Genomic DNA, 56,788 nt, shown 5'->3' with positions numbered 1-56,788 from the left:
TGTCTTCGAAGCGGCTATCGAGTTGATCTTGTATGGCGTCCAAGGTATAGCCGGAACTAAAGGTTTTGGTTCCAGTGCCCGTAATGACTACCAGGCGAACACCCGGATCAGCGGCGATCTGCGACAACTGTTTGCTGATGACCGTGCAGTCGTCGGGCGCGATCCGGTTATGCTGCCTGGGCCGCCGCAGCGTAATCGTCGCCACACTTTGATGAATGCTTAATCCGGGTGCCTGATCTTCCATGGTATCTCTGTATTCTGTAGAGGGTGAGTGATAAAACCTGGAACTACGTACTCACACCCATTAACGTATCGGGCAGCCAGGTGGCAATGCCGGGAAACGCGGCCAGCAGCACGATAAACAATAACAGTATCGCGACAAACGGCAGCGCTCCCAGCATGATGTCGCGCAGCGATACGCTAGGAGCGACGCCGCGAATAACGAACAGGTTCAAGCCCAAGGGAGGATGAATCAGCCCGACCTCCAGGTTGATGGTCAGCACGACGGCGAACCAGATCAAATCTATCTGGCTATGTGCCAGAACGGGCAGAATGACCGGCATGCTCATCAGAATGACCGAAACGGCAGGCAGGAAAAACCCGGCAACCAGCAGGAAAATATTCAGGATCAGAATCAATTCCCAATTGCTCAGGTTCCAGCTGAACATCCATTCGGCCAGGCTTTGTGTAATGTACAAATACGACATCATGTATGCGTACACAGCCGCGGCGGCGACAATCATCAGAATCATGCATGATTCGCGTACCGCATCGCGCATGATCAGCCACACATCATTGATGCGGTATGTCTTGTAGACGATGGCCACCATGGCCAGCGCGAGAAACGCGGCAATCGCCGCCACCTCGGACGGCGTGGCAAAGCCACCGTACATGAATACGGTGACGGCAATAATAATGGCCAGGAAAGGAGAAATGCGGACTATTCCGCTTATTTTTTCATTAAACGTGAAGTGCTCGGTGATATGCACGGATGAGGCATTTTTAATAGTCCGCATACTGCTTATCCAGGCATACACGGCAAACAACACAACCAGCATCACGCCGGGAATGACACCCGCCAGGAACAGGCGGGCAATGGAGGTATGCGTGACTATCCCATAGACGATAAACGTCAAGGAAGGCGGAATCAGGATACCCAAGGTACCGCCCGCGGCAATTGACCCGGTGGCCAGGCGCGGCGATACATTCCTTTTAATCATTTCCGGAATCCCTACTTTACCGATCGCGGCAGCGGTAGCCGGACTGGAGCCGCACATGGCGGCGAAAAGCCCGCAGCCGATGATATTGGCGATAACCAGGCCGCCGGGTATCTTGAAGAGCCAGCGATGCAGGGAATCGTACAAATCCTTGCCGGCCCTGGATGCGCCAATCGCGCAACCCAACAGCACAAACAGCGGAATGGTCAGCAGCGCAAAATTGGAAAGCTCACCCACGAAAGTGTTGGGGATCGATGCCAGCGCATGGCCATCGCCAAACGCATACAGGAAGCCAATTGACACCAGCACCAATCCGAACGAGATAGGAATCCCTGAAAATAAAACGACAAAGGTGGCGATCAGCAATAATCCGCCTATTTGCAGCTCGGTCATGCCTCACTCCTTTGATTGTTTTTGTCCGCATTGACTGCATGATCTTTTCTGATTTCAACCAGATATTGCAAGGCAGTCAGAAACATTCCGACAGGGATGGTGGCATATTTCGGCCATACCAGGGCCCGCCATACGCCCAGCGTGCGTTCTCCGGTGGCAAACGCGTGCACGGCCATGCCCAGACCCTCCCAACCGAGATAAACACAAATGGCGCAGCCAGCCAGCTTGGCAAGCAGCGACAGCTTGCGTTGTATTCGACCCGGCACGATGGACTCAAGCAAATCCATTTTTACGTGCCCTCCCGTGGCCAGCGTATACGGAGAACCCAGGAAAATTGCCGCGATCATCAGCTCGATAGCGGTTTCCAGTTCCCAGGAGTTCTGCAGGCCGATGCTGCGCTTGAACACCATCCAGGTAATGATGACCGTGGCGGACAATAATAAAACGGCGGACAAGGCGGCCAGGAACACACCTGCCCTGCCAACCCATCGGTCAAGATAATGCATCGTCCATGCCTCCAAGGTCCGTTGCCAAAAAGGAGATGATAGAAATTATTGGCTCAGCTTTTCTACCGTATCGAGCAATTTCTTGGCTTCCGGGCTGGTGCGGGCATACTCGGGCCAGGCGGTCTTCTTCGCCAGTGTTACCCAGCTTTTGTTTTCGGCTTCGGTCATGGCCTGTACTTTTACGTGGGCCGCTTCGAATTTCTTCACAACTTCCGCCTTGATTTTTTCCTGGTCGGCATTAAAGCTGGCCTGCGTTGCATCGGCGGCATCGTTAAATATCTTTTTTTGTGCCGGCGTGAGCTTGTTCCAGGCTTTGGTCGATATCACCAAAGGCTCGAACACGACAAACATGGTGTATTTCCCGCCTAACGTGGCGTACTTGGTCTGCTCATAAAGACGCATGCTTATAAAAGTATCGTAGGATGTCATCAAACCGTCGAGAACCCCGGTTTGCAGGGCGTTATACAGCTCGGTGGATGGCATGGAGAATACCGAGGCTCCAGCATTTTTCAGCATGGCATCAATAGTTCTGTCGGCTCCCCTGAACTTGAGTCCCTTGACCGAGTCAGGCGTGGTAATAGGCCGCACACGATTGGCGATGCCGCCCTCCATCCACCACCAGGTCAATATGTGAAACCCCTGCTTTTCGGCAACAGCCTGCAAAAGCTTTTCGTAATCGGTGTTCTTGAAACGCATTGCATCGGCTACGCTGCTCATGACTCCCGGTAAAATCGTGATGGAAAACTCAGGCGCCTTGCCAACCCCATAGACCAAGGGAAAAACAGACAGGTCAATGGAACCGTCGGCCAGCGCGTCTATTTGCTTGATCGGGTTGCTGATCAGCGAAGCTCCGGGATAAATCCGGATTTTGAACGAAGGATCGTGCTTGGCGACTTCCTGCGCGAATAACCGCGCTCCGCTGTCGCGGCTGTCGCCTTGCGGCCATTGATGCGTGAGCTTCAAGGTTTCAGCATGCAAGGTGGGAACGCTCAGCACCATGGCAGCCAATAGTAATAATTTATTCAGTTTCATCGTTGTCTCCTGCTGTGATTAAAGGGTTTTAATAAATCATTGTTCTACCCTGCCGCCTGATTTTTTCCGCGCATACCCGATTTAGCCGCTTAGTTGTGTTGATACACCACTTTTCTTGCCAGCAATCCATCGATCTCGCTTTGGGCAACACCGTAATCAGTCAGCACTTGCACCGTGTGCTGCCCAAGCAGGGGTGGAGCGGATCGCACCGATCCATTGGGCATGCTGGTCATGGAAATGGGCAAGCCCACTTGTTTGAGCGTGCCCAGCACGGGATGGTCGACCGTCTCGACCAGACGATTGGCCTTTAGCTGCGCATCGTTGAAAATATCTTCGAGTGTATTGATGGGGCCGGCGGGAATGCCCGCTTCGATCATGATGGACGTCCACTGCATGCGTGATTTCTTGCCCAGGCTGGCTTCCAGCAATTCCTTGAGCTTCATCCGGTTTTGCATGCGATCGGCATTTGTCTTGAACCGGGGATCCGCGGTCAATTCAGGTGTTTCCAGTATTTCACACAGGCGAACCCACATATCCTGCGTAGCGGGGGCCAAATTCAGGGGGCCATCGGCGGTATCGAATGTGCCGTAGGGCGCAATGACCGGATGTACATTGCCGCAAGGCTGGGGAACCTCGCCCAGGCTTAGATACCGCTGCCCTTGAACGCTTAACAAGCCAACCAGGCCGGCCAGCAATGACGTTTCCACATGCTGCCCCAGGCCACTTCGTTGACGTTCGACACAGGCCGCGAGCACACCCATGGCCACCCACATCCCCGCGGTCAGATCGCCAATGGCCGTACCGACACGCGTGGGGCCCGATTCCGGCGTGCCGGTCAGGCTCATGAAACCGGAATATCCTTGCGCGATCTGATCGAAACCCGCCCAGTCTTTGGCCGGACCCTGGCTGCCGAAACCCGAAATGGAGGCGTATATCAGATCTGGACGCCGGGCGGCCAGTTGTTCGTAGCCCAAGCCCATTTTGCCGGTCGTACCGACCTTGAAGTTTTCAACCACGATGTCGGACTTGACGGCCAGCTCCTGGATCAGGGCCAGGCCTTCGGCATGGCGGAAGTCGACCCCCATGCCTTTCTTGTTGCGATTCGCACTAAGATAATAAACACTTATATCGCCATCGAAAGGCCCCCACTGGCGAATCATATCGCCGTTCGGCACAGGCTCCACCTTGATGACCTCGGCACCCAGATCAGCCAGTATCATTGTGCAGAACGGACCTGACAAAGCACGCGTCAGATCCAGTACTTTCATACCCGCTAGCGGCAAATTCACCGGCCAGTCTCCTTTTCTTTGAATGATTTGGATTCTAGGCAATAGGTTCGGAAGAATGAAATAGTATTTAATGACCTTTCAATAAGAAAATCTTATGATAAGGTTGGATAACAGCAATAGTGGAACGGTATGCATGGATCTCGAAGGATTGACAGCAAGACGATGCTCCGCGGCGGGCGGCATCAAGCTGGCCAGAAAAGCGAACCATGTCGTTTTTTCCGGCGAACGATTTTTGAATGCGATGAGATATGAATCTGCGGCAATTAAAATATTTCGTAAAGATCGTTGAAGCGCAAAACATGACACGGGCTGCGGAATCGCTGCACATAGCGCAACCTGCGTTAAGCCAGCAAGTAACCCTGCTGGAACAAGAGCTCGGTATAAAGCTCCTGAACCGTAGTCCGCGAGGCATATTCTCCACCAGTGAAGGCGAACTGCTGTACCGGCATGCCAAAACCATACTGCGCCAAGTCGACAACACACGCACGCTTCTATCGAAGAAGGAAGGTGCGATAACGGGTAATGTATCGGTCGGCATGCCATCGAGCACAGCCAGAATATTGGCGCTGAGGCTGATGAAAATGGTCAGGGAACGGTATCCCTCGATTGTGCTGGAAATTGTCGATGTGCCCAGTGCAGACCTCACATCCCTGGTCACTCATGGGCGGGTGGATTTTTCCTTGGTGCCCGATCCGCAAAAATCAAAAGACATGGCATTCATCCCAGTTTTGCGGGAAGAGCTTTACCTGATGACGCATCCTGGCGTTCAATTGCCCCGGGGCGAGGTTCCGCTGGAAAAAATCGTTTCCCTTCCTCTTATTATGCCCAGTCTGCCCAACACGGTGCGCTCAAAAGTCGAGAATGCATTTCTACAGGCCCATCTCACCTATAACCTATATGGCGAGGCGAGCACTTCGGCCATCCTGATCCCTGCCGTGAAGGCGGGCCTGGCGGCCACGGTTCTAACCTATGCGGCGGGGCATGAAGAAATACAACGCAAGGAAGTGGCCATGCATAGAATCGGAATTGGCTTAAGTAGGGAAATGTGCCTGTGCACCAGCGATACCCTGCCCGTTTCGCCGGCGACGACAACCGTGATAGAGCTGTGCCGCAAGCTGCTAAAGGAACTGGTGGATACGAAAATATGGAAAGGCATTCAGTTGCTTTTTTGATAGAAACACGCAGGCTGCGGCGCACCAGTGTACGGGTATATCATATGAACATGCCGTGCCTCCCTGAGAGGAGGCTGACGCACTCATATATTGCCACGGCCCGGAGGCCGCTTCTTGCCTCGCCCGAACAGGAGTACCGACCATGACTACAACGACCGAACGCGCCATTCTTGCCGGCGGCTGCTTCTGGGGCATGCAGGATCTGCTGCGCCGCTATCCGGGGGTAATTTCCACACAGGTGGGCTATACAGGCGGTGACGTCGCCAACGCGACCTACCGCAACCACGGAACTCACGCCGAAGCGATCGAAATAATCTTTGATCCCAAGACGATCAGCTATCGCCGCCTTCTGGAGTTTTTCTTCCAGATTCATGATCCAAGCACACGCAACCGCCAGGGCAACGACACCGGAACCAGTTATCGCTCGGCCATTTTCTACTCCAGCGACGAGCAGAAGCATGTTGCAGAAGATACGATTGCCGATGTCGATGCCTCGGGGCTTTGGCCTGGCAAGGTGGTGACCGAAGTAGTGCCGGCCGGCGCCTTCTGGACAGCCGAACCAGAGCACCAGGATTACCTGGAGCGCTATCCGAACGGCTACACCTGCCATTTCGTCCGGCCTGACTGGAAACTTCCGAGGCGGGAAAAAGCCGCCTGAAGGTTCTGTTTCCCAACCCCCACCACCGAACAGAGGAGGGCCCCATGACCCGTACCATCGCTGAAAAACGCGCCGCCTTTCGCTCCCTTCATGAACGAGGCTGCTTTGTGCTGCCCAATCCCTGGGATGCCGGCAGCGCACGCTACCTGCAGGGGCTGGGCTTCAAGGCACTGGCCACGACAAGCTCGGGCTTTGCCTGGTCGCAGGGCCATTCCGATGGCGCACTCTCGCGCGAGATCGTTCTTTCCCATTTGCGGGACATGGTTGCGGCAACCGATCTGCCGGTGAATGCGGACTTTGAAAGCGGCTTCGCCTCCGATGCGCAAGGTGTGGCGCAAAGCGTGCGGCTGGCAATCGAGACCGGTGTGGCGGGGCTATCGATCGAAGACTCGACAGGCGACCCGGCCAAGCCGCTTTATGACATCGACGTCGCGGTCGCCAGGATCAAGGCGGCGCGCAGCGCCATCGACGAGGCGGGCGGGGATACCCTGTTGGTGGGGCGGGCCGAGAACTTCTTCGCGGGACGGCCGGACCTCGACGACACAATCGCCAGGCTCCAGGCCTATGCGGAGGCCGGCGCGGACTGCCTTTATGCGCCAGGCATACGCACGCGAGAGCAGATCGCCGCCCTGGTCGCCGCCGTTGCGCCCAAGCCGTTCAATCTGCTCGTCGGATCGGCCAGTGAACTCACCCTGAAGGACATTGCCGAACTCGGTGTGCGGCGCGTCAGCGTTGGCGGCGCGCTTGCGCGGTCGGCCTGGGGCGGGTTTACACGCGCCGCCCGCGCCATAGCGGAACAAGGCCGCTTCGACGGATTTGCCGACGCCGCGCCGGGCGCGGAACTCAATTCATTATTTCGCTAGCCCAGGCAGTAATGGATCGGGCACATTTTTCAGAACAGGTTTAGCTGGGCCTTGCGTTCGGGCGGCCGACGAAAGAACTCGGTGCTCAAGCGCTTTCGGCCCTGGTTCAGCCCCGCTTTCGCACACGCTTTTTGAAAACGCTGTTCGAGCAGATCGGCAAAGACCCCTGTGCCCCTCATTCGGGTTTTAAAATCCGAGTCGTACGCCTTGCCGCCCCGCATCTGCCTGATCAGATTCATGACATGCTTTTCCTTCAAGGGCTGATGCGCGGCCAGCCATTCACGAAACAGTTCGGAGATTTCCAGCGGCAGCCGCAGGAGCACATACCAGGCGTCTGTGGCGCCGGCCTCTTTAGCGCTGAACAAGATCTTTTCCATGTCGCAGTCGTTCAGCGCAGGGATGACAGGGGCGACGATCACCCCCGTAGGGATCCCCGCCTGGTCAAGCGCCCGGATGGCGTCCATGCGGGCCCCAGGAGTGCTGGCGCGCGGCTCCAGTGTTCTGGCCAGGTTCCGGTCGAGCGAGCTCACCGAGATGCAGACTTGAACCAGGTTCTTGCCGGCCATGCGCGCAAGCAGCTCGATGTCTTGCGTCACGGACGCCGATTTCGTCGTAATGGCAACGGGATGGCTGAATTCTTCGAGAACCGCCAGGATCGAAGCCGTTATGCGCAGCCGCCGTTCGATCGGCTGGTACGGATCGGTATTGGCCCCCAGCGCGATAAGCCTGGGTACGTAAGATGGATGCGACAACTCCTTGCGCAGCACGCTGGCCGCGTTGTCCTTGGCATACAGCTTCGTTTCAAAATCCAGGCCGGGAGAATGATTCAGGTAAGCATGCGTGGGCCGCGCATAGCAGTACACGCAACCATGCTCACAGCCTCGGTACGGGTTGATGGACTGCTCGAAATACAGGTCTGGTGACTGGTTGCGGGAAATAACCGACCTGGCCTCTTCGAAAAAAACCGTCGTGGCCGGCTTTGGCGCGGCGTCTTGATCATCCGGCGCCCACTCGTCGTCGAATGGCTCCCGTTCAAGCGCCTCGAAACGCGAAACCTTGTTCGAAACGCTGCCTCTTCCCTTGATTGGCGTTGTTTGCATAGGAAAGCCCCAATATATACTGTATATTTACACAGTATATATCGATCGCCTTGCCCATGCACTTCCCGTTCAGGGCGCAAACTGGAACCGTTCAAACTCGTGGAGTTTTTCCTCGATCCGCTTTTTATGCCGGGATGCCTTGCCTTGGCCTACCCAGCTCCATTGCTGCAGCAGCAGCTTGCGGCGCTCGCGGTCGGCCTTCAGATCAACCACCGCAACGATTTCTCCGTCGACCAGCACAGGCAGGCCCATATACCCGTAGATGCGTTTTTCCTTGGGCACATAGGCCTCGAACACATGCTTGTAGCCGAAGAACAAATCCAGCCTCTTGCGCTGGATTACCAGCGGATCGAACGGCGAAAGCACATGTATGCCTTCGACCGCCTCTGGGATGTCGGCCAGCATTTCCGGGCAAGCCCAATGCTCCAGCCTGCCCGCGCCCTCGACGGCCACAGGAACCAGAAGCCCGCGGCGCAGGCGGGTTTCAATGGCACGTCGGACAAGAGGCTTGCGTTTCGCATTCAAGTGGCAGATTGAGTCCAGGCTTGCGATCCCTTGCGATCTAAGCGCCCTGTCGAGCAAGTATTCAATGGTTTGGCTCTCCGAAGCGCTTTTGGGCGGGCTGTCCCACTGGAAGTGCCGGTCCATGAGCTCGTACGTTTTCAACATGCCGACGCGCTCGCTGACAGCCAGCTTGCCCGCGTAGAAAGCGAACTGCAGAGCCCGCTTCGAAGGCTTGCGGCTTGCCCACGCGTGGTCTTTCTCAACCAGCGTATCGTCGCTGATATCGCGTATCGACAATGCGCCCTCACTCCGAATACGAGTAAGAACCTTGCGAAGATCACCTTGAGTCACAGAGCTGTACCAGCTTTTCGGCGACTTTTGATGGAGCTTCATATCGGCCACGAAAAACTTCAGATCGCGGGTTGGGACATAAGACAGGGCATGCGTCCAGTACTCGAAAATGGTCTTGTCGACAGTCTGCGCCTGGTGCAAGTGGCGGCGCTGATAGGACGGAATTCGCGTCCACAGAATATGGTGATGGCTGCGTTCGATCACATTGATGGTGTCGATCTGCACATAACCCAAATGCTCAATCGCCGCCAGAGTGGCTTTCGCACCGTTGCCGAACGGCGCTACAGTGTCGAGCCTTTGAGCGCGCAACCAGAGATGGCGCGCCTGCAGTTGAGTAAGAAAAGCGGGAGTGGTGGATTGCTGCGGCATACGAACCTGGCGCTACCAAATTTGTTTAGAGGAAAATTATACGGTCAAGCCGGATTTGCCTATCATTCGACCACAATGGTCTAAAATCAGGCCAGAAGTACACCGAGGTCGACATTGCTTTGGGAGAGCGAAATGCTCCTGGTCTTTCACCTTGAATTGACCGTGCCGATCCCATTCTTTCCTCCAGGAGAAGAAACTTGCCTAGCCTACTGCCCAATATCGATCCCGACGGACTTCTGGAATATTCCGTGGTCTACACCGACCGTGCAATAAATCATATGTCGCATGTTTTTCAAGACGTAATGAAAGACATCTCCAAAACATTGAAACGCGTCTACAACGCGCAGTCGGCCATTGTGGTGCCCGGCAGCGGCACCTTCGGCATGGAAGCGGTGGCGCGGCAATTTGCCACAAACAAGCGATGCCTTGTTATCCGCACCGGATGGTTCAGTTTCCGCTGGAGCCAGATTTTCGACATGGGCGGCATACCTTCGGCCACCACTGTGCTCAAAGCACGCCCGGCCGAAAACGGCAGGCAAGCGGCGTTCGCGCCCCCTCCTATCGAAGAGGTGCTCGCCGCGATCAAGGCAAACAAACCCGATGTCGTGTTCGCCCCTCATGTCGAAACCGCCTCCGGAATATTGCTGCCCGACGCCTATATGCGAAAAGTCGCCGACGCCGTGCATGCCGAAGGGGGGCTCTTTGTGCTGGACTGCATCGCGTCCGGAGCCCTCTGGGTCGACATGCAGGCGATTGGGGTGGATGTGCTGATCAGCGCGCCGCAAAAAGGCTGGAGCGCCTCGGCGTGTTGCGCGCTGGTAATGCTAAGCGCCCTGGCGCGGGAAAGAATCGACTCGACCGTCAGCACCAGCTTTGCCTGCGATTTGCGCAAATGGATGCAGATCATGGAAGCCTACGAGCAAGGCGGCTTTGCCTACCACGCCACCATGCCCACCGATGCCCTCACCGTCCTGCGCAACGTCATGGCCGAGACGCAAGCGTATGGCTTCGACAAGGTTCGCGCGGAACAGCAGCAGCTCGGCGACAAAGTACGCGCGCTGCTGGCCGGGAAAGGCTTCAAGAGCGTCGCGGCAAAGGGCTTTGAAGCGCCCGGCGTCGTCGTCAGCTATACCGACGACGAAGGCATACACTCCGCCAAAAAATTCACACAGGCGGGTTTGCAGGCCGCCGCGGGCGTACCGCTGCAATGCGACGAACCCGCCGATTTCAAGACATTTCGTATCGGGCTGTTCGGCCTGGACAAGCTGCACAACATCGAGCGCACAACGGCACGCCTGGCAAAGGCCCTGGACGAGATCGTCTAGGCGGCTATTTTTCTCTAACCAGGGTGGTCGAGAATTTATAACGTCCCGCCGGGTAGAAGGACGTAGACACCTCGAGCAGTGTGCCACCCTGGTCGCGATACTGTCGCAAAATCGACAAGCCCGGCGAACCGGTCTCCGCGCGCAGCATCCTGGCCACAGGCGAAGGCAAACGGCAGGCTGTTATGCCTTGCTCAACCGTGACTATTCGTCGCCCGTAATGAGCTTCTATCAGCTCGGAAATCAGGCGATCCGGATTTGCCTTCACAAATTTCCTGATCTCGCCATAGCGAGCATCAACATACACATCTGTCCAGACTATCGGCATATCATCGGCGCCCGCACGCACTGAGGTGAACTTGAGCCACCGCGTGCCGGGGCCGACGCCCAACTCGCTGGCCAGTTCGATATCCGCCACGATTTCCTGAACCTTCTGCAACTGGCGCGGGGTACTTGCCGCCAGTTGGATCAAATCGTCAAGAGAGGACAAGGACTGGCTAAAACCGGTACTGGGCGACATGGACTCGACAATCGTTCCACTGCCACGCCGACGAGAAATCAAACGCAAATCCTGCAGCTGGCGCAATGCCGCGCGCACTGTGTGGCGGCTTGCATCAAACTCTTCAACCAGTTCTTTTTCCGTGGGCATCACAGACCCAACGGGATACCGCTGCTCGGCGATGCGGCGCGCCAGAATTTCGGAGATTTTTGTGTAGCGGATGGCTGTCATGTCATAAGGCTGAAGGAAGTTGCGTCAATTCTAACGTCTCCGCCCGCCCAATCCAGCGGCGAACGGAAATCTCATGAAGACGGCAACGGACAATCACACCGAAATAATTGATTGACAGATTATTTCGACGGCCATAATATGTTCGTACAACTTTATTTGAGCGTACATTAATAATGCCTGTTTCCGTTCTCGACTCCGCCATTTTCAAAGATATGTTCGGCACCCCGGCCATGCGTTCCGTATTCGACGACCATGCCACCATACAACGATACATCGAGACTGAAGTCGCTCTCGCCACCGTACAAGGACGGCTGGGCGTAATACCCCAGGCCGCGGCCACGGCAATCGCATCGCGCGCCGACGCCGCGAAGATCGACATGAAATTGCTCAAGGAAGAAACCGAAATCGTCGGCTACCCCATCCTGCCGCTGGTACACCAGCTCTCGAAAATTTGCGGCTCCGAAGGCGAATATCTGCATTGGGGCGCAACAACGCAAGACATCATGGATACCGCCACCGTGCTGCAAATCCGCGACGCACTTGCCCTGATCGACGCCGATTTGGCCGAGCTCGATGACTTGCTCGACGGCTTGGCCGGGCATTACCGCGACACGCCGATGGCCGGCCGCACACATCTGCAACATGCCTTGCCCATTACTTTTGGCTACAAAGCCGCCGTGTGGCTGTTGATGATTCGCCGCCATCGCGAACGACTGGCCCAGCTCAGGCCGCGCGTACTGGTCGGCCAATTCGGCGGTGCCGCAGGCACGCTGGCCTCTTTGGGAAATCAGGGGTTAGCTGTGCACGCGGCCCTTATGGCCGAACTCAAACTGGGTGCGACCCCCGTCACCTGGCATGTCGCACGCGACGGCCTGGCCGAAGCAGTGCAATTCCTTGGCCTGATAACCGCGACACTGGGAAAAATCGCATTGGACGTGATGCTGATGATGACCAACGAGCTTGGCGAAGCATTCGAGCCGTTTGTAAAAGGCCGTGGAGCATCCAGCACCATGCCGCAGAAACGCAATCCGATTTCATGCGAACTTATGTGGAGTGCATCCAGAACCGTGCGCCAGCATGCCGGACTGGCTCTGGATGCCATGTTGCACGACTTTGAGCGTGCGACGGGGCCCTGGCACATTGAATGGTCGACGATTCCCGAAGCCTTCGTACTCACAGCCGGTTCATTGCATCAAGCGAAATTCATGCTGGGCGGCCTGGAGGTTGATGCCGCGCGCATGCGCAGCAACCTGGATCTGTCTGGCGGCCTGATTGTCGCCGAAGCGGTAATGATGGGCCTGGCACCGCACATCGGCCGCCAGACGGCGCACGATGTGGTGTACGACGCCTGCCGCAAGGCCGCCAAGACAGGCCTTCAGCTATCCGACGTCCTCTGCGACGAACCGGCCATTTCCTCGCGGATGGACAAAAAAAGTATCGAGGATTTGTGCAACCCATTGAATTACCTGGGTTGCGCACCACAAATGGTCGACAGAATGCGCAACTTCGACCGCCCCTGAGCATTGCATTCATACACCTGCCAAAAGACGAGGAAGACAACCATGAAAAAACGAATTGCGGCTGTAGCCGCCACGATATTGCTTAATCCGATTTTTGCCGTCCACGCGGCGGAAAACTATCCAAACCACGCCATTACATGGATTGTTCCATTTTCCGCTGGAGGCCCTACCGACGCCATGGCGCGTAATATCGCCAACAAGGTATCGCAGGAACTCAAGGAAACCATATTGGTGGAGAATGTGCCTGGCGCCGGAGGCACCATAGGCGCCGCCAAAGCATCGCGGGCGGAGCCCGACGGCTATACCTTTCTGGTGGGCCACATCGGTTACATGGCTGCCGCACCGTCCCTGTACCCCAAACTGCCCTACAGCCCCACCAAAGACTTCGAAGCAGTCTTTCGCTTTCCGGATACGCCTTTAGTCTTGCTCGTCGGCGAAAAATCGCCCTATAAAACCGTCGACGGGCTGATTGCCTTCGGCAAGAAAAACCCTGAGCGGCTCAATTTCGGCAACGCCGGTGTGGGCTCCACCTCGCATCTGGTAGCCGCCATGTTCGCCAGCAAAGCCGGGATACAGATTCAACCCATTGCGTATAAGGGAGCGGGGCCGGCGCTCAATGACCTTATCGGCGGCCAGGTGGATGCCATGTTCGACCAGACAAACACGGCACTGCCCCAGACCCAAGGGAAGAAGGTACGCGCTCTGGCCTTGACGGCTGCCAATCGCATGGAGCAGTTCCCCAACGTCCCCACACTAAAGGAAAGTGCCATCCCTGGCTTCCAGGTATCCACATGGTATGGCTTGTATGCACCCAAAGGCACTCCCGACAAGGTAATACAAACGCTATACCAAGCCTATGGACGTGCGATGCAAGACAAGAGCTTTACTCAGAAGATGGCCGACCAGGGCATACTCCTGCTCCCGGACGCCGACTATGCACCCAAGGCTTTCCAGCAATTCACTATTGACGAAGGCGCGCGCTGGGCGGAAGTCATCAAGAAAGCCGGCATCAGCCTTAAATAGAAATGCCTCACCCTGACGGCCTCATATAACATGGCTACACAAAGCATAAAAGCCGACGATGTGATCAAAAGCATTGCTGACGCACTGCAGTACGTCAGCTACTATCACCCCACCGATTTCCTCCTTGCCATTAAACAGGCATATAAATCGGAAACGCACGCGCCGGCCCGAAACGCTCTGCTCCAATTGCTCATCAACAGCAAACTCTGCGCCCACGCCCATCGTCCGATCTGCCAAGATACAGGCGTGACTCATGTATTCTTCCGGATGGGCATGGACGCGCGCATTCAAGACACCGGCCACACCGGCGGCACACGCAGCCTGCAGGCACTGGCCAATCAGGCGGTGGCCGAAGCCTATACCTGCGCGGCCAATCCCTTGCGGGCGTCCATGATCCATGGGCCATTGGGTAGCCGGATCAACACCGGCAACAATACACCGGCCATCGTTCACACAGAGCTGGTGGAAGGCAATACGCTGGAAGTGCTTGTAGCCGCCAAAGGCGGCGGCGGCGATGTCAAGGCGCGTTACGCCATGCTCAATCCCAGCGATTCGATTTCCGACTGGATAGTCAATCAATTGCCTGGAATGGGAGCCGGGTGGTGCCCGCCGGGAGTTCTTGGCGTTGGCATAGGCGGCAGTCCGGAACAGGCCATGTTCATGGCCAAACGGTCTTTATTCGCCCCGATAAATATGCACGAACTGCGGCAACACGAACCTAAAAACAATGTGGATTCGCTGCGGCTCGAACTCTTCGAACGCATCAATGCCCTGGGTATTGGAGCCCAGGGACTGGGGGGGCTGACAACGGTACTTGATATAAAAATAGAGCAAGCGCCCTCTCATGCGGCGCTGCTTCCGGTGGCGATTGTGCCCAACTGCGCAGCCACCCGCTTCACCTCCTTTTTATTGACCGGATCGGGGCCCGCCACCTTCACTCCCCCCGACCCGGCGCTCTGGGATGACGTGCCCGATGCGCTGCCAATGCAGAACGGCAAGTCTGTGAACCTGAATACATTGACTCAGGCACAAGTAGCAAGCTGGCGCGCCGGTGATGCGCTGATGCTTTCAGGTACATTGCTGACCGCGCGCGATGCCGCGCACAAACGTCTTGCCGATCTGCTTGAGAAAAACCTTCCTCTGCCTGTCGATCTGCGCAATCGGGCCATCTACTACACAGGCCCTGTCGATCCGGTTGGCAACGAAGCGGTTGGCCCGGCCGGCCCCACCACCGCCACCCGCATGGATAAATTCATGCCCGCGCTGCTCGAGAAAACCGGGCTGCTGGCGACCATAGGAAAAGCCGAGCGCGGCGCAACAGCTATTGCGGCCATAAAGCACGCCAAATCAGCCTACTTAACGGCGGTGGGTGGTGCCGCGTATCTAATTTCAAAGGCTGTGCGTTCCGCCCGCGTCGTTGCATTCGATGACCTGGGCATGGAAGCCATCTACGAATTCGAAGTTCACAACATGCCCGTGATCGTGGCGGTCGACGCACTAGGCGGCACCGTGCATCGTACCTTGCCCATAATTCCAGAAAACTAGTCTGGAGCAACGGGCAAGCCTTGTCTCGCGCAGCTATTGCGCATATCGCCCGCGTATCTGCCGCGTGTTATTGACGCCATTGCCTTGGCCATTCTGTTCAAGTCAAACCTAATTGGCAATCGCCGCTTGGCCTTTCGATTTGCTCAACATTGTCCAGATTCGGTCCATGGCTTCGGGATAGCTGGAATGGGGGCCGCGATACAGGCCCAACTGCAATGTGACGGGTTTGAATACACCGCCCAAGGCGGTCAAGGTGACCAGAGCCCCGGATTTCAGCTCGCGTTCGACAAGGCTTTCGGGCAGCCAGGCCATGCCCAGGCCGGCCAGCAACATTTCCTTTACCCCGGCCAGAAAAACCGATTCGTGGACGATTTCAACATTGTGGTGATGCAATAATGTGTTGAAAATCCGCTCATGCATAACTCGGCCCAGGAAACTGTCCGGAGGGAACGCCAATAGATTAAGCGGCTTTCCGGCTCGCGGCGCATGTAATGCCCTTCCCTTCTTTCCGGGCACGCTCAGCGGCACCAATTTTTCTTGCCCGAATGGCAAGCGCAAAGACTCGGGTACCAGCTTGTACAGGGAATCGTCTTTTTCTTCCATGCACAACAACAGGTCGGCTTCGCCACGCATGAAAAGCGCCACGCATTCGTCGCGGTTTTCCGAACGCACATTGAAATCGATCCTTGGGCCGTGGTTCTGGATCAGCAATTCCAGCAAAGCGGGCAGCCGCGTCATGGTCAGGGAGTGCTGCGTGGCAAGTACGATCCGTGCCGAACCGTTATGCTCGGATTGCATGCGGCTGCGCAACTGGCCGAGGTCGCGCAATAGTGCGCGAAATGCCGGAACATGCCGTTCGGCTACAGCGGTCAGGCGCATGGGTTGAATGCTGCGATCGACCAGTTCCACACCCAGCCATGCTTCAAGCAGCTGTATACGACGGGAAAATGCCGGCTGGGTCACATGGCGCAGCTTCGCGGCACGGGAAAAAGTGCCTGCCTCGACCAGTGTCAGGAAATCTTCGATCCAGAGTTGTTTCATCGGCCTGCCCTGCCTATGCAAAAAAGACATAATGCTCTAAAAACATAGCATTGGGCAACGTCATTATCTCCATATATGATAAGGGCCACTTTCTATCCAGGAGTTCACAATGTTGCAGCTTGCCGCCTATCCCCGCGTACGTTTGGGACACTTCCCCACACCGCTTGAATTCATGCCGAACCTGACCCGGCATCTCGATGGGCCGAATATATATATCAAGCGCGATGATTGCACGGGTCTAGCGACGGGTGGGAACAAGACGCGCAAACTCGAATTTCTGGTGGCGCAGGCGATTGCAGAGGGTGCGGACACCCTGATTACGCAAGGCGCGGTGCAGTCCAACCATGCACGTCAAACCATTGCTGCCGCGGCCCGCGTGGGCATGAAGTGCAAGATTCTGCTCGAACAGCGAGTAAGCGACGCCACCGACGATTACGAGCATTCGGGCAATGTCATGCTCGATGGCTTGATGGGCGGTGAGATCGTCGCGCGCCTGCCCTCGGGCACCGACATGCAACAGGCCATGGAGTCGCTGGCCACGGAATTGCGCAGCGCCGGCGGCAAGCCCTACGTCATTCCCGGCGGCGGATCCACGCCTGTTGGCGCACTCGGTTACGTGGCTTGCGCCCAAGAACTGCTGAATCAGTCTTTTGAAACCGGTATGCGTATTGATCATGTGGTTCACGCAACCGGAAGCACCGGCACTCAGGCCGGCCTGGTCGTTGGCCTGCGCGCAAGCAATAGCGGGATTCCCGTCTATGGCGTCAGCGTACGCGCACCCAAGCAGAAGCAGGAAGAAAACGTATGGAAACTGGTGCAGTCCACCCTCGATTACATGAGGCTGCCCGCATCGTCGGTGGAGCGCGCCGACATCGTCGCCAATTCGGACTTCGTAGGCGAGGGTTACGGCATTCCAACCGACTCGATGATCGAGGCAGTGCGCCTGACCGCTGAACTCGAAGCCATATTGCTCGACCCGGTTTATTCGGGCAAAGGCATGGCTGGACTGATCGGCCTGATCCGTTCCGGCCATTTCAAGAAGGGCGAAAACGTGGTGTTCATCCACACCGGAGGTTCCGCAGGCCTGTTCGGCTATCGGGCCGTTTTTGACAAAACACCCAGGGCTTGACCGGCCGGGCCGCCAAATAATAAGGCCGGACTTCAAGCACCTGATATAGCTGATGCCGATGTGAAAACCACGGCTTTCCCTTTCAAGTCGTCCGAGCCACCGGCATGCGACAATTTCTTGTCCGCGAAGCGGGTCGCCCTGACGATGGTGATCGGGGCGCTACTGAAGCTATACCATGACCAATAATCAATTCGAAGGCCATTTCCTGGGCGTGCTGGGCGGTATGGGGCCTCTGGCAGGGGCCACGTTCATGGAGCGTCTGATTGCCCTGACCGAAAGCCAATGCGACCAGCAGCATATTCCCGCGATCTTATGGAATGATCCCCGCGTGCCGGATCGCCCCGCCGGGCACGCGGGACATGGCGAGGACCCGCTGCCATGGATGGAAAATGGCGTAAAACGGTTGGTGGAAGCGGGTGCCCGCGCGCTGGTGATTCCCTGCAACACAGCGCATCTATGGTACGAACAGCTTGCCGCATCGACCCATGTGCCGGTACTGCACATTGTGCAGGCGGTGATCGACGATTTGCGCCGCCAGGGTATCGCCAAAGGCCGCATCGGGGTATTGGGCACCGCCACTACGTTAAGGCTGGGGCTGTATCAACACGAACTGCGGGCACAAGGCTATGAGCCGGTAATACCCCCTGCCGCGCTGATAGAGGGTGGCTGCGCCGATTCGATACGCCTGGTCAAAAACAATCGTTTGGCCGAAGCGCTCCACCCCGCCCTTGCGTGCGTCGCGTATTTGCGCGAGCAGGGCGTGGACGCGGTCGTGCTGGGCTGCACGGAACTGCCTCTGGCGCTGCCGCATCCGTTGCGCGTCGGGCTGGGCGTGGCAATTACCGACTCCATCGATGCGCTGGCCCTGGCCGGCCTGGCTTGGTACCGTTCGCAGCCTTAGTGTTGTCGATGGGCCACGAAATGAGGTTCAATAGCGTCTAACAAGCGTTGGCTGGATCACCTCATTATAATTTCCCCATGGAAACGAACATCTACACGCCGCTGGCCAGCTTCATCGACCTCCTGATGGATGCCGTCTTTGGGGTCGATGTCGATGCCCGTGTCGTTTTCGCCAGCGCCGCGTGCGAGCGTATTTTTGGGTATACGCCGCAAGAAATGATCGGCAAAAACATGTTCGACATGATGCTGCCGGAAGATCGCGAGATGACCAGGAACTCGGTGAACGACGTCATGTCGGGCCGCCCTCAACTGCATTTTGAGAACCGTTACATTCGCAAAGATGGGCAAGTCGTCCACATCATGTGGTCGGCGCGCTGGTCGGCGGCCGACCAATTGCGGATCGGGGTTGCGCGTGACATCACCGAACGCAAACGAGCCGAGTCCATGCAGGCGGCGCTCTATTCCATTTCCGAAGCCGCGTACGCCGCCGAGGATCTGCCCACACTGTTTAAACGCATTCACCAGATCGTCGGCGCGCTGCTGCATGCGGATAATTTTTCCGTTACGCTGTACGACAAAGAAACAGGCCAACTGAGTTTTCCATATTACGTGGATGAGCGCGAGCAAACACCCAAGCCGTCCGAACCCGCCGCGGGAACGCTCTGCGCAGAGATTATCCGTACCGGACAACCGCTTCTGCTGACTCCAGAGACAATGACCACTCGCCTGGAGGAGCTGCAAGTCTCCGTCGGCACGAACCCGCTCTGCTGGCTGGGTGTCCCGCTCAAATCGCACAAGGGCACAATCGGAGTGCTGGTGGTCAAAAGCTATCCAGGCGGCGTATGCTACAGCGAAAAAGATCAGGAGCTGCTGCAGTTCGTCTCGACTCAGATTGCCACCGTCATCGAGCGTCAACAAATGCAGGTTCGACTGCGGCACATGGCGCAGTACGATCAACTGACCGTTCTCCCCAACCGCGGGCTTCTGTACGATCGTCTGAAAGTCGCGCTGGCAACGGCGCGACGCGAGCAAGGGCGATTTTCCCTGCTTTACATTGATCTGGACAAATTCAAGCAAGTCAACGATACCCTGGGCCATGCCGTCGGAGACTTATTGCTGCAAAAGGTTGCCGAGCGCCTGAAGCACTGCGTGCGCGAATCGGATACAGTCGCCCGTGTCGGCGGCGACGAGTTTGTGGTGCTGCTCCAACATACCTCATTACCTGAGCAGGCGGCGCTGGTGGCGGAAAAAATCCGCAGCGAGCTAAGCCACCCCATCAGCATAGATGGCCACGACCTGAACATCGTGCCGAGCATCGGGATCGCGCTCTATCCAGATCATGGGGACGGCGAGCAACAACTCCTCAAACACGCCGACAAGGCCATGTATTCCGCAAAAAATGGCACCTACCACGACGGATTTCAGAGTTATCACAACAGATAATCCTGGATGGCGGTGCGCAAGGCATTGATCAGGAACGCCACGGCAGCCTCGTGATCAGGGCGGGCGGCGATCATGGTCAGTTCGACTTTGGGTAGACGCGGCAGGCGACTCATTGACGGACTAAGGCCCCTAACCTGCGGCGGCAGCCCAATGGAAGTGCGGATGGTAATACCCAGTCCAGCGGCGACTGCGGCCAGCAGGCCATTCAGGCTGGAGCTTGTAAACGACACACCCCAGTCTATTCCGGTCTTGCTCAGTGCTTCCATCGCGGCCGTCTTGAACAGGCATTGGTTTTCGAACGCGACTAGTTGCAAGGGCTCGGCCGCGCTGCCCGGATCGGGCGCCGGACTATTGACGCCGCCTATCCAGATCATAGGCAATTCGGCCAGCTTTTCGCGATAGGGCGCGGCCCCGCCATCGCCCCACACAACGGCCAAATCCAGTTCGCCGCGATTTACACGCTCCATCAGTTCGGCGTTGCGGCATACGCGGGTTTCGATACGCATGCCGCGGTGGGCTCGGGCGAACCGCCCCAGCACATCGGTCAATACTCGTTCCCCCAGGTCTTCCTGCAGCCCCAGGCGGACTTTGCCTCGAGCTTGCGTGCTGTGTATGGCGGTTAGCGCCGCATCGTTGGCCGCCAAAATTTGGCGTGCGTAGCTAAGCAGGGTTTCGCCTGCTTCGGTCAGTGCCAGTCTGCGGCCGACTTTCTGGAAAAGTGCGACGCCGGTCTGCTGCTCGAGCTTTTTCAACTGGGCACTGACGGCGGCCGGCGAACGCCCGATGCGATCGGATGCTTTGGCGAAGGTGCCCAGCGCCATGCCGGTTTCGAACGTGCGCAGCGCGTTGATATCCAGGTTATGTAAGGCCATATCAATTCCAAAATACTGAACTATCAATGAATAATAATTTGATTTATTAAAACAATATAGCGCTATAAGATTCCTGCATCAACACTTTTCACGGAGAAATTATCATGCCTTTTGCACGAATTTCACTGGCGCGGGGCAAATCGCGCGATTACCTGCGGGCCCTAAGCGATCAGTTGCATGCCGCGCTGGTCGAGTCGTTCGACGTGCCGCCCAACGACAGATTCCAGGTGATCCACCAGCACGACCAGGACGACATTATTTTCGATCCGCACTACATGGATATGGATCGGAGTGCGGATCTTGTCTATATCGCCCTGACAACCGGCAAGCCGCGTTCCACGGAAACGAAAAAACGCTTTTTCCAAACGCTGGCCCGCCGCCTGGAGGCAAATCCTGGCATCCGTCCCGACGACATCATGGTCATTATTTCGACCTCGCGGCGCGATGAGTGGTCATTTGGAAAAGGCCTGGCGCAAATGCTCGAAGGTGCGACAGAGGAGGACATATCATGACTGGCCTGAAATTGCCTGCATTGCTGACAGTCGTATACGATTGGGACGTACGCGCCATACCGGCCGACGCGGGTATCGCCACCGGTAAGCTTGCTACGCAAATGTTTTTGTCATCGCAGGCCGATCACGAAAATACCGTGATGAAAGCCCATTACGCAGCCGGGACGTGGACCCACTGGCATAGCCATCCCCTGGGGCAGACCTTGTATATTCTTTCGGGGGTTTGCCTGGTTCAGCGCGAAGGCGGAGGCATCTTCCGCGCCAATGCCGGCGACGTGGTATGGCTGGCGCCGGACGAGGCGCATCGCCATGGCGCGACGGACGAAGAACCCATGTCGTATCTGAGCATTCAGGGCGTAAAACATGGCACATATTCCCAGTGGCATGAACCTTCCCAGGCGCTCGGAAACGAGGCTGGCTCAGCTTGATATCACGGCTCTTCCACAGTGGCGAGGATTGCGCGCGCCCGATCTATGATCGGCCGATCGATAAGCTTGCCATCGAGACGAACCGCGCTATTGGCAGCGGCGTCTGCCACTTCGAGAACGCGACGGGCCCATGCAAGGTCCGCATCGGAGGCCCGAAAGCCCTCGTTCACGCCTGCCACCTGCTTCGGGTGAATGCAGAGCTTGCCCCCAAAACCGAGGGACCGCGCGCGCTTCACGTCTTCGCGCAGCACGGCATCGTCGTCCAGGGCGACCGTCACGCCATCCACCGGCGCAAGGCGGCCCGCCACCCGCGAGACAAGCACGAGTTGCGAACGCGCGAAGAGAAGCTCCTCGCCCTCGCCGGTAATTCCGGTGTCCAGCTGGAAATCGACGGACCCGAAAGCGAGGCGCTCGACGCCTTCCGCGCAAGCGATAGCCTCGGCTCGCCACAGGCCCAAAGCCGACTCGATGAGCGGGATGATGCGCGCGCCCGCACGCATCCGGCCACGGATTTCGGCGATGGCTGCGGCGTCCTCGGCCTTTGGAAGCATCACGCCCTTCACTCCGACAAGCGCCACCATGTCGAGATCGCTGGCAAACCACTCGCTTTCAGGGCCGTTGATGCGCAGCCATACGGGTTTCTCTGCTGTGAGCCAGGCACGCGCCGCCGCTCTTGCGGCCGCCTTGTCGGCCGGACCCACCGCGTCTTCCAGGTCCACGACCACCGCGTGCGCTCCCGCGCCATATGCCTTGTCGAATCGCTCCGGCCGATTGCCCGGCACAAACAAGTAAGACCGATCCATCATCCGTTCTCCGGTTTGCCGGGCGCGCCGCGCCCGGACTCCTTTCGATGCCCATCCCGCCAAAACAGCCATAACCCGCAGGCAACCGCCGGCATGGCGAGCACCACGAACGCCGACGCATAGCTCACGCCTCCTTCAATGAGAAACGTGAACGCCGGCGGACCAAAGAGAACGCCGGCGTAGGTGAATACCAGGGCTCCGCCCGTAGCGTCGCCGGCCTTGCCGGGGGGAGCGAAGCGTGCCACCTCCGCAAGGTAGACGCCGTTCCAGCCGATCGCAGTAGCACCGAAGGCCACGCACACCAGGGCAACCGACACGGCCGGCCACTGCGGCGTGAAACGCCCCGTCGCAACCGCAGCCGCCCCCATGCCCACGGCCATCAGGCCAAGCAGACACATGGGCCGGCCCCAGCGGTCGGCAAACACACCCCACGCAATGCGCCCGACCACGCCGCCGGCTTGCGCGGCAGCGAGCATGAGCCCCGCCGCAACCAATGAAATACCGACGTTCAGCGTGAGGTGCGTAACGAGGAAGGTGATGAGGCACAGCTGCAGCGCCGCGAAGAAAAACGAGCAGATGGCCAGGCAACGCAGCATCGGGTCACCCAGAGTGAAGCGCAGGGGCCCCGCGAGGCTGGAGATCGCCAGCGGCCGAGCCGGGTCGCGGTCGGCGTCGAGCACCTCGCGCATGGGCTGGGCGGAGATGAGGGTGGCCAGGCAAGCCCCGGCCACCGCCAGCGCGGCCACGCGCCAGCCGCCCCACAGCACCAGCGCCGGCACCAGCGCGCCGGCCAGCGCGCCACCGATCGGCACACCGGTCTGTTTCAGCGAAAAAATAAACGACATCCTCTCCGGAGGCGTACTCTTGGCGAGAATATGCGAGCTGGCCGGCGTAACCGGGCCATAACCCATGCCCAGGAACATGGCGCCCACGACGAACAGGATGGGCACCCCCGTAGCCACGCAGGCCAGCCCGACCATGCAGGCCACCAGGCAGGCCTGGCTCAGGCGTATGGCTCCAAAACGCTGTACCAGCGGGCCTGACGCGAGGCTTGCAGCCATGCTGGCGCCATACACCATGGCAATGAAGAGGCCCACATGGCTGGCCGAAACACCGGTCTCGGCCGCCACGGCCGGTGCCAGCACAGGCACCGTCACCACCGACATCGCCACGAGGACCTGCACCGCGAGCGTCACGGCCAGCGGAAACCAGGAGCTACGCATCCGCATCGGCCGGCATATGGAGGCGCATCGACATCGAATAGGAGAAACGGTCGGCCGGATGCAGGTTCACGGCCACCTCGATAATGCGGTCATTGTCATTCAAATAGCGGCGCGTTACGACAAGGCCCGCCGAGCCCGGCTTAACGCTCAGGCGCTTGGCGTCGACCGAGTTGATGATAGTGGCGCTGATCTCCTGCTGCACCTCAACGATGGTCAGACTGTACTGCCTCTCGATCATAGTGTAGACAGGCACTTTCATCGTGCCGATGAGTTTACGAATGCCCCCGTAGGCCGCGTTGATGTAGATATCGGTGAGCGCCATCGGGAGTTTCCCCTTGTTGACATGGCGAAAGCCTGTCACCTTCACCCAGCGCTGCCCGGGCGGGCACTTCAGGAGCTCGGCAAGAGCCTCATCCGCGATCATCTCCTCGGCCTGCGTGGTGACGAGCAGCGTGTCTTCGACGTAACGCGGCAGGTCCGCGATCGTTGCGGTGGTCTGGACATAGCGGCCCTCTACCCGGCTTGCTTTCACTGTAGTGCCTATCCCCCGCTGGCGAGTGACCAACCCGCGTTCCTGCAATCGCCGGATAGCCTCACGCGCCGTATGACGGCTCACCCCGAACTGCGTGCACAGCTCGAGTTCGGGGGGCAGGAGGCTCCCCACAGGGTAGCGGCCGCTGGTGATGTCCTCAATGAGGCGTTGCGCGACCAGTGCATACTGGGGTTGATGCGCGAGCGGGGGGGAGGAAGGTTGCACGTTCAGAGGGCTCCGGATCGGGACAGGTGGTCGATACGATCTTCATCGTAACCGATCCCGCGCAGAAGCTCCCTTGTGTGCTCTCCGAGCGTCGGCGCGATGCCGATCTTCTCCGCGCCACCGGAACAACGGACCGGCGAGGCGAGCGTGCGGATGGTCCCGCGTGCGGGATGGGGGGCTTCCATGATGCAACCCTGCTCGTGCACGAACGGGTTGTCCAGAGCCTCGGCCACATCGTACACAGGGGCCACCGGCACGATGCCGGACAGCCGTTCCAGCCATTGGGCAGTGCTTGCCGTGCCCAGAACCGCGTCGAGGTCGTGCGTGAGTTGTTCGCGATTGGCCAGGCGAGCCTTGTAGTTCGCATAGTCGGGATGTGTCGCCCACTCTGGTTTGCCGATCGCCTGCGCGAGCAGGGGCCAGAACTTCTCTTTGTTGCACATCACAAAAAGCCAGCCGTCCTGCGTGCGGTAAAGCTGGCTGGGAGTGAGCGAAGGGTGCGCCGAGCGCGGTTCGCGCTTGACCCGCACACCGTCGTTGAGATACCAGGCGGCCACATAGTTCAGGTTGGTGAGCGCAACGTCGAACAGGCTCACGTCGATGTCGCGCCCTTTGCCATTGGCGCGCGCGTCGATGATGCCCGCCAGCAGCCCCATCACCGCAGTGACGCCGGTCATCAAGTCGACGATGGACAGGCCGAAACGTGCGGGCGGGCCTTCGGGCTCGCCTGTGACGGAAAGGTAGCCGGCCTCGGCCTGCATGAGGTAGTCGTATCCCGGCCATGCGGCGCGCGGGCCGGTTCGCCCATAGGCCGACAGGTGCCCGCAGACGATGCCTGGATTGTGCACGCCAAGATCTGCGTAGGTAAGGCCCAGTTTGCCCGCGAGGTCGCCGCGCAGGTTGTCGAAGGTGGCGTCGGCGCTTTTCACCAGATCGATGAACACGGCACGGCTTTCGGGGTGCTTGAGATTGAGCGTCAGGCTCTTCTTGTTGCGATTGAAGGCCTCGAAGAAGTGACTGTCGCCCGGCCCGAAATAGTGCGGACCGACCAGCCGGCCTACGTCTCCACCCTCGGCCGGATTCTCGATCTTGATGATTTCCGCGCCCATGTCGGCCAGGTGCTGCGTGCCGAAGGGGCCCGCGCCGTACTGCTCGACGGCAATGATTCGAACACCGGTAAGTGGCAGGCTCATGATGGGTTCCGTTCTATCAGTTGCTTGGCGATGATGATCCGCTGCATCTCGTTGGTACCCTCGCCGATGAGCAGCAATGGCGCATCCCGGAAATAACGCTCGACGTTGTATTCTTTCGAATAGCCATAGCCGCCGTGGATGCGCATGCACTCAAGCGCGTTTTCCATCGCCGCTTCGGTGGCGAAATACTTGGCCATTCCGGCCTCCATGTCGCAACGATCGCCACGGTCGTAGGCGCTGGCCGCTGATTCCACCAGCAATCGCGAGGCTTCCACCCGGGTAGCCATTTCGCCGAGCTTGAGCTGGATGGCCTGATGCTCGCAGATGGGCTTTCCGAAGGTCTTTCTCGTCTGTGAGTAAGCGACCGCATCCTGCAGCGCCGCACGCGCCACGCCCACCCCACGAGCCGCTACGTTGATGCGTCCGAGCTCCAGGCCGCTGAGCACCTGCTGCAAGCCCTTGCCCTCGATGCCGCCGATCAGCCGGTCGGCCGGGACACGGTAGTCCTCGAACACGAGCTCGCAGGTGTCTATGCCTCGGTAGCCCATCTTCTCTAGTTTCCTCGCAACCTTGAAACCCGGCCCCTTCTCGGCAATGAGCAGGCTCATGCCCTTGTGGCGCGGCTGCGCCTGCGGGTCGGTCTTCACCAGCAGCGCAATGGTATTGCCATACATGCTGTTGGTGATCCAGGTCTTGGCGCCGTTCACAACATAGTGATCGCCGTCGCGCACGGCGACGGTGCGGATGGCCTGAAGGTCGGTCCCGGCGTCGGGTTCGGTCAGTCCCACACCGCCGCGCAGCTCGCCGGTGGCGAACTTGGGCAGGTAGTAGCGCTTTTGCTCTTCCGTCCCGCTACGCTGCACGGCCGCTGCCATGATGAGGTGCGAGTTGAGTATGCCGGAAACGCTCATCCACACCGCTGCCATGCGCTCGATAATTTTCGCGTAGGTCGAAGTGGACAGACCGAAGCCGCCGTACTCGGGGTCGATGATGCAGCCGAACAGACCCAGCTCCTTCATCCTGTCCACGATCTCCTGAGGATACTCGTCCGCCGCCTCGAGCCGGTGGGCATGCGGGCGCACCTCAGCCTCGAGGAATCTGTCGACCGAGTCGAGGATCATCTGTTCGTTTTCTTGCTGTTCCGGTGTCATGGGCGTTTTCTCTTTTGCATAATGTAGGGGATACTCAACCGCGGGCAGCGAGGCCTTCGGCGAGGTCGCGGGCATGCATGCCCCGGTCCATGCCGAGCACAAGATCGCGCACCTGCTCGGCGCGGCTTCTGGACACGGCAAGCGCCATGTTGTCCATGAATTTCTTCTCGATATCGGGGCCGGAGATCGGGCGGTCGACGGCACCGCGGTTTATCTCCTCGCGATGGCGCAGCTCGCGCCCGTCGTGGGTCATTACGATAACCTCGCCCGAGTAGTACTTCGGAAACGGAGAGTCGGGATCGACTTCGTACTCGACCCGCTGCGCGAGAGCCAGCACTTCCGGATCGGCGAGCGCCTCGCCGTCCAGGTGCGCCAGGCCGAAACTGCCGCGGGCAAGCGCCGTGGCGACGATGTAGGGAATGCTGAACTGCGCGTCATAGCTGTTCTGCGGCCGCTTCTTGGTGGCCACCGGCTCGCAAACTGTCTTCACGACTTCCCCCGGCACGAGCGCGCGCACCGAACGAATGTCGGCGACCTTAAGGCCATGCTTGTCGCGCAGGATGGCGGCCGCGTCGGCGCAGGCATGCGTGAAATGGCAGGCGGGGATAGGCTTGACCGCGACCTTGGCGGTTTCCCAGACTTCGCCCAGCCCGGCCGTGGCGAGCGAAAGGTCGATGTCCTTGGCGTACTGGCCGAGGTGGCTCGCAAAAAGACCGAAGCGGCCCTCATAGACCTGCTTGGGGCCTACAAAACCGTGGCGCGCCAGTGAGGCCGCGGTGAAGCCGGCGCCCGCGGCCCATCCGGGATGCATGCGCTTGGTCCATGCGCCATCGTTAAGGAACTCGAGGCTGCCCGAGCCCGTGCTCAGTGCGATGCCTTGCGCCATGGAGAGCTGCTGGACGTTAAGACCGAACAGACGGCCGGCGACGAGCGCGGCGGAGAACGCGCCCACCAGCCCCGTTGGATGAAAACCTATCTGGTGGAAGCCGCCCTTGGCGACCGAGCCCAGGCGCGTGCCCGCCTCCATGCCCACCACATAGGCGGCAAGAAGGTCCAGGCCGCCCAGCCCGGCATGGGCCGCCACGCCAAGCGCGGTGGGAAAACAGGCGGCGGTCGAGTGGATGACGCCTTGCGAATGCGTATCGTCGAAGTCGAGGCCATGCACGAGGATACCGTTCATGAGCATCGCGTCGCGCAACTGCAGCCGCGCTGACAGGCCAATTACCGGTGTGTCGCCCATTCCCGCGGATAGCTCGGTGGCCGCCGAAAGCGAACGGTGTGCGAACTCGTAGCGGGTGGAGGCATGCGCTATGCCCACCGCATCGAGAATAAGGTATTTGGCCCGTTCGATGACGGCGGCGGGAATCGCCTCGGGGCGCAGGCTTTCAGCGAAAGCCGCCAGTGTGGCGGCGATGGTCGCATCTTGCGCGACGGCTTCCGATACGGTATCGGCGTGGATTGACATGTCATTCATGGCGGGTCCTTTCCGGTTGCTACACAAGCACGAGTGAGATGGCGGGGATGTAGGTGATGAGCATGAGCGCCACGGGATATACGGTTAATTGTTCAGGCTGATACTGCGTGGCCTCGCTTGGGAATGAGGACAGAGCGCACGAAGGACATGAACACGACGCCATCGGCCTTCTTGCCGATGGTGCGAACGGTAACAATGCCCTGCGTCGGGCGCGACTTCGATTCGCGTTTCTCGAGCACCTCGGATTCCGCGTACACAGTGTCGCCTGGATGTACGGGAGCGGTGAGCTTGATGTCGGTCCAGCCCAGGTTCGCGATGGCCTTGCCGCTTACGTCCGCAACAGTCATGCCGAGAACGATTGCGAGCGTGAGGCCGCTGTTCACCAGCGGCTTGCCGAACTCGCTCTTGGCGGCGAAGGCGTGGTCGCAGTGCATAGGGTGGTTGTTCATGGTGAGGAGGGAAAACTGGATGTTATCCGTGTCGGTAATCGTTCTGCCGGGAAAGTGTTCGTAGACATCGCCGACGACGAAGTCTTCAAGATAGCGCCCAAGGCTGGAGCGGTGGCGGGTGGGAGCGGTCGTTTCGGCCATATCGTTCTCGTGGGGTTAATGTTATTACATCCGAATGTCCGGACATTATGTGATTCTCAAAATATCTTGTCAATACTTATATCGTTTTTTCGACGAGTTTAGGGTTTCAAATTCTGCGCCCATTCCACGCACTACGAGCACCCACATCAGGCTGGAAAGGCTCCACACCATCACTTGACAGATTGATCGAAAAGCCAACAATGACGCCAGTTTCGGCCATGATCCGCTATTACGGTACTGACTATAAAACTACGGGAATCACGGTAAAACGCAAGTTCCGGAAAACCCTCCGAAGCAAGCTCAGACATGATCAGTCCAGCACATCGAAAGGCAAGCGCGAATAAGTATTGACAAGACATTTTGTGAAACCCATAATGTCCGGACATTCGGATGTAATAAATATCAATTCCAAGAGAACAGCATGACCGAAACCACCAAACCGCCGCGATTTGCATCCCCTGGATTACTTACCCAGATCTCCACCGATCCAGGTGCTCCTGCCACAGACCGCCCGCAATCCGCTCTCGTCTTCGACAAACCTGTTGGGCCGCACTATCCTCTGTGCATTTCCCCCAGCCTCCCTCAGTAAGGCCACATCATGATTCGACTTTTAAGCATTGCTACCACAGCCGTCCTTGCCAGTTCCCTTTTCGTGGCCGGCTACGGAAAAACCGCGAACGCCGCCGAAAGCAGCCCCATCAAAATCGGGGCCGCGGTATCGGACACCGGCAAGTTCGCCATCGAGGGCCATTCGACCAAACACGGTTATGAAATGTGGGCCGACGAGGTCAATGCGCGGGGCGGCATCGACGTAGCCGGCACCAAGCGCAAGGTTCAGATCATCTATTATGACGATCAGTCGGAACCCGAGACCGCCATCAAACTCATTCAACGCCTGATCAGCGAGGACAAGGTCGATTTCCTCTTTGGCCCGTACTCGTCCGGCCTGACTATCGCAACGTCGGCCATCGCGGCAAAGTACAAGAAGATCATGTTCGCGGGTGCGGCGGCGGCCAACAGCGTGTTCGATCACAAGAACAAGTATGTCTTCAGTCCCCTGAGCCTGACGAGCAGCTACACCACCAGCGGCCTCGACGCACTCAAGGCGAAAGGTGTGAAAACCATAGCCGTGATGCATTCGGATGACGCGCCCATGACCGACATCAAGAATGCCACGGTCAAGCAGGCCGAGGCCATGGGAATAAAGGTCGTGTCCGTCCAGACCGTGCCTGCCGATGCAACGGATATCACAGGCGCCATGCGCCAGATGCAGGCGAAGCATCCAGACGCATTCGTCGAAGCGGGGACGACCCTGATGGGCCTGCTCGCCACGCGGACCATGCGCGACATCGGCTGGGCGCCGACGTACGTTCTTATGATCCAGGCTCCCACAGAGGCCACCTTCGTCAAGCAGCTTGGCGCGGCCACCGCACAGGGCATAATGGCCCCGACTCAGTGGGTCCCAACCGAGAACCTCAAGGACAAGTACTTTGGAACAGCCAAAGACTACTTCAATGCCTACGTCAAGAAGTACGGTTCAAACCCCTCCTACCTGCCGGCCGGCGCTTCAGCGGCGGGGCTATCGCTTCAATTGGCGATTGAAAAGGCTGGCAGCATCGATACAGAAAAAGTGCGCCAGGCACTCATAGGTTTGAAGGCGAACACGTTCTACGGACCGATCTCCTACACGGCCCCGGGCGATCCAAGCGGCCTTACCGGCGCAAACATCCACCGCAAGATGCTGACAATTCAACTTGATGAAAAAGGCAACCAGATCGTCGTCGCTCCTTTGGACATCGCAGAGGCCCCCATCCAGCCGCTAAAACCGTGGAATGCCCGCTGAGGGAAATCTGGAACTATAGTTCGGCAGACCGCAGTGCGAATGGAGACAAGCTTTGCACACACTCATTCAAGTCGTTATTGACGGCATCATCCTCGGGGGCTTCTACGCCTTGATGGCCCAGGGACTGTCCATGATCTTCGGCATCATGCGCGTGATCAACCTTGCGCATGGTGAATTCCTGGTCATCGGCGCCTATCTCGCATGGATGGCTCATGAATATCTCGGCCTTGATGTGCTCGCGGTTTTGCCGATCCTGATCATCCTGGGATTCGTCATCGGCTGGGCTGTCTCACGTTTGCTCGTCATTCCTGTGCTCGAAAGGCCTGAATTGATGCCCCTGCTGATCACATTTGGACTGGCCGCCGTAATCCAGGGCGTGCTGACACTGGTGTTCACGACTACCCCCAGGATGACCACCGCCTTCTATTCGAACTCGATACTTGAGTTTTTGGGATATCGAATCTCGGTAGCCAGGCTGGTCATGCTCGTCGCCGCCATTGTCCTGCTCGGCCTGCTGTCGCTATTTCTTAATCGCACCAAGGCGGGCAAGGCGATGCGGGCGACTGCGGAAAACCGCGAGGCCGCGCGTATTGTCGGAATCGACGTCACACGCATCTATTGCGCCGCGTTTGGTGTGGGTACCGCTGCCGCCGTTGCCGCCGGAGCCCTTTTCAGTGTTACCCAGGGCTTTTATCCCTTCTCGGGACCCCTGTTCACCCTGAAGGCCTTTGTCATCGTGATTCTCGGTGGCCGCGGCCGTATCTCGGGAACCCTGGCAGCCGCCATGTTTGTCGGTCTCATCGAGTCAGCGCTGAGCGGCTATGTGCCCAATGTCGGGACTGGCCTCGGGACAGCGGCTGCCTTCATTCTTGTTGTCATCGTCCTGGCTACTCGTCCGAAAGGAATCTTCCAGTTGCGCGGGGTGAACGCATGAGCAATCCAGCCGCCAAGGCGAGATCGATTGATCTCCACGATGCCGGACCCAGTGCCAGAGGCATCGGCCGCTATCGATTGCTGGCTCTGGTGCTTGCCGGGGTGGTGGGCCTGAGCGTGGTGCCGTTCTTCGGAGTCAATGACAGTGTGCTGCTGACAATGAGCACGATCTTCATGTGGATCATCCTGTCGTCCAGCTGGAACTTCATTTCAGGTTTCACGGGCTATGTGGACTTCGGACACGGTGTTTTCTTCGGAGTCGGCGGCTACGTCACTGGAATTCTGGTGGCAAAGGCCGGGCTGCCATTTGCGCCGACCGTACCGCTGGCGGCCCTCTTCTCCGCAGTCCTGGCCTTGATCATCGGCTACCCCTTGTTGCGATTACGCGGCGTGTATTTTTCAATCGCCATGCTGGGCCTGTTCCTGGCCATTCGGGAACTGACCCTGATTGCCAAGCCCCTGACCGCAGGAGCACAGGGGCTTATCCTGCCCTCTGAAGTAGATCGAACGTTCTTCTATTACCTGTTCTTTATCGGCGCAGTCTTGGTCGTGTCGCTGGCATGGTGGCTTCGGCGCTCGCAATTCGGCCTCTCTCTATTGGCGATCAAAGATGACGAATACGGTGCGGAAGCCAGAGGTGTCAACACCACAGTACTCAAACTGACCGTCTTTTGCCTCTCGGCCGCCATTACAGGATCGGTCGGCGCATGCTGGGCCTACGAGGTGACATTCATCGATCCCGGAATCATGTTTCGCGATAGCTTCCTCATCAATGTGGCGATCATGGCTACGCTTGGCGGCTTGGGCACGGTCTGGGGCCCGGTCATAGGTTCCGTTGTATTCCTCCTTGTGCGAGACACGCTTTGGGCCAACCAGGGCAACTCATTTCTGGTGGTGTTCGGCGTCTTCCTGATCGTCCTTGTTTTGTTCATGCCCGAAGGCATTGTCGGCACCATCCAGCGAGGTGAGAGAACCGTACTGGGGCGGTTGATCAGGCGTCTACGCCACAGGGGTTCCTCGCACGTCGATCTATCTCATCCCACAGTCTCCCCTGCTCCGACCAGGATCGTCACCAATGACTAATCGAAACTTATCCGGCGAGGCGGGAGCGAAAAACAACAACGCGTCCTTGCTCTCGGCACAAGGCATCACAAAGAGTTTCGGCGGGATCCGCGCTGTGCACGGAGTGGACTTTGACGTTGCCGTCGGCGAGATCGTTGGCCTGGTCGGTCCCAATGGCTCGGGCAAGTCGACCCTTCTGGGCTGCCTTTCGCGCGACATTCCGATGGACGCGGGGAGGATCATCTTCAATGGCGCCGACGTCACAAAGCTGCGAGCCATGCAAGTCGCCCGAAACGGCATAGGCCGGACCTTTCAGAACGTCAGGATCTTTCCCGAACTCTCCGTTTGGGAAAACGCCCTGATGGGCCGGCAATGGAAAGGGGTCGGTTTGCGCGGCATGCTGTGCCCCGCCGATACCGCTACCCGCCAGCGCGCGGCCGACCTCATCGAACTCATGGGTTTTCCCCAGTTGATTCACGAGTACGCCGGCAATCTTTCAGGGGGCCAGATGCGGCTTCTGGAACTCGTGATGGCCATGATGTCCAGGCCGCGCCTGGTCATGCTGGACGAGGCCACATCGGGGGTAAATCCCACGCTGATCGAGTCCCTGAAACATTACGTCAAGGTCCTGAACCAGGAAGAGAGCGTTGCCTTCATCGTGGTCGAACACAATATCGGGTTCATCTTCTCGATCGCGGATCGAATCGTGGTGCTCAACGAGGGGCAACTCCTGGCCGACGGGTCACCGGAAGAGATTCAACATAATCAGGAGGTCATCGTTGCTTACCTCGGCGCTTGAAGCGAACCCTTCCAACAGTTCCGCAGTGCTTCCGGGCGAAGTCATGCTCGCCCTCAAGGGTGTCGTCGCCGGCTATGGAGGCTTCGACATTCTGCATGGAGTCGACCTCGAGGTCCGCCGCGGCGAAATTGTCGCCATCGTGGGGCCAAACGGCTCCGGCAAGTCGACGGTATTCAAGGCGATTTACGGCCTGATCAATGTACGCCTCGGCGAAGTATTGTTTGAACACCAGAACGTCACATCGATGGCGCCGCAGGATTTGCTGCGAGCCGGAATAGCTATGGTCCCCCAGCTTTCGACGATTTTCCCATCGATGAGCGTCTACGAGAACCTCGAACTCGGCATGTATCTCGTCCGGGATAAAGCGCTGGTGAAAAAACGGATCAACGAAATACTGGACTTGTTCCCTCGATTGGCGGAGCGGCGGACTCAATACGCAGGGACGCTTTCCGGCGGCGAGCGGCGAGCGCTGGAAATCGGCCGCTCGCTCATGCTCAACCCACGCATGATTCTCATGGACGAGCCGTCCGTCGGCTTGTCCCCGATTCTGACCAGGAATATGTTCGAACAGTTGCGCGAGCTCAGGGCGGCAGCCGGCATCACCTTCCTGCTGATCGAGCAGAATGCCCGTTCGGCACTGGAACTGGCAGACAGAGGCTACGTAATCCAGCGGGGGCTGGTCAGCCATACCGGTACTGGGCCGGCGCTTCTGGGCGATGATGAGGTGCGCCGTTCTTTCCTGGGTGGGTAATCTCCAGGGTAAACGGCCAGGCAAGCGTGGATACGGCATGGACGATCCGCAAATACTTTCCAACTGGAGAAACCGATGGACACCGAGAATCAACAAAGCGGCCGTGCCGACCTGCTGGATGCCTCACAGCAATGGGTAGCCAGTTTTGGCGCCGCGCCGCTGGTGCCGGCGGACGCCGCCGACCTCGTGGCAGGTGCATTGAAAGTCACAAAGGCCGTATCGCAAGCCGCACATCAGCTTACGTGGCAAACACAGGACGACTTCATTTGTGCGATGCGTCGCGCGGAGCAAGCCGATGAGTGCTGACATCAAAACATCGCTGCCCAGTGCGGTATCGCTCTGCGAGGCGACCGAGCAACTCCAGCGCGATGGTTCGGCGCACGCGCTTGCAAGCGCCTGTTTGACAAGCGTCGAAGCGTCCATGACTGGCTTCAACGGCTTCGTTCGCACGAGACGCGAACAGACTTTGGAGCAGGCAGCCCAACTCGATCAAAAGAAACATGGCGGCGCCCAGTGCGGCGCCCTTCATGGCGTGCCGCTGGCCCACAAGGACATGTTCTTCCATGAAGGCGAGCTGGCCGAATGCGGCAGCCGGATCCTCGGCGGATTCCGCCCCGACCATACCGCCACAGTGATCCAGCGTCTGGCGAACGCCGGAGCCGTGGACCTCGGCGCCTTGCACATGGCGGAGTTCGCCATGAGCCCAACGGGGTTCAACGCGCATCTGGGTCATGGGCAGAATCCGTGGTCCCGGGACCACGTGACTGGCGGTTCTTCCAGCGGCAGCGGTGCCGCGGTGGCCGCGCGCCTTGTGTTTGGCGCGTTGGGCTCGGATACCGGCGGTTCGGTGCGAATTCCAGCGGCGGCCTGCGGCGTCACGGGTATCAAGCCCACTCAGCACGCCGTATCGACGTACGGCGTCATGCCCTTGTCGCCAAGCCTGGACTGCGTTGGCTTTCTTGCACAGACCGCGCAAGACTGCGCCCGCCTGCTCAGTGCGGTGTCCGGCCCGGATGCCAACGACCCGGCTTGCCTGGCCACTCGGCAGCGCGATTATGAAGCCGGACTCGATCGGCCCCTGACTCGGGCCGACGTAATCATGGTGCCGCAGTTTCCCGCCGATGCACCGCTGACCGATGAGATGCGGGCTTTGGTGGAACAGGCGGCAAACGATCTTGCCAGCGCCGGGGCAACCCTGCGGCGCGTGGCCTTGCCGGATCTTTCCGAAGCCGGCGCGCTGGCAACGCTGGTGCTCGGCGTCGAAGCGGCATCGATCCACGGCGAATGGCTGGCCAGTCGTTCCGACGCTTATGGCACCCAGGTGCGACGCCGCATCCAGCGCGGCTTGTTGTACCCGGCGACACGATATGTCGATGCCTTACGCCTGCGCAGACAGTATCAGGCACGCTTCCTGGCCAACTACCTGGGTGACGGGCACGCCCTGCTATTGCCGACGCTGCCCTGTGCTGTGCCCACTATCAAGGAAACCACGACCGGCAGCGAAAGCGACATCGAGGCGCGCTTCGGCAATTTTTCCTATTGGACGCGCGGCATCAACTACCTTGGACTGCCGGCACTGGCATTGCCCGCCGGCTTCACCACGAACGGGCTGCCGAACGGCATTCAGCTTGTGGGCAGGCCGTTCGCCGAGGGATCTCTGCTGCGCCTGGGGCATCAGTTTCAACAGAGGACTCACTGGCATCGCCAGCATCCTCACATATAAACTGATTTATCCGATTGCAGAATTGACCACTCAATGGCGCAGAGGAATATTCAGACGGATTTGGCCAAAGCCTTCGCCACCTCATGTTGCGACTGGTCCCATCCTGAAGCCGGAATGAACTGATCGGCTTGCGCCTGGACTTGAGCCATTCGGTCGGACAGCGCCTCTGCGGGACTGTCCGTGTCGCCAATATGAATCCCGCGTGTCATCGTGACGTGGGCACATTCAAAACTTCCACCGCCGGCCAAAAGAATCATTCGCGTGGGCGCATCATCGCCCACCAACGCGATCAAGCCCGGGCTGACTCGTTCCGGGGTCAGTACCGCCGCCGCTTCCGGCGACAGCAAGCCTGCAGTCATCGCAGTCACAGCACTCGGCGCCAGGCAATTCACACGCACATTGTGCCTGGCCCCTTCCAGCGACAAAGTCTGCATCAGGCCGACCAAGGCCATCTTGGCGGCGCCGTAGTTCGACTGCCCAAAGTTTCCATACAGGCCCGATGATGAGCTTGTCATCACGATGCGCCCATAGTTTTGCGACTGCATCCGGGGCCAGACCGCCTTGGTGGCATTCACCGATCCCATGACATGCACGTCCAACACCAGGCGAAACTCATCGAGCGTCATTTTGGAGAACGTCCGGTCGCGGAGTATGCCCGCATTGTTCACCAGAATGTCGATACGCCCGAATTTCGAGATAGCCTGGGCGGCCATGGCCTCCATCTCGTCATACCGCGTCACGTTGCCAACATACGCGATGGCTTCACCGCCCGCCTCGCATACCTCGTCGGCCACGGCCTGCGCCGAGCCGCCCAAGTCATTGACAAGCACTCGCGCACCATGGCGTGCGAGCTCCAATGCGTGAGTACGCCCGAGTCCGCCGCCGGCGCCGGTCACGATAGCCACCCTGCCCTTCAATCGCTTTGACATAATTTCCCTTCCTGTTCCCTGAACCGACCAGACCCGCTCGAAGGCGGCTGAGCGGAAACGACGTGAACGTCCTTTTCCATCACGGTGTTCTCCAGCTTCATCCCACCCGCCGCAACGGGGGATAATTGAAAGTGCCTTCAAGGTGCTCGCGTTGTGGCTGGTAAAGCCGCAAGGTCAGGTAGAACCCTTCTCCGGCTGGCGAAGGAAGCCAATTTTTTCCCGGCCCCGGATCGTCAGCCTGGATCGAGATGCCCAGGCTGCCATCCGCATCGTGCTGCAAACCGTGCGTCCTGTCGCCGATAGAGTGCCGGCCGATAGGATTGGCCACGAGCAGGCAATCGCTGCGGCGATAAAGGGTAATCGACCAAAATGCCCCCACCTGCGGCCCGGCGCCAGGCGGAAAGCGCAGCACATAGCGCCGCGCGCCGGTGAGTGCATCGCCTTCCGCATCCACCTCAGCCATGATGTACATCGCCTCGTCGATGCCCAGTGTTCCGATCCAGTTGCGCGCCACGCGCGCCCGCGTCACGATATCGTCTCCGAAACTGGTTCGCACGGCGACGGCGGTCGTCCAGCCTCCACCCAACTTCGAAGGCTGCGCGACCTCACGCAGTTCTGTGTAAACATTGGTCAAAGCGTTTTGGAGTTCCTCCAATGCCGGCGGCCATTCCGGCAGCGGAACGGGCGACGGATTGCGGGCCAGCATCGATTCCAGCACACGCAGGTATTCATGAGCATCCGGCACACCGGTGCCGTGGTCTTCAAGCAAGCTGTCGATGCGCGACAACGCCGAGGCGGCATCGAGCCGGCGAATTGCAAAGCGATCCTGCAGAGCATGGACTTTGGCAAGGTCCGCGGGGTTTGCGTCCACCAGGATGCGGCCAATGATCCACACATCGTCGCTCGGAGCGCTTATGCGGTGCATCCCGGCCGGTACATCCCCAGTCCAGCCCGGCCCATGGACAAACAGACGTTGCGCATCGCCCCCGGTGGTCCGCCGTCCGGCATAGGCCCATGGATTTGTCCAGGCATCAAGAAAGCCAAGCACCCAGTATCGCTGACCCATCTCCGGCACATCGATGACCAGCGGACCCGCCGAAAGATCAAGCCAGGCGTTCGTGAAGAGCGTGTCATTGTTCGGCGTGACGACTTCCCTGTCGTGCGGGCTTCGCAATCGCCGAGTATGCGTGAACTGGTTCACCCAGCGCATTCTTGATGCGGGGCTGTCGCCGGCAAAGCCCTGAATGGCATGCTTGCGGGGAGTGTTCGAGGCACGCATGCGCGCCATCTCGAAAAGCGGCAAGGTGGCAATCACCGTTAGCCGGGTGGCTGAAGACACGGGCGGCAAGGCACAAGTCTGCAGAACCGCATCCAGGGCGAGCGCACCCTGGCCCTCGGGCAGCACAACAAATGGGTTGAGTTCCACCGAGTCCAGCGCACTGCCGGCCGAGAGCGCAAAATGTGAGACCTGCACGATGGCATCGGCCAGAGCTGCCACATCCGCGGGCGGTGCTCCGCGAAAGCCGGAAAATAGCGGGGCCGTCTTCAGCTCCCCGATCATTTCGCGCGCCTGCCGATGGTCCACCGGCGCGAGACGGAAAGCCACATCGCCCAGCAACTCGACATTCACGCCACCCGTGCCGAGCATCACTACAGGGCCCAAGACCGGGTCCCGGCGCACGCCGAGAATGCACTCTATGCCGCCTCGAATCATAGGCGCAACCAGCACACCCTCCACATGCGCGGCGGGCTGCGCCGCGCCTACCGCAGCCATGATTCGATCATGGGCGGCACCGGCCTCGCCCACATCGCGGATATTCAGGGCAACGCCGCCAACATCGCTCTTGTGCATGATATTGGCAGAGAGCACCTTCATCGCTACCGGAAAGCCGATCGCGCACGCATGGGTAATCGCATCGTCCCGGGACTGTGCGTGACGGATGGGTACGGTGGGTATTCCAAAATCACGCAGCAGTTCCATCGCATCGGCCTCGTTATACGGGCCGGGACGCAGGGCAACAGCCGCTCGGGCCGGACTCGGCACCGACGCTGGCCGTTGAAATTGCATGTGGAAGAAACCCATGGCAGCCAGGACACGGATCGCCCGGGCCGGGTCAGGAAAGCACAGGCATCCCAATGCCTCGAGCGCTCGCTGCTGTGTGGCGTCGGCCAGCGTGCTGAACATCACCAATCGCCCCGGAAAATCGCGCCGCAAGTCCTCCGCCAACTTTTGCTGAATGTGCTGCATGGCGCGTGTGCTGCCAAACGCGGCAAGGAAAATGAGCAGACTGCCATGGCCGGCATCGCCCAGCATCACGCGGGCAGCCGCTTCGAGCAGGCCGGGTTCGGCCGTTACCTGGCCTGTTACGTCAACGGGGTTGTTGGTGGCGGCAAGCGGCACGCGGGCTCGGATGAGATCTTGCGCGGCGGGTGGCAGCGTGGCGACGTCGAGCCCCGCCTCGGCCGCATCGTCCGCCATCATGGCCCCGACCCCGCCAGAGACGGTCAGCAGGCCGACCCGCGTATTGGTCGGTAAGCCGGAAACGGCCAGGCAATGGGCTATATCGAAAAACTCTTCTATCGTGCGCGCCCGCCAGGCCCCATGCTGACGAAAGAGCGCCTCGTAGGCTGCGTCGTCGCCCGCCAATGCCGCGGTATGCGAAGCGGCTGTCATGGCGCCGAGCGCGGTCCGGCCCACCTTCACAACCACCACGGGTTTACCCACGGCACGCGCCAAGTCCAGGGCCTGCCTCAGCTTATCGCCGTCCCGACATCCCTCCAGGTAGGCCATGATGACCTGCGTAGCCGGATCGCGCGCCATCCACGCGATGCAATCGGCCACCCCAATGTCCGACTCGTTGCCGGTAGTCACCCACATGGAGAGGCCGACATCGCGTTGGCGTGCCATGGCGTATGCATAAGCTCCGAACGCCCCGCTCTGGCTGACAATGCCGACTTTGCCGGGCTTGGCCAGCCCCGTCGATACCACTGGAGAGAACGTTGCATAAACCGACCGGGCGACGTTCATGAAGCCCAGGCAGTTCGGCCCCAGCACCCGGATGCCGGCTGCGCGCGCACGGTCCGCAAACTCGCGTTGCGCGGCCTCGCCCTTCTTTCCCATTTCCGCGAATCCGGCAGAGAACATGACAATGTTCCCCACACCTGCCCCGATCGCATCATCCAGCGCGGCCTCGGCGCTGGAGGCAGGGATCGCGAAAATTGCCAGATCGATCGGCCGGCCCACCGCTCGCAACGAAGCGAAGGCGCGCCGGCCCTCGATTTCATCGGCCCGGGAATTGATCGGATATATCTCGCCGAGGTAGCCCTGTTCAACCAGGTATCGCACAGGCACGGCGCCGATCTTGCTGGCAATGGACGAAGCGCCGACGACGGCGATGGAACAGGGTGACAAAAAAGAGTCGAGATCTGGCAAGGTCATGAGCTGCTTGGCGAGGGTTCGAGAAATGCCCCAGCGGGATGCTGCCGGCATCTGCAACACGCGGACACCCGAGGCTTGGCTGCCTAAGATAACCGGCCGCATTTTATAAGACAAGACGAGAATTTCGATGATTCTATAAGCTCATCTTATTTATTGAAAATGCCGCTTCCTATTCGAACTGCACACGGCCCGGCTAGCGGGAACGGAGCAGGCAGCCGCTATCCCAGCTTGTCGCGGCTTCGAGCGTGAAATCCAGAAAGCTCTCCACCGCGGGAGAGAGGGACGATCGGCTCCGGGCGAAGATTGCAATGCGCCAGGTGACTGTCGGTTGGCACAAGGGCCGGAAGGCCAGGCCGAAACCCTCCACGAGCGACCGTGCCATCGAGGGGCAGATCACGCAGCCCGGCCTCACTCGCAGCAGGGAAAGGGCTGTGTTGACACGATGCACCGGCACTATCTCCTTGGGATGGTGACGATACGGCACATGGCTCAGGACATTGATAGCAAGGTTGGGCATGTAGTTGATCAGAGGCCGCTCGCGCAGAGCCTTCCAGCTCACCGATTCGCCGGCAGCGAGTGGGTCGTCCTGGCGCAGTGCAATCCAGAGCGGATCGATCCGGAACGTGTGGGCCTCCAGGGCATCGTCCACCAGCACGCCCGCCGGGCCGAAGCCGATGTCCGCGCTGCCGCTGTGCAGACTCGAAAGTACTTGTTCAATAGGCACATCGTCGAACCGGACATCGACGCCAGGATGGCGCTCCCCGTAACCGGCGATCAGTTCAGGCAGTAGTGTGCAGGACAGTGTTTCCGGCGCGGCCACACGTACCAGCCCACGGCGCAACTCCTTGAGGTTGGTCACACTTTCCAGTGCTTCATCAAGATTGGCGAGCACGCGGCGCACCATAGGCTCGAAGGCCGCGCCGACCACAGACGCATTTACGCTGCGCGTGTTGCGATCCAGCAAGCGTACGCCCAAGCGGCTTTCCAGTTCCTTGACGAGGCCACTAAGCGCTGCCTGCGACAAATGCATAGTGTCCGCCGCTTCCGAAAAGCTTCCGCCTTCGAGCACAGCCACGAATGCGCGCAATTGCCTCAGTGTTACTTCAAGTGCCATGGAGTGTCCTTTGCATGTCTGCGGCCGGAGATCGATTTATAACTTTAACCTTTAAGTGATAAAGAAATTCAAGCTTGTCCGAATAGAGTGCCGAATCTATTATCGCATTTCGAAGTGTGCGTCGGCCCTTCTCGTCTGGATGCCGCGCCGGACTTCTTATTCGAACGATCAGGAGACAACACATGAATATGAATCGACGGACGCTGTTGCGCGCGGCCGCTGCAGGCCTCTGCAGCGGTGTTGTGCCACGTACCTTTGCGCAAGGCGACTGGCCATCCAGCCCCGTGAAGATTGTTTCTCCATACGGAGCGGGAGGGCCCAACGACATCTCCGCGCGGCTTTTCGCGGATTATCTGGGGCACCGGCTAGGGCAGCCGTTCATTGTCGAGAACAAGACTGGCGCCGGTACCCGTGTAGGCAACAACTTTGTGGCGCACGCGCCCGCCGACGGCTACACCCTCCTCTACGCCGCGGCACCCTATTCAACGCTGGAAGCGCTGTACGGCAAGCTGAGCTATGACCCCAGGAAGGACCTTCAGCCTGTGGCCATGGCAATTACAGTTCCGCTTTTCCTCGTCGTCAATGCAAAAACGCCGGTAAAGACGGCGCAGGAGTTGATCGCCTACGGCAAGTCGCAGCCCAATGGCCTGACCTTCGGCTCGCCAGGCTACGGCTCGCTGCCCCATTTGGCTGCAGAACTATTGTTACGGGATGCGGATGTGAAAGGCCTGGTGGTCCAGTACCGCGGCGATGTCGCGGCGTACACGGATCTTTTGGCCGGCGGCCGTCTCGACGCCACGCTCACCGCAATCACGGCGGCGCTGCCGCATATTCAAAGCGGGAAACTTCGAGCCCTTGGCGTCGCATCAGTCTCACGCAGCGAAATCTACCCGCAAGCCCTGACATTGCGCGAGCAAGGCCTTCCCAACGTGGTCGCATCCGGCTGGTACGGATTCATGGCGCCCGCCGCTGTGCCCAACACCATCGTCGACCGCCTGGACTCGGAGATCAACCGCGCATTGCAGGATCCGAAAATAACGCAGAGGCTGCTGGCGCAAGGAATGGAAGCACATCGAGGTAACGCTGCCGAATTCCGCAAGTTCATCTATGCCGAAATGGACAAGTGGGGCGACGTGATTCGAAAGGCCGGCATCAAGGGCCAGTGATTTACGAGAACCGCCATGCAAAGCATTCGCCGTCGCGCAATGCCGTACCCGCCGACGTTCCGGCGAAATGCGGGGTAAATAACATGGCACCCGTGTCGGCGGCACGATTCAGCACCCAGCGGCGCGATCGCTCGGCACCGCTCCGGTCGGCACAGAACATTGAACTCCAATGTGGACGGTACGCCTGAATCGGATGATGCCATACGTCGCCGGTAAAGAGCGCGCGCTCACCCGCCGACTCGAATTCTATGGACATGTGCCCGACACTGTGTCCTGGCGTGGGGTGGAAATGGATGCCGGGTAAATATTCACCACCTTGGGGGCCTATTTCATCTGTCAACCCCGCCTCGATCACTGGCAGTACGCTGTCTTCGAACACCATGCGGCGAGATTCTCCGGCCGGCGTATCGAAGAATTCACGCTCGACGGTGGCCAGCACGTAGCGCGCATTCGGGAATGTGGGAACCCATAGGCCATCCCGCAAGGAGGTGTTCCAGCCCACGTGATCGACGTGCAGGTGGGTGAGCAGGACAATATCCACGTCTTCGGGTTTTACGCCGGCTTGCGCAAGACGCTCGATGTAGGGTGTGTTCAACTGGTGAAAGATCGGGCTGAACAGGCGCTCCTTGTGGTTCCCGCAAGCCGTATCGACCAGAATGGTTTGGCCGCCGCTGCGTACAACCCAAGTGTGTATGCTTAGAATGAAGCCCTGCTGGGTAGCGTCCAGGTGAGCGCCCGCGAGCCATGAACCATGCTCGTCGATCACGGCGGGGTCGAAATCCGGGAAGAGCACGGCGGCTTTCAATGAAAACTGTTTTTCAATGACTTTCGTGATGGTCGCGTTACCAACGCGATAGATTGCAGGTGTGTCGTTCATGGTTCAGGCCAGTATGGTATCTGAGGCGATCAGTGCGAGGCAGTCGCCGGCCTGGACTCCAGCCAGCGAACGCATGCACACGGCGAGGCCGGCTTCGGCAAATCTAAGTGCCACTGGCGCGGCCCATGGTGTATGAGGATTGAAGACTTGACCTGCCAGTTGCCCCTTGGCGACGCAATCACCGAGCCTGACCATGGGCTCGAACACGCCGGCCACCGGCGAAAACACATAATGTTTCTGCCCGTTCACGCGCAGATAACGCGTATCGAAGCGTGGAACAGGAACGGCTTCATCGGGCATGACAGCCAAGGCATCCAGCAGGCGGACCAAGCCTTCCTCGACGATAGAGAGGCAGTCAGGATTGCACGTTCCATACCCGCCGAATTCGCCGCACAGGAAGAGCTTTCCTTGGCGTTCGACGGCCGCGCCATAGGTGCGGTCCTCGCCCAGCAGGTCCATCACCATCGCGTGCGGTGCCGCGAATGACTTGACGAGGCGAAGATAGTCGGCTCGCCGCTCATCGCCTTCAGGCGGGTAAAGCAACAGCATGGGCATATGATTGAACGACTGCCCTCCCGCGTGGATATCGAAGACCACATCCGCGCGGGGAAACAGCTCTGTATCTACGTAGTGGGCAATCATTTCAGTGATTGTGCCGTCCCGCTTGCCGGGGAAGACACGGTTCATGTTCGCGCGATCTATTGGCGACGTCCGTTTTCCCGCAAGGAATGCGGGAAAATTCAGGCCAGGCACCACGATGATGCGCCCGTTGATGGTGGATTCCGGCAGGCGCTGCAATAGCTTCATCAGCGCGATGGGGCCTTCGTACTCGTCTCCGTGATTGCCCCCCGTCAACAGAATCGTTGGGCCATCACCCTGTTTCAGCACGCCGACCGGAATGGGTATATGGCCATAGCCGGAACGGTCAACCGAATGCGGCACGCGCAGTGTGCCGGTTTGAAAGCCATCACGGTCGTAGTTGATGTCCGTGGCGATACGGGATTTTTGTGTGTCCATGCGGCAAAGTGTCCTGATTCCTTGAATGCGCGCAGTGGCGCGCATGTCATCTTCGTCCTGCCAAAATTATGAGGGGTGGGGGCGATTCGATCCAATGCCGATTACTGTACGGGATGATGCTTGCGAAGCATCGCCCCCACGGTGGCCGATGAACACGCCACCGGCAGATTTACCCCGCGGCAGCCTCGTCAAGCAGGGACTTCAGCATGGCGATGAAATGCGCCAGTGCAGGATCCGGATTCCCCTCCCGATAGGCGAATGCCAGCGGGATCGACAGCGGCAGGTCGGCAAACTCCAGGAACCGCACGCGTGCGAGTGGCCGGCTTCGGTTGCCGTCATTCACAATTGCCGCGCCTATGCCGGCCGAGACGAGAGACAGGATGGCTGCCTCGGTGCTGACTTCCTGCACGACGTCGAGTGTAAGCCCGGCCAGGTTGCAGGCTTCAAGCAGATAGTCATAATACGCGGGATAGGTGTGGCGGGGAAAGGCTACGATAGGTTTGCCGTTGAGTTGGTTCACGCAGACCGCGTGGTCGTGAGGCCAGCCCCACTGCCTGGGCACAGCCAGAAGAACGCCTCTGCGGCCAAGGGGAATGCTGAGAATTCCGGCGGGCAGCGGATCCAGCATATAGACGAACGCGCCGTCAATATGGCCCGCAACGAGCGACTCCATTTGCTCAGGCGAGTTCATCGGCAGCAACTCAAGATGTATACCAGGGGACTCGCTTTGGTAGCGCGCAAACGCATCGGGCACCAGGCCATCCCAGCTGCTGTTCTCGATGAATCCGATGCGCAGACTGCCTTCCAACCCCGCTGCCACTCGTCGCGCGGAACGTGTCGCAGCGCCAAGCAGCGAGAACACTGTGTGGGTTTCTCGCAGGAACAATTCGCCCGCCGGCGTGAGCACCACACCCACGCTCGTGCGTTGGAACAGTGTGACGCCAATCTCGGTTTCCAGATCCCGGATCTGTCGAGTGATTGCCGGCTGTGTTACGTGAATCCGCTCGGAAGCAACGCGAAAACTCCGGCTTTCGGCCACAGCGATGAAATAGCGAAGATGGCGAAGTTCCATAGGCCTTGATGGGCGTGAGGTGGCGTGGACAGTATCGTGCAGACGGGAATACTGTAACACCCGCCGCCGCGATACCCTTCGCCCGGCCGGTTGCGGCCTACCGCAGATTAGCCGCGGCGGGCCTGGCGGTTGACAGCACATGGCCTTGCGTGCCCTCGACAAGCAGGAAACTGCCCGCTATGCCGAGTACCGCGCCAAAAGTAAGATAAAAGGCCGGCGTCAGCAGCGAACCCGTCGTATGGATCAGCAATGTTACGAAAAACTGCGCAAACCCGCCAAACACCATCACGGCAATGTTGTAGCTGATTGCCATGCCCGTAGAGCGGACTCTGGCCGAGAATTGCTCGGCAATGGCGCAGGCGTAGGGGCCGAGGAACATCCCGAGTACGCCGCACAATGCAATTTGTGCAACCATCAGTCTGAACACACTTGGCGAGGCCAGCAGCCACTCGAAAAGCGGTATCAGCAATACCAAATAGCAGACAAGAGGTGCCTGCATCAGCAGGCGCCGGCCAATCCGGTCCGACAGCGCGCCGAAGATGGGAATAATCGCCGTCATCACCACAATTGCGAGACACTGGGATCCGAAGGCATCGTCGAGTGCGATGCCCAGGTGGCCGCTGGCGAACGTCGGCATATAAATGACCAGCACATAGAACGCGATCGTTCCCGATGCGGTAAGCAGCATGCTCGCGAGCATGGCGCGGCCGTGCTGCTGCAAGGCCTGTGCAAACGATAGCCTGAGCTCATCGCCGGCCGTGGCGACGCCAGTCGTGGTGGGCTCTTGTAGATGCCTGCGTATCCAAAAACCCACAGGGGCGATCAGCAGGCCTACAGCAAACGGTATTCGCCATCCCCAGGCGTACAGCTGCTCATGGGACAGCAAGTGCGTGATGGCCGTACTGATCAGCGCGCCGGCAAGCAGCGAAAGCCCTTGCCCGACCATCTGCCACGAACCATACAGACCGCGCCGGCCAGGTGGGGCGATTTCCATCAACAGTGCCGTAGAGCTGGCGAATTCACCGCCCGTTGCAAGGCCCTGCAACATGCGTGCAATCACAATCACCAGCGAACTCGCAACACCGATCACCGCATAAGACGGCGCGAATGCAAGAAGCGCTGTGGCCATGGCCATCAGTGCGATGATGAACTGCAGCGCCGCTTTCCGGCCTTTTCGATCGGCATAGATGCCGATGAAGATACCGCCTATGGGCCGCATCACAAAACCCACGCCGAAACTTGCGGTCGTAAGAAGCAGCCCTGCATAAGCGTTCTCTACGGGAAAGAACACGGACGAAATAATGCCCGTCATAAAGCCGAATACGATGAAGTCATACCATTCCAGCGCATTGCCAATGACTGCGGCGGCAACCTGCTGGAAGTGCGGCGACGTGTCTCTTGTTTTCATGATTATCGTCCTGTGTGGAAGCCAAGGGGTGTTTCCGGTGACTGTTGTGCCATGCAGCTTTAATTGAAGTGCTGGTGCAAACGACCGCCGTTTAAGCCAATGTCTTGAAGTCGGATTATGTGTTTGGCAATTGTCCGCCGACACAATGCGGATGGCCAATACCGATTCCTGTGGCTCGTGATGTTTTACAGGCATCGCGAAGAGAAATCCATCCGCATTGGCACTGCTTTATTTGGAAATGATTATTTCCATGACTTCATTGACAACTTCACGTCAACCACGCCGCGGCCCGGGCCGGCACGCAATCCATGCCGGGCTTAGGTTCGAATCGACCAGAGTCGGCGGCTTGAGGTTGGCTTACAAGCCACCTGCGACGCACAAGACGGTACCCGTTATATACGACGCCTCGTTTGATATCAGCCAAACGACAGCCTGGGCGACCTCATGCGATTCGCCAGGCCGCCTGAGAGGAACGCGATCAGCCACGCGTTGAGCCCTGTCCGGCTCGCCCGCGCGGGCGTGAATAGTGGTATCGATAGTTCCCGGTGAAACGGCATTAACGTAGATTCCGTGGCATGCCAACTCTTTTGCAAGGCCTATGCTCAAAGTCTCTATTGCCCCTTTTGTGGCAGCATAGGCCACGTATTCGTCGGGGGACCCCGACCGCGCGGCAACAGATGAAATATTGATGATAGTTGACCTGAAATCACGCCCTGCCCAGCGTTGGGCGGCCTCCCGGCAAAGGCGGATGGGAGCGGAGAGATTCACGGCAATCACGCTTTGCAGCGCAGAATCGGTCAGTTTCGACAGCTTTCCGAGCGGGCCGGTAATACCGGCATTGTTGACCAGGCCCGTAACGACACCCAGCGTTTCCGCCGCCTCGAAAATTTTCGAGGCGGCTTGGTCCGAGGATACATCAATACGCAGGGCGCGGCATTTTGAGCCCAGGCCTGCGAGCTCTATTTCCAGATTTCGCGCGTCCTGATCGGAATTCGAATGAGTGAACAAGATGGCATACCCTTCTTCCGCCAACTGCTTGACGATCTCCTTTCCAATACCTCGAGTGCCACCGGTAACAATGACCACCGACCTTTCTACGGGATAATTCAAATACTTCATTTTGCTTCCTCGTTCGAGCTGCCAACTTCATGCCACAAGAGTTTCGGCTTGTAGGTATTAATCGTCACATCAAACTCTTGCAAAGAACTGATGACTCGAACGTTCCTCTTTGATCTATATACAGTGCGTGGCGGCAAACGGCTCGATAATCTCGCCATTGAGTTCCGCAAGGCGCGCCAGCAGCCATGACTGCGGCTGCCCGAAACTAATCCGCCTGACGGCGGCCGGCGAGGATTTCAGCTGCGGCTGATGGCTGACAGGGTCGCGCGCATACCAAGTGTGCTGATTGGCCGACTGTGCGCCCTGGCCATAATGGAAGGGAACGAACACTTCTCCGGGACGAACCGTATCCACCACCATTGCCACCCCTTCCCAGCGACCGTTAGGCGACGTGATCTCGACCATATCCCCGAGCCCGATCCGCAGGCGGGCCGCATCGGTCGGATGAATTTCGACATAGGGGTGCGGTGCCCGTTGATTGAGCACCGAGGAGCGTGCGGTCTTCGTTCGGGTGTGGAAGTGATACACGACACGGCCGGTATTCAATATAAACGGATATTCCTCCGAGGTCGGGTTCGGATGCCGCCGCCAGTGTACGGGCCTGAGAAATGCCTTGCCCTTGGGGTCGATTCGTTCGTAGCCGGCACGGCTCGTCACATTGCCGGTCAGGAAATCAACGCCGTAGCTTTCGCACTCGTCGATGCCGGTCCAGAATTTCAGATCTCCATAAAGCCGTTCGGAACCGCGGGGATGCTGCTCGTTGCACGGCCAACGCACCGCTCCCATTTCCAGGATCAATTCGTAGGTCATGCCAGAGTAATCGCATGGCCTGCCCTTGGACACCTTGCGCCATTCCTCGAAGGCATCCCGCGGCCCCGCAAAGGAGATCAAGGGAGCACCATCGCGATCTTTGAAGCCCAGGCTGTTTGCCACTTCCGCGAAAATTTCAAAATCGCTGCGGGCCTGTCCGGGCGGCTCGACCGCTTTCAAAAGAAGATTGACGCTGCGATCCGCGTTCGTGATGCAACCGGCTTTTTCGCCCCACATCGCCGCCGGAAAATAAATATCCGCCAGATCGACGGTTTCAGCGTCGATGAATGGGTCCTGCACTACCAGGAACAGCTTTCTGAGGATGCGTTCCGTCCGGTTCTGATCGGGCAGGCTGACCAGCGGGTTAGTACCGACTACCCACATGAACTCGATTTCGCCGCGTTCGGCCATCTCCATCATCGACAGGATATCCTTGGGCATTTCGGGACGGAATGTGTCGGAGTCGAGATTCCAGTGCTCGCACAAATCCATCATCTGGGCGCGGCTATGAGGGTTTCGATAGGCCGGATAAGAGCCGCCCGCCCCTGTCTCGCGATTGCACATTGCCGAAGGCTGTCCCGCCATCAATAGCGGGCCAGCGCCAGGCCTGCCAATGGCGCCGGTAAGCAAATGCACCGTATTCACCATGGACGACGAGGCGGTTGCCTCGACGCTCTGGTAAAAGCCCTGCAACACGGTCGAGACCATGCGCGGCGTGGTTCCGATCCATTCGGCTGCCGTCTGCAAGTCCTCTGTGCCGATGCCGCAGATGTCGGCCACGCGCTCCGGTGGATATTCGCGAACCACTGTTTCAAGTTCGGCGAAGCCGACTGTGTGCTGCGCGACGAATTCGCGATCCACCCAGCCGCGCTCGATCAGTAGATGAACAATCCCATTCATCAAGGCCACGTTGGTCCCGACACGCAATTGCAGATGCAGGTCCGCTCCCTGACGCACGCTCGGGGTTTTGCGAGGATCGGCCACGATGATCCGGCCACCGTTTTTCCGCTTCGCGGCCAGCATGCGCTCCCACAATACGGTCTGCGCCTCGGCCACATTATGGCCATATAGGCACAGCAAGTCCGCCTGGTCTATATCGACGTAGGAAGCAACCGGGCCGTCCGTTCCGAAATTCGCCATGAGCCCTGTCGCGGAAGTTGCCGTGCACAGGCGCGTATTGCCGTCGATGTTGGACGAACGCAGGCCGCCGCGCCAAAGCTTGCCCAGAGTGTAGAGCTCCTCGAGAGTGAGCTGCCCCGAGTTGTAGCAACCCAGGTTCTGATGCCCCTGCTTCCACGCATCCGTGAAGCGTTCGATGAAAAAATCCATGGCTTCAGGCCAGCTTGCCGGCTGTAGCGGCTCACCCTTTTTGCGGCGAATCATCGGTGTCGTGCCGCGGCGCTTTGAATTATTGGCGACCCAACTATGCAAACCCTTGGGCCCCAGGTGGCCGAAATTCACAGGATGATGGGCAGATCCACGAACCCCCGCAATGCGGCCATCCTTGACGGCAATGTCAAGACCACATCCATTGGAGCACAAGACACAGGCCGAATGCACCCACTCATCGGGCTCTCCAGCAATGCCAAGATTGGAATCGATTCTAGACTGCATACAGTACCCCTCAATGAAATCTTGAGCATGCATGTAAGAGCGCCGGCAAACTGACCGCAACGCGCAGGCTTTGTCGAAGTCGGAGGACTCGGCCCAACCTTTACATTTCGGCGCTCATCGCGACGCCATTACCGATACCGAAGCCTCGCTCGTCAACATCAGGAACGTCAAGGTTTCGCGCAAATAAAGGCGCACGATTTTGTCAGTATGGCTCTGGTATCCAATCGACAGGTCCTGACCGAGATGCAATTCAAAATCCCCGCCGCGCGTGGACACTACGCTACCCCCGTTGATCGCCGGCGCCCAGATGATCTCGCCGTTGAGAATGCGTTTGATGTGCCCGATGACCGGGTAGCCCTCGTCGCTTCCCCCGCCGAGCGCCGTATAGGCATCGGCGCCGAGCAGGACGGAATAAGGGCCGTCCACACCGGCCAGCCGCAGCTGTTCGAGTGCCTTGCCGATCGCGACAGGGTAGTCGCCGACAGCGCTCGGCAGCGCCAGCGGCGTATTTGACGAACCTTCGCGAATCCCGACAATGCCGGCCGCCTTGTAGCCATCGAGAATCGCCCGGTCCTCCGCATAGGCGAGTTCCTTGGCCGCATCCTTGGCCGGTTGCCAGTCGGAATCATTGGCGCCGCGCTCGACGTCGTCGATCGCATCGCGCTGCAGCTCGAACGGTATGGTCAGCTCGACAAGCGTTTTCACTTCGCGCAATCGCGCGTCGACGCCCTTTTGCGGCGCAGCGATCGTACGTTTGTGCCCTGTCCCTACGGCTGCCAGCTCGAGACCGCCAGGCCCCTTGACGTCGACCACACGCCGGCCGGCAACGGAGCGCCTGAAGGTGCGCGCCACTTCTTCTTCGATTTGCGACCAGGCCGCGCTGGAAATGGGAGCAAGCTCGCGGTGCAGATTATTCATATTGAGAAGTTCCTTTGAGAGAGCCAATATTCAGTGAGCCGTCATGGGGTGGTTCGACGGGTGACGGCGCATCGGGCTGAGTCGCGCCGGCGACCTGCGAGTCACGCTCCGCGAGCGCTTCGAGCAGATCGGCAGACGGGACAAAGAAAAGGCCGCCCGTGACTGCGCGGCTGAAATCGAGCAGCCGGTCGTAATTGCCGGGAGGCCGTCCGACAAACATATTTTCGAGCATCTGCTCGATCGGTGCGGGAGAACGGGCATAACCGATGAAATAGGTCCCGAACTCGCCCGCACCGGGGCGGCCAAAAGGCATATTGTCGCGCAGGATTTTCACTTCCTGCCCGTTCTCGACGAGCGTCGTCAACGAGCTGTGCGACGACGACGGCTTGACCGCCTCGTCGAGCTCGATGTCGGACAGCTTGGTACGGCCTATGATGCGTTCCTGGGTTTCGACGGGCAAAGCATTCCAGCCCGCCATGTCGTGCAGATACTTCTGCACGAGCACGTAGCTGCCGCCTGCGAACCCCGGATCTTCGTCGTCGATCACGGTGAACTCCACAGCCTCGCGGCCGGCCGGATTCTCGGTGCCATCGACGAACCCCACCATGCTGCGCAAATCGAAGTAACGAAAACCGTGCACTTCGTCGACCACGGAGACCGCGTCGCCGAGCCGTCCCAACAACAGCGTGGCGAGCTCGAAACAGAGGTCCATCTGATCCGCGCGAATGTGCAGCAGCAAATCGCCCGGCGTTGCCATGGCGCGACGTTCACCCGCGCCGAACTCGCGAAACGGATGCAAGGACGCGGGACGCGGTTCGGCGAAAAGCCTGTTCCAGGCATCGGAGCCGAAGCCGCAAACGCAGGACAAGTTGCCCGAGGGGACGCGCTTGCCAACGGAGCGGACAAGGGCGGCGATGTCCGTGCACAAAGCGCGGACTTTGTCGGCGCTGTAGTCGCCGGCCGCGAGCACAGCGACAATGAAAATCGCGCTGCGCGTGACCGGGCTGACGATGGATTGGGGTTCAGGAGTCTTTTCAGGCATGGGCCACACAATAGTGAGATCTATTGAAGCAGGGTTATCCGGTATTAGTTTATCTGGTATTGGCATGAGAATACACCGACCTTCATGGTTTGTGGCAGCGGCCCGCCGCCGGCCTGAAGTGATCAAAGAGAGCCTCTCCGGCCGAAGATCATGGTTATTTCGAAAAACTTTGTGGGATAAACAGCCTATATACGCGAGCCTCTTGTTCGGATACATTTACTTGTTCCCTTGTTGACTTCCAATCACTGCCAGAGGACCGCAAATGAGAAACACTTTTATTCTGTCAACCTCCCTCGCCTTCGTCCTTGCTGGCTGCGCCTCGGTCCCATCCGGGTCCGCACCGGCGCACACGGAAGTTTGCAAGGCAAGCAATGAGCAAGAAATCTCGGCCTTGTTCGACCGATGGAATCGCTCGCTGCAAACCGGCGACCCGCACAAGGTTGCGGCCAATTATGCCGAGCGCTCCATCCTTCTCCCCACCGTGTCGAACAAGCCCCGACTAACCGAGGCTGAGAAAGAGGATTACTTCCACCACTTTCTGGAAAACAAGCCTATAGGCAAGATCGACTCAAGAATGATACAGATTGGTTGCAACACCGCGGTTGACGCCGGGCTCTATACATTCACTTTTGGCACTACCGGCGCTCAAGTCAAAGCTCGCTACACATACACCTACAAATGGGACGGGAAGCAGTGGTTGATCACAAGTCATCACTCTTCCGCAATGCCAGAGAAGAACTGAGGCCTGGCGAACAGCCATCCGCAGACTTAGGATCGCTCTACACATAGGCGCCCCATTGAAATACCGCCACAATTGTTACTCCCTCCGTTCGATTTCCGGTGTCAAACTGACTCTCAGGCAGCAATGAGATAAACAGCGAATGGAATCGCGCTTCAGCCACGAGGCGCGGGAATTCACCAATTAGGAGGTTTCAAGCCATGACTACACCAACTGAGGGCGGACGGAAAAACGGACAATCTGCCATGCATACGCCACCAGTCGTGTCGCCGCAGGAGTGGGAGGCGGCCCGCGAGCAATTGCTGGTAAAGGAAAAGGCCCATACCCGCGCCCGTGACGCCCTGGCCGCCGAGCGCAGGCGAATGCCATGGATGGCCGTGGAGCAAGCGTATACATTCGAGGGGCCTGCGGGCAAGGTCAGCCTGCTCGATCTGTTCGACGGACGGCGCCAACTGATCGTCTACCGCGCCTTCTTCGAGCCGGGCGTGTTCGGCTGGCCGGACCACGCCTGCCGGGGCTGCTCCATGGTGGCCGATCAAGTCGCCCATGTCGCCCACCTGAACGCCCGCGACACTACCCTCGTATTCGTCTCGCGGGCGCCTCAGGCGGACATCGCGCGACTGAAGGCGCGGATGGGCTGGGAAATGCCGTGGTTCACCATCATCGACAACTTCGACGCCGACTTCGGTGTGGGTGAATGGCACGGCACGAACGTCTTTTACTGCGACAGCGGCCGCGTGTTCCGCACCTACTTCCTCAACAACCGCGGCGACGAGCAAATGGGGGGCACCTGGAACTACCTCGACATCACACCCTTGGGGCGGCAGGAGCCCTGGGAAGACTCACCCGAGGGCTATCCCCAGACCCCGACCTACAAGTGGTGGAACTGGCACGACAGCTACGTCGCAGATGCCGCGCCCGACAAGAAGTGGGTCGAGGTGTCGGATGCCGGAGAGGCGGCGTTCCGGAACCGGCAAGCGAACACGTAGGCGTGAATTAATTAGTCCGAACGCCATCGTAAGGGGGGGTAAATATGTGCCTCCTCAAGCCAATCTTCGCGCCCGCTCTCCTATTGAGCGCAGCAATTCTAGCGCTCTTTTCGCAGCTTTGGTCCCTCCGTCCATGTCTCCACGGACGAACAGGGGACGAATCTCCTCAATTTCCTCAAGTTGCGCGATCAACTCGGGTTCGGCAAGCTTGTACTTGCGAAGTACGCTGACCATAGTCATGGAGGCATGCACCATGTCTTCCGACATCTCGCTTACGCCGATTTTATGCAAGGCAAAGTTGACCCAGTGGGTACCTGCAAGCATGGCTGCCTCAATCCGAATTTCCCAATCCGACTCAGTCAGCTTGGCAAGTGATTGTTCAATTCGCTCTGCTTTAGCGCGATGATTTTCCGGGGTCATGGATGTATCTCTTAACGGACCAATGCTTCGTAGACGGATATTGCTTGCGATAGCGCGAGATTGCAGTCATCGACAATTGCCTGGGTTGGAGCGCGATCTCCGCGCAAGCAGGGATCACGGTATTCTTCCAGCGCATGCAATGCTGCCTCCAGGCGCTGGATCGGCTCCGGCATATCGCCAGGAATGGCCGGCCAGCCGACATGGCTCACATCGCCAGGGCCACGAAGCTCCCTGCGGTAGCTGCCGTCACGCTGAGGTACTACGTGCACACCGGGGATCGTGGAAAAAGCGCGATCCTCACTGGTAAGCCCTGTTGCATGCAGCGAGGCATTCCAGATATTGGTTCCCGCTGTAAGGCACGTCCAATACCAGAGTTCAAAGTCTCGAAGCGGATCGAGTCGATCGCGGAGTTGCAAAAGGCGACTTATCTTGTCGGCGTGAGAGGAAATCTTCATGATCTTTCTAGTTGTCAGGTTCCGTATGATTGAGCACGGCTTGGCTCACACGCCAGTCCACGATAGTGGCATTGCCGGTTTTAATCCAGCTTGATATGTCCGTCTACGACAATCTTCCGCCAAACAGCCAGGTCGTTCTTTATCGTTTGCGTGAATTCTTGACGGCTCTCTGCGCTTGCGGGCGGGATATTCGCCTTGCGAAGTACTTCCTGGAACTCTGGCTGGACCAGTTCATGATTGACGGCCTCATGCAGACGATCCAGCAACTCCACCGGCGTATTTTTGGGTGCAAAAACACCTTGCCAACCCGCGGCGGTAAATGGATAGCCTTGCTCGGAAAGCACCTTCACATCAGGCAACTGCGGGCTGCGAACGGTACCTGTCATTGCAATGCCGCGTAGTTTCCCTTGGGAAATAAAACCCAATGGAGACAAGGCGTCAACCCAGCCAATAGGAATCACGCCGGAAACAATATCGGTCAACAACGAGGGCGTTGTTTTGTATGGAACATGATTGATGGTCAGACCGGCACGTTGCTTTATCCATTCCATCGTCAGGTGTCCATTCGAACCGACCCCCCAACTTCCATAAGATGGATATTTTTGAGGATCCTTTCGCAGCAGATCAACCAATTCAGAAAGGTTCTTCGCCGGCACTGAAGAGTTCACTACAAGCAAAATACCACCTACTGCAGCGAGCGCCACGGGCTCCAGGTCTCGCAAAGTTTTAATCCGAAGGTCTGGATTCAGTGCCTCGGCCATCACCATCGATGATGCCGTGCTATGCAAAATCGTATAGCCATCAGGCGCTGCGCTTTTGACCGTAGATGAACCAATCAATCCATTCGCACCAGGGCGATTTTCTATGATAAATGGCTGGCCCAACGTTTTTTGAAGTCTGGCATAGAGCTGGCGCGCCAGAGTGTCCAATATCCCGCCAGCTCCGCCAGGCACGATAACTTTAACGGGTCGCGACGGCCAGTCCTTGCTACCCTGGGCACTAACCAAACCGCTCATCAGCGATGCCGCCGCTCCGAGCACGATCTTTCTACGGGTCGGTGATGTGATCATTTGCTCACCCCTTGACCAATTTCGGCCGGCTTGCGCAGGAATCCCTGGTTGCCACCATTACGGTTGGGCGCGAAGCCATTGGCCTGAAGCGTCTCTTCCGCTGTATCGTAGAAGACCCCAATCTGCATGATTTCTCGTGCCTGTTGCGCTGTGGCTATGGGACGACCAAATTCGCCGGAGATACGCACCAATTGCTTGATCTGTTCGACGGAACTCATCTTGCCCGTGCGGGTCTGGTTCCAGAGCACATCCTCGATGCCACATCGCACATGCAGGCCCAAGGCAATGCCTATCATATTCACGGGCAGCACATTCAGCACCGAGCTCTCCACCGTTACCACCGCGCCGTCGGGCGCGGCGCGCAGGAAG

The 56,788-nt window shown here is 58.8% G+C and carries 55 protein-coding genes (2 of these 55 only partly in view); 23 read left to right on the top strand and 32 right to left on the bottom strand.

The window, feature by feature from the left end; translation table 11 throughout:
• From LSG25_RS20160 to LSG25_RS20140, 5 genes are all read right to left on the bottom strand, one after another.
• Positions 1-244, bottom strand: partial view of an enoyl-CoA hydratase/isomerase family protein gene (locus LSG25_RS20160; RefSeq protein WP_232742647.1) — the 5' portion only. It extends 494 nt beyond the left edge of the window; only the first 244 of its 738 coding nucleotides appear in the window; the start codon lies at positions 242-244; its stop codon lies beyond the left edge, outside the window.
• Positions 245-287: 43 nt separating this feature from the next.
• The gene (locus LSG25_RS20155; protein WP_232742646.1) at positions 288-1,610 is read right to left on the bottom strand and encodes a TRAP transporter large permease; all 1,323 of its coding nucleotides are present in this window, start codon (positions 1,608-1,610) and stop codon (positions 288-290) included.
• Positions 1,607-2,116: a TRAP transporter small permease subunit gene (locus tag LSG25_RS20150; RefSeq protein WP_232742645.1), complete on the bottom strand. Its 510-nt coding sequence runs from the start codon at positions 2,114-2,116 to the stop codon at positions 1,607-1,609. Before LSG25_RS20150 ends, LSG25_RS20155 begins: the two co-directional genes overlap by 4 nt.
• Positions 2,117-2,161: 45 nt before the next feature.
• The gene (gene dctP / locus LSG25_RS20145) at positions 2,162-3,148 is read right to left on the bottom strand and encodes a TRAP transporter substrate-binding protein DctP (RefSeq protein WP_232742644.1); all 987 of its coding nucleotides are present in this window, start codon (positions 3,146-3,148) and stop codon (positions 2,162-2,164) included.
• A gap of 89 nt (positions 3,149-3,237) precedes the next feature.
• Positions 3,238-4,416 carry a CaiB/BaiF CoA-transferase family protein gene (locus LSG25_RS20140; protein WP_232744777.1) on the bottom strand — a complete coding sequence of 393 codons (1,179 nt, stop codon included), beginning with the start codon at positions 4,414-4,416 and terminating at the stop codon, positions 3,238-3,240.
• A gap of 154 nt (positions 4,417-4,570) precedes the next feature.
• Here LSG25_RS20140 and LSG25_RS20135 point away from each other — a divergent pair, with 154 nt between their 5' ends.
• The 4 genes from LSG25_RS20135 (at position 4,571) to LSG25_RS20120 (ending at position 7,130) form a co-directional block, all read left to right on the top strand.
• A complete protein-coding gene (locus LSG25_RS20135; RefSeq protein ID WP_232742643.1) occupies positions 4,571-4,726 on the top strand; it encodes a hypothetical protein in 156 nt (51 codons plus the stop codon).
• 10 nt (positions 4,727-4,736) lie between these two features.
• On the top strand, positions 4,737-5,609 hold the full coding sequence (locus LSG25_RS20130; protein WP_232742642.1) for a LysR substrate-binding domain-containing protein: 873 nt from the start codon (positions 4,737-4,739) through the stop codon (positions 5,607-5,609).
• Positions 5,610-5,751: 142 nt separating this feature from the next.
• Positions 5,752-6,267, top strand: coding sequence for a peptide-methionine (S)-S-oxide reductase MsrA (gene msrA, locus LSG25_RS20125; RefSeq protein ID WP_232742641.1), 516 nt, complete (start codon positions 5,752-5,754; stop codon positions 6,265-6,267).
• A gap of 44 nt (positions 6,268-6,311) precedes the next feature.
• Positions 6,312-7,130 carry an oxaloacetate decarboxylase gene (locus tag LSG25_RS20120; protein WP_232742640.1) on the top strand — a complete coding sequence of 273 codons (819 nt, stop codon included), beginning with the start codon at positions 6,312-6,314 and terminating at the stop codon, positions 7,128-7,130.
• 29 nt (positions 7,131-7,159) lie between these two features.
• Here the strand turns inward: LSG25_RS20120 and LSG25_RS20115 are convergent, their stop codons facing one another.
• Positions 7,160-8,230: a PA0069 family radical SAM protein gene (locus tag LSG25_RS20115; protein ID WP_232742639.1), complete on the bottom strand. Its 1,071-nt coding sequence runs from the start codon at positions 8,228-8,230 to the stop codon at positions 7,160-7,162.
• A 69-nt stretch (positions 8,231-8,299) separates the two neighbouring features.
• A complete protein-coding gene (locus LSG25_RS20110) occupies positions 8,300-9,454 on the bottom strand; it encodes a winged helix-turn-helix domain-containing protein (RefSeq protein ID WP_232742638.1) in 1,155 nt (384 codons plus the stop codon).
• A 197-nt stretch (positions 9,455-9,651) separates the two neighbouring features.
• On the opposite strand from LSG25_RS20110, the gene LSG25_RS20105 reads away from it, so the two are divergent.
• Positions 9,652-10,779 carry an aminotransferase class V-fold PLP-dependent enzyme gene (locus LSG25_RS20105; protein ID WP_232742637.1) on the top strand — a complete coding sequence of 376 codons (1,128 nt, stop codon included), beginning with the start codon at positions 9,652-9,654 and terminating at the stop codon, positions 10,777-10,779.
• Positions 10,780-10,783: 4 nt separating this feature from the next.
• On the opposite strand, the gene LSG25_RS20100 is transcribed toward LSG25_RS20105, so the two are convergent.
• Entirely contained in the window at positions 10,784-11,506 is a 723-nt protein-coding gene (locus tag LSG25_RS20100) for a GntR family transcriptional regulator (RefSeq protein ID WP_232742636.1), read from the bottom strand.
• A 173-nt stretch (positions 11,507-11,679) separates the two neighbouring features.
• Here LSG25_RS20100 and LSG25_RS20095 point away from each other — a divergent pair, with 173 nt between their 5' ends.
• The 3 genes from LSG25_RS20095 to LSG25_RS20085 are packed head-to-tail and all read left to right on the top strand — an operon-like array spanning position 11,680 to position 15,594.
• Positions 11,680-13,026 carry an adenylosuccinate lyase family protein gene (locus tag LSG25_RS20095; RefSeq protein ID WP_232742635.1) on the top strand — a complete coding sequence of 449 codons (1,347 nt, stop codon included), beginning with the start codon at positions 11,680-11,682 and terminating at the stop codon, positions 13,024-13,026.
• A gap of 42 nt (positions 13,027-13,068) precedes the next feature.
• Positions 13,069-14,049 carry a tripartite tricarboxylate transporter substrate binding protein gene (locus tag LSG25_RS20090; protein WP_232742634.1) on the top strand — a complete coding sequence of 327 codons (981 nt, stop codon included), beginning with the start codon at positions 13,069-13,071 and terminating at the stop codon, positions 14,047-14,049.
• Positions 14,050-14,079: 30 nt separating this feature from the next.
• Positions 14,080-15,594, top strand: a complete 1,515-nt coding sequence (locus LSG25_RS20085) for a fumarate hydratase (RefSeq protein WP_232742633.1) — start codon at positions 14,080-14,082, stop codon at positions 15,592-15,594.
• Positions 15,595-15,702: 108 nt separating this feature from the next.
• On the opposite strand, the gene LSG25_RS20080 is transcribed toward LSG25_RS20085, so the two are convergent.
• A complete protein-coding gene (locus tag LSG25_RS20080) occupies positions 15,703-16,635 on the bottom strand; it encodes a LysR family transcriptional regulator (protein ID WP_232742632.1) in 933 nt (310 codons plus the stop codon).
• A gap of 109 nt (positions 16,636-16,744) precedes the next feature.
• Here LSG25_RS20080 and LSG25_RS20075 point away from each other — a divergent pair, with 109 nt between their 5' ends.
• The 3 genes from LSG25_RS20075 to LSG25_RS20065 all read left to right on the top strand — a co-directional run bounded on the left by LSG25_RS20075 (position 16,745) and on the right by LSG25_RS20065 (position 20,107).
• A complete protein-coding gene (locus tag LSG25_RS20075) occupies positions 16,745-17,764 on the top strand; it encodes a D-cysteine desulfhydrase (RefSeq protein WP_232742631.1) in 1,020 nt (339 codons plus the stop codon).
• A 175-nt stretch (positions 17,765-17,939) separates the two neighbouring features.
• Positions 17,940-18,665: an aspartate/glutamate racemase family protein gene (locus LSG25_RS20070; RefSeq protein WP_232742630.1), complete on the top strand. Its 726-nt coding sequence runs from the start codon at positions 17,940-17,942 to the stop codon at positions 18,663-18,665.
• A 77-nt stretch (positions 18,666-18,742) separates the two neighbouring features.
• Entirely contained in the window at positions 18,743-20,107 is a 1,365-nt protein-coding gene (locus LSG25_RS20065; RefSeq protein ID WP_232742629.1) for a bifunctional diguanylate cyclase/phosphodiesterase, read from the top strand.
• On the opposite strand, the gene LSG25_RS20060 is transcribed toward LSG25_RS20065, so the two are convergent.
• The gene (locus tag LSG25_RS20060; protein WP_232742628.1) at positions 20,095-20,979 is read right to left on the bottom strand and encodes a LysR substrate-binding domain-containing protein; all 885 of its coding nucleotides are present in this window, start codon (positions 20,977-20,979) and stop codon (positions 20,095-20,097) included. The two genes, LSG25_RS20065 and LSG25_RS20060, sit on opposite strands and share 13 nt — an antisense overlap.
• Positions 20,980-21,083: 104 nt before the next feature.
• Here LSG25_RS20060 and LSG25_RS20055 point away from each other — a divergent pair, with 104 nt between their 5' ends.
• Positions 21,084-21,491, top strand: a complete 408-nt coding sequence (locus tag LSG25_RS20055) for a tautomerase family protein (protein ID WP_232742627.1) — start codon at positions 21,084-21,086, stop codon at positions 21,489-21,491.
• Positions 21,488-21,919: a cupin domain-containing protein gene (locus LSG25_RS20050; protein ID WP_232742626.1), complete on the top strand. Its 432-nt coding sequence runs from the start codon at positions 21,488-21,490 to the stop codon at positions 21,917-21,919. Before LSG25_RS20055 ends, LSG25_RS20050 begins: the two co-directional genes overlap by 4 nt.
• A gap of 2 nt (positions 21,920-21,921) precedes the next feature.
• On the opposite strand, the gene LSG25_RS20045 is transcribed toward LSG25_RS20050, so the two are convergent.
• The 7 genes from LSG25_RS20045 to LSG25_RS20015 all read right to left on the bottom strand — a co-directional run bounded on the left by LSG25_RS20045 (position 21,922) and on the right by LSG25_RS20015 (position 29,110).
• Complete coding sequence (locus LSG25_RS20045) at positions 21,922-22,725, bottom strand: CoA ester lyase (RefSeq protein ID WP_232742625.1); 804 nt, start codon at positions 22,723-22,725, stop codon at positions 21,922-21,924.
• A complete protein-coding gene (locus LSG25_RS20040) occupies positions 22,722-23,945 on the bottom strand; it encodes an MFS transporter (RefSeq protein ID WP_255696611.1) in 1,224 nt (407 codons plus the stop codon). The genes LSG25_RS20045 and LSG25_RS20040 overlap by 4 nt, the downstream gene beginning before the upstream one ends.
• Entirely contained in the window at positions 23,938-24,702 is a 765-nt protein-coding gene (locus LSG25_RS20035; protein WP_232742624.1) for a GntR family transcriptional regulator, read from the bottom strand. The genes LSG25_RS20040 and LSG25_RS20035 overlap by 8 nt, the downstream gene beginning before the upstream one ends.
• A 2-nt stretch (positions 24,703-24,704) precedes the next feature.
• Entirely contained in the window at positions 24,705-25,895 is a 1,191-nt protein-coding gene (locus LSG25_RS20030) for a CaiB/BaiF CoA-transferase family protein (RefSeq protein ID WP_232742623.1), read from the bottom strand.
• On the bottom strand, positions 25,892-27,046 hold the full coding sequence (locus tag LSG25_RS20025; protein WP_232742622.1) for an acyl-CoA dehydrogenase family protein: 1,155 nt from the start codon (positions 27,044-27,046) through the stop codon (positions 25,892-25,894). The genes LSG25_RS20030 and LSG25_RS20025 overlap by 4 nt, the downstream gene beginning before the upstream one ends.
• Before the next feature lie 34 nt (positions 27,047-27,080).
• Positions 27,081-28,520: an MmgE/PrpD family protein gene (locus LSG25_RS20020; protein WP_232742621.1), complete on the bottom strand. Its 1,440-nt coding sequence runs from the start codon at positions 28,518-28,520 to the stop codon at positions 27,081-27,083.
• A 92-nt stretch (positions 28,521-28,612) separates the two neighbouring features.
• Positions 28,613-29,110, bottom strand: coding sequence for a MaoC family dehydratase (locus LSG25_RS20015; RefSeq protein WP_232742620.1), 498 nt, complete (start codon positions 29,108-29,110; stop codon positions 28,613-28,615).
• Positions 29,111-29,762: 652 nt separating this feature from the next.
• Between LSG25_RS20015 and LSG25_RS20010 the strand changes: the two genes are divergently transcribed.
• The 7 genes from LSG25_RS20010 to LSG25_RS19980 all read left to right on the top strand — a co-directional run bounded on the left by LSG25_RS20010 (position 29,763) and on the right by LSG25_RS19980 (position 36,221).
• A complete protein-coding gene (locus tag LSG25_RS20010) occupies positions 29,763-30,953 on the top strand; it encodes an amino acid ABC transporter substrate-binding protein (protein WP_232742619.1) in 1,191 nt (396 codons plus the stop codon).
• 52 nt (positions 30,954-31,005) lie between these two features.
• The gene (locus tag LSG25_RS20005) at positions 31,006-31,887 is read left to right on the top strand and encodes a branched-chain amino acid ABC transporter permease (protein ID WP_232742618.1); all 882 of its coding nucleotides are present in this window, start codon (positions 31,006-31,008) and stop codon (positions 31,885-31,887) included.
• Positions 31,884-32,969, top strand: coding sequence for a branched-chain amino acid ABC transporter permease (locus tag LSG25_RS20000; protein WP_232742617.1), 1,086 nt, complete (start codon positions 31,884-31,886; stop codon positions 32,967-32,969). Before LSG25_RS20005 ends, LSG25_RS20000 begins: the two co-directional genes overlap by 4 nt.
• A complete protein-coding gene (locus LSG25_RS19995) occupies positions 32,962-33,747 on the top strand; it encodes an ABC transporter ATP-binding protein (protein WP_232742616.1) in 786 nt (261 codons plus the stop codon). The genes LSG25_RS20000 and LSG25_RS19995 overlap by 8 nt, the downstream gene beginning before the upstream one ends.
• On the top strand, positions 33,728-34,498 hold the full coding sequence (locus LSG25_RS19990) for an ABC transporter ATP-binding protein (protein ID WP_232742615.1): 771 nt from the start codon (positions 33,728-33,730) through the stop codon (positions 34,496-34,498). The genes LSG25_RS19995 and LSG25_RS19990 overlap by 20 nt, the downstream gene beginning before the upstream one ends.
• A 75-nt stretch (positions 34,499-34,573) precedes the next feature.
• The gene (locus LSG25_RS19985; protein ID WP_232742614.1) at positions 34,574-34,804 is read left to right on the top strand and encodes a hypothetical protein; all 231 of its coding nucleotides are present in this window, start codon (positions 34,574-34,576) and stop codon (positions 34,802-34,804) included.
• Positions 34,794-36,221 (top strand): amidase, encoded by a 1,428-nt coding sequence (locus LSG25_RS19980; RefSeq protein ID WP_232742613.1) that lies wholly within the window; start codon positions 34,794-34,796, stop codon positions 36,219-36,221. Before LSG25_RS19985 ends, LSG25_RS19980 begins: the two co-directional genes overlap by 11 nt.
• Before the next feature lie 50 nt (positions 36,222-36,271).
• Here the strand turns inward: LSG25_RS19980 and LSG25_RS19975 are convergent, their stop codons facing one another.
• From LSG25_RS19975 to LSG25_RS19965, 3 genes are all read right to left on the bottom strand, one after another.
• A complete protein-coding gene (locus tag LSG25_RS19975) occupies positions 36,272-37,150 on the bottom strand; it encodes an SDR family NAD(P)-dependent oxidoreductase (protein WP_232742612.1) in 879 nt (292 codons plus the stop codon).
• Positions 37,151-37,247: 97 nt separating this feature from the next.
• The gene (locus LSG25_RS19970; protein WP_232742611.1) at positions 37,248-40,589 is read right to left on the bottom strand and encodes an acetate--CoA ligase family protein; all 3,342 of its coding nucleotides are present in this window, start codon (positions 40,587-40,589) and stop codon (positions 37,248-37,250) included.
• 193 nt (positions 40,590-40,782) lie between these two features.
• The gene (locus tag LSG25_RS19965; protein ID WP_232742610.1) at positions 40,783-41,703 is read right to left on the bottom strand and encodes a LysR family transcriptional regulator; all 921 of its coding nucleotides are present in this window, start codon (positions 41,701-41,703) and stop codon (positions 40,783-40,785) included.
• 182 nt (positions 41,704-41,885) lie between these two features.
• Here LSG25_RS19965 and LSG25_RS19960 point away from each other — a divergent pair, with 182 nt between their 5' ends.
• On the top strand, positions 41,886-42,869 hold the full coding sequence (locus tag LSG25_RS19960) for a tripartite tricarboxylate transporter substrate binding protein (protein WP_232742609.1): 984 nt from the start codon (positions 41,886-41,888) through the stop codon (positions 42,867-42,869).
• 1 nt (position 42,870) lies between these two features.
• Here LSG25_RS19960 and LSG25_RS19955 read toward each other — a convergent pair whose 3' ends face one another.
• The 8 genes from LSG25_RS19955 to LSG25_RS19920 form a co-directional block, all read right to left on the bottom strand.
• Positions 42,871-43,746, bottom strand: coding sequence for an MBL fold metallo-hydrolase (locus LSG25_RS19955; protein WP_232742608.1), 876 nt, complete (start codon positions 43,744-43,746; stop codon positions 42,871-42,873).
• 3 nt (positions 43,747-43,749) lie between these two features.
• The gene (locus LSG25_RS19950; protein ID WP_232742607.1) at positions 43,750-44,763 is read right to left on the bottom strand and encodes a succinylglutamate desuccinylase/aspartoacylase family protein; all 1,014 of its coding nucleotides are present in this window, start codon (positions 44,761-44,763) and stop codon (positions 43,750-43,752) included.
• 169 nt (positions 44,764-44,932) lie between these two features.
• On the bottom strand, positions 44,933-45,835 hold the full coding sequence (locus LSG25_RS19945; RefSeq protein ID WP_232742606.1) for a LysR family transcriptional regulator: 903 nt from the start codon (positions 45,833-45,835) through the stop codon (positions 44,933-44,935).
• Positions 45,836-45,932: 97 nt separating this feature from the next.
• Entirely contained in the window at positions 45,933-47,243 is a 1,311-nt protein-coding gene (locus tag LSG25_RS19940; protein WP_232742605.1) for an MFS transporter, read from the bottom strand.
• 357 nt (positions 47,244-47,600) lie between these two features.
• Positions 47,601-48,362, bottom strand: a complete 762-nt coding sequence (locus LSG25_RS19935; protein WP_232742604.1) for an SDR family NAD(P)-dependent oxidoreductase — start codon at positions 48,360-48,362, stop codon at positions 47,601-47,603.
• 114 nt (positions 48,363-48,476) lie between these two features.
• Entirely contained in the window at positions 48,477-50,786 is a 2,310-nt protein-coding gene (locus LSG25_RS19930) for a molybdopterin oxidoreductase family protein (protein WP_232742603.1), read from the bottom strand.
• A 114-nt stretch (positions 50,787-50,900) separates the two neighbouring features.
• The gene (locus LSG25_RS19925) at positions 50,901-51,704 is read right to left on the bottom strand and encodes a family 1 encapsulin nanocompartment shell protein (protein WP_232742602.1); all 804 of its coding nucleotides are present in this window, start codon (positions 51,702-51,704) and stop codon (positions 50,901-50,903) included.
• Complete coding sequence (locus LSG25_RS19920; protein WP_232742601.1) at positions 51,697-52,746, bottom strand: Dyp-type peroxidase; 1,050 nt, start codon at positions 52,744-52,746, stop codon at positions 51,697-51,699. The genes LSG25_RS19925 and LSG25_RS19920 overlap by 8 nt, the downstream gene beginning before the upstream one ends.
• Before the next feature lie 262 nt (positions 52,747-53,008).
• On the opposite strand from LSG25_RS19920, the gene LSG25_RS19915 reads away from it, so the two are divergent.
• Positions 53,009-53,488: an SgcJ/EcaC family oxidoreductase gene (locus tag LSG25_RS19915; RefSeq protein ID WP_232742600.1), complete on the top strand. Its 480-nt coding sequence runs from the start codon at positions 53,009-53,011 to the stop codon at positions 53,486-53,488.
• A 197-nt stretch (positions 53,489-53,685) separates the two neighbouring features.
• On the top strand, positions 53,686-54,474 hold the full coding sequence (locus LSG25_RS19910; RefSeq protein ID WP_232742599.1) for a DUF899 domain-containing protein: 789 nt from the start codon (positions 53,686-53,688) through the stop codon (positions 54,472-54,474).
• Between the two features lie 54 nt (positions 54,475-54,528).
• On the opposite strand, the gene LSG25_RS19905 is transcribed toward LSG25_RS19910, so the two are convergent.
• From LSG25_RS19905 to LSG25_RS19890, 4 genes are all read right to left on the bottom strand, one after another.
• On the bottom strand, positions 54,529-54,894 hold the full coding sequence (locus LSG25_RS19905; RefSeq protein ID WP_232742598.1) for a hypothetical protein: 366 nt from the start codon (positions 54,892-54,894) through the stop codon (positions 54,529-54,531).
• Between the two features lie 11 nt (positions 54,895-54,905).
• Complete coding sequence (locus LSG25_RS19900) at positions 54,906-55,349, bottom strand: hypothetical protein (protein ID WP_232742597.1); 444 nt, start codon at positions 55,347-55,349, stop codon at positions 54,906-54,908.
• 80 nt (positions 55,350-55,429) lie between these two features.
• Positions 55,430-56,419: a tripartite tricarboxylate transporter substrate binding protein gene (locus LSG25_RS19895; protein WP_232742596.1), complete on the bottom strand. Its 990-nt coding sequence runs from the start codon at positions 56,417-56,419 to the stop codon at positions 55,430-55,432.
• Positions 56,416-56,788: the final stretch of a 3-keto-5-aminohexanoate cleavage protein gene (locus LSG25_RS19890; RefSeq protein WP_232742595.1), read on the bottom strand. 710 nt of this gene lie beyond the right edge of the window; 373 of the gene's 1,083 nt are visible here — the last part of the coding sequence; the start codon falls outside the window, past its right edge; its stop codon occupies positions 56,416-56,418. Before LSG25_RS19890 ends, LSG25_RS19895 begins: the two co-directional genes overlap by 4 nt.

This window comes from Paralcaligenes sp. KSB-10, assembly GCF_021266465.1.
Classification (GTDB): Bacteria; Pseudomonadota; Gammaproteobacteria; order Burkholderiales; family Burkholderiaceae_B.
Note: the sequence above shows the minus strand (reverse complement) of the source record. Positions and strands in the feature narration are given on the sequence as shown.

What these genes read in the sequence shown, in the direction of transcription:
- LSG25_RS20155 (WP_232742646.1), bottom strand. Translation starts at nt 1,610, where the DNA reads ATGACCGAGCTGCAAATAGGCGGATTATTGCTGATCGCCACCTTTGTC.
- LSG25_RS20150 (WP_232742645.1), bottom strand. Translation starts at nt 2,116, where the DNA reads ATGCATTATCTTGACCGATGGGTTGGCAGGGCAGGTGTGTTCCTGGCC.
- dctP (WP_232742644.1), bottom strand. Translation starts at nt 3,148, where the DNA reads ATGAAACTGAATAAATTATTACTATTGGCTGCCATGGTGCTGAGCGTT.
- LSG25_RS20140 (WP_232744777.1), bottom strand. Translation starts at nt 4,416, where the DNA reads ATGAAAGTACTGGATCTGACGCGTGCTTTGTCAGGTCCGTTCTGCACA.
- LSG25_RS20135 (WP_232742643.1), top strand. Translation starts at nt 4,571, where the DNA reads ATGGATCTCGAAGGATTGACAGCAAGACGATGCTCCGCGGCGGGCGGC.
- LSG25_RS20130 (WP_232742642.1), top strand. Translation starts at nt 4,737, where the DNA reads ATGACACGGGCTGCGGAATCGCTGCACATAGCGCAACCTGCGTTAAGC.
- msrA (WP_232742641.1), top strand. Translation starts at nt 5,752, where the DNA reads ATGACTACAACGACCGAACGCGCCATTCTTGCCGGCGGCTGCTTCTGG.
- LSG25_RS20120 (WP_232742640.1), top strand. Translation starts at nt 6,312, where the DNA reads ATGACCCGTACCATCGCTGAAAAACGCGCCGCCTTTCGCTCCCTTCAT.
- LSG25_RS20115 (WP_232742639.1), bottom strand. Translation starts at nt 8,230, where the DNA reads ATGCAAACAACGCCAATCAAGGGAAGAGGCAGCGTTTCGAACAAGGTT.
- LSG25_RS20110 (WP_232742638.1), bottom strand. Translation starts at nt 9,454, where the DNA reads ATGCCGCAGCAATCCACCACTCCCGCTTTTCTTACTCAACTGCAGGCG.
- LSG25_RS20100 (WP_232742636.1), bottom strand. Translation starts at nt 11,506, where the DNA reads ATGACAGCCATCCGCTACACAAAAATCTCCGAAATTCTGGCGCGCCGC.
- LSG25_RS20095 (WP_232742635.1), top strand. Translation starts at nt 11,680, where the DNA reads ATGCCTGTTTCCGTTCTCGACTCCGCCATTTTCAAAGATATGTTCGGC.
- LSG25_RS20090 (WP_232742634.1), top strand. Translation starts at nt 13,069, where the DNA reads ATGAAAAAACGAATTGCGGCTGTAGCCGCCACGATATTGCTTAATCCG.
- LSG25_RS20085 (WP_232742633.1), top strand. Translation starts at nt 14,080, where the DNA reads ATGGCTACACAAAGCATAAAAGCCGACGATGTGATCAAAAGCATTGCT.
- LSG25_RS20080 (WP_232742632.1), bottom strand. Translation starts at nt 16,635, where the DNA reads ATGAAACAACTCTGGATCGAAGATTTCCTGACACTGGTCGAGGCAGGC.
- LSG25_RS20075 (WP_232742631.1), top strand. Translation starts at nt 16,745, where the DNA reads ATGTTGCAGCTTGCCGCCTATCCCCGCGTACGTTTGGGACACTTCCCC.
- LSG25_RS20070 (WP_232742630.1), top strand. Translation starts at nt 17,940, where the DNA reads ATGACCAATAATCAATTCGAAGGCCATTTCCTGGGCGTGCTGGGCGGT.
- LSG25_RS20065 (WP_232742629.1), top strand. Translation starts at nt 18,743, where the DNA reads ATGGAAACGAACATCTACACGCCGCTGGCCAGCTTCATCGACCTCCTG.
- LSG25_RS20060 (WP_232742628.1), bottom strand. Translation starts at nt 20,979, where the DNA reads ATGGCCTTACATAACCTGGATATCAACGCGCTGCGCACGTTCGAAACC.
- LSG25_RS20055 (WP_232742627.1), top strand. Translation starts at nt 21,084, where the DNA reads ATGCCTTTTGCACGAATTTCACTGGCGCGGGGCAAATCGCGCGATTAC.
- LSG25_RS20050 (WP_232742626.1), top strand. Translation starts at nt 21,488, where the DNA reads ATGACTGGCCTGAAATTGCCTGCATTGCTGACAGTCGTATACGATTGG.
- LSG25_RS20045 (WP_232742625.1), bottom strand. Translation starts at nt 22,725, where the DNA reads ATGATGGATCGGTCTTACTTGTTTGTGCCGGGCAATCGGCCGGAGCGA.
- LSG25_RS20040 (WP_255696611.1), bottom strand. Translation starts at nt 23,945, where the DNA reads ATGCGTAGCTCCTGGTTTCCGCTGGCCGTGACGCTCGCGGTGCAGGTC.
- LSG25_RS20030 (WP_232742623.1), bottom strand. Translation starts at nt 25,895, where the DNA reads ATGAGCCTGCCACTTACCGGTGTTCGAATCATTGCCGTCGAGCAGTAC.
- LSG25_RS20025 (WP_232742622.1), bottom strand. Translation starts at nt 27,046, where the DNA reads ATGACACCGGAACAGCAAGAAAACGAACAGATGATCCTCGACTCGGTC.
- LSG25_RS20020 (WP_232742621.1), bottom strand. Translation starts at nt 28,520, where the DNA reads ATGAATGACATGTCAATCCACGCCGATACCGTATCGGAAGCCGTCGCG.
- LSG25_RS20015 (WP_232742620.1), bottom strand. Translation starts at nt 29,110, where the DNA reads ATGGCCGAAACGACCGCTCCCACCCGCCACCGCTCCAGCCTTGGGCGC.
- LSG25_RS20000 (WP_232742617.1), top strand. Translation starts at nt 31,884, where the DNA reads ATGAGCAATCCAGCCGCCAAGGCGAGATCGATTGATCTCCACGATGCC.
- LSG25_RS19995 (WP_232742616.1), top strand. Translation starts at nt 32,962, where the DNA reads ATGACTAATCGAAACTTATCCGGCGAGGCGGGAGCGAAAAACAACAAC.
- LSG25_RS19985 (WP_232742614.1), top strand. Translation starts at nt 34,574, where the DNA reads ATGGACACCGAGAATCAACAAAGCGGCCGTGCCGACCTGCTGGATGCC.
- LSG25_RS19980 (WP_232742613.1), top strand. Translation starts at nt 34,794, where the DNA reads ATGAGTGCTGACATCAAAACATCGCTGCCCAGTGCGGTATCGCTCTGC.
- LSG25_RS19975 (WP_232742612.1), bottom strand. Translation starts at nt 37,150, where the DNA reads ATGTCAAAGCGATTGAAGGGCAGGGTGGCTATCGTGACCGGCGCCGGC.
- LSG25_RS19970 (WP_232742611.1), bottom strand. Translation starts at nt 40,589, where the DNA reads ATGACCTTGCCAGATCTCGACTCTTTTTTGTCACCCTGTTCCATCGCC.
- LSG25_RS19965 (WP_232742610.1), bottom strand. Translation starts at nt 41,703, where the DNA reads ATGGCACTTGAAGTAACACTGAGGCAATTGCGCGCATTCGTGGCTGTG.
- LSG25_RS19960 (WP_232742609.1), top strand. Translation starts at nt 41,886, where the DNA reads ATGAATATGAATCGACGGACGCTGTTGCGCGCGGCCGCTGCAGGCCTC.
- LSG25_RS19955 (WP_232742608.1), bottom strand. Translation starts at nt 43,746, where the DNA reads ATGAACGACACACCTGCAATCTATCGCGTTGGTAACGCGACCATCACG.
- LSG25_RS19950 (WP_232742607.1), bottom strand. Translation starts at nt 44,763, where the DNA reads ATGGACACACAAAAATCCCGTATCGCCACGGACATCAACTACGACCGT.
- LSG25_RS19945 (WP_232742606.1), bottom strand. Translation starts at nt 45,835, where the DNA reads ATGGAACTTCGCCATCTTCGCTATTTCATCGCTGTGGCCGAAAGCCGG.
- LSG25_RS19940 (WP_232742605.1), bottom strand. Translation starts at nt 47,243, where the DNA reads ATGAAAACAAGAGACACGTCGCCGCACTTCCAGCAGGTTGCCGCCGCA.
- LSG25_RS19935 (WP_232742604.1), bottom strand. Translation starts at nt 48,362, where the DNA reads ATGAAGTATTTGAATTATCCCGTAGAAAGGTCGGTGGTCATTGTTACC.
- LSG25_RS19930 (WP_232742603.1), bottom strand. Translation starts at nt 50,786, where the DNA reads ATGCAGTCTAGAATCGATTCCAATCTTGGCATTGCTGGAGAGCCCGAT.
- LSG25_RS19925 (WP_232742602.1), bottom strand. Translation starts at nt 51,704, where the DNA reads ATGAATAATCTGCACCGCGAGCTTGCTCCCATTTCCAGCGCGGCCTGG.
- LSG25_RS19920 (WP_232742601.1), bottom strand. Translation starts at nt 52,746, where the DNA reads ATGCCTGAAAAGACTCCTGAACCCCAATCCATCGTCAGCCCGGTCACG.
- LSG25_RS19915 (WP_232742600.1), top strand. Translation starts at nt 53,009, where the DNA reads ATGAGAAACACTTTTATTCTGTCAACCTCCCTCGCCTTCGTCCTTGCT.
- LSG25_RS19910 (WP_232742599.1), top strand. Translation starts at nt 53,686, where the DNA reads ATGACTACACCAACTGAGGGCGGACGGAAAAACGGACAATCTGCCATG.
- LSG25_RS19905 (WP_232742598.1), bottom strand. Translation starts at nt 54,894, where the DNA reads ATGACCCCGGAAAATCATCGCGCTAAAGCAGAGCGAATTGAACAATCA.
- LSG25_RS19900 (WP_232742597.1), bottom strand. Translation starts at nt 55,349, where the DNA reads ATGAAGATTTCCTCTCACGCCGACAAGATAAGTCGCCTTTTGCAACTC.
- LSG25_RS19895 (WP_232742596.1), bottom strand. Translation starts at nt 56,419, where the DNA reads ATGATCACATCACCGACCCGTAGAAAGATCGTGCTCGGAGCGGCGGCA.